This window comes from Deltaproteobacteria bacterium HGW-Deltaproteobacteria-2 (assembly GCA_002840505.1).
GTDB lineage: Bacteria > Desulfobacterota > Syntrophia > Syntrophales > Smithellaceae > Smithella.
Map to the genome: position 1 here is coordinate 115344 of PHBC01000005.1, position 57671 is coordinate 173014.

At 43.5% G+C, this 57671-nt stretch carries 52 protein-coding genes, 2 tRNA genes and 1 other RNA gene (2 of these 55 cut by a window edge); 34 read left to right on the plus strand and 21 right to left on the minus strand.

The features are described 5' to 3' along the window. Positions 1 to 459, minus strand: the beginning of a protein-coding gene (locus CVU62_11170) for a hypothetical protein (protein PKN37159.1). Its footprint begins 501 nt before the window's first position; 459 of the gene's 960 nt are visible here — the first part of the coding sequence; its start codon is at positions 457 to 459; its stop codon lies off the left edge, out of view. A gap of 283 nt (positions 460 to 742) precedes the next feature. Between CVU62_11170 and CVU62_11175 the strand changes: the two genes are divergently transcribed. From CVU62_11175 to CVU62_11185, 3 genes are all read left to right on the plus strand, one after another. Beyond that, a complete protein-coding gene (locus CVU62_11175; GenBank protein ID PKN37160.1) occupies positions 743 to 1714 on the plus strand; it encodes a glycosyltransferase in 972 nt (323 codons plus the stop codon). Between the two features lie 215 nt (positions 1715 to 1929). Continuing rightward, positions 1930 to 2562 carry a hypothetical protein gene (locus tag CVU62_11180; GenBank protein ID PKN37161.1) on the plus strand — a complete coding sequence of 211 codons (633 nt, stop codon included), beginning with the start codon at positions 1930 to 1932 and terminating at the stop codon, positions 2560 to 2562. 66 nt (positions 2563 to 2628) lie between these two features. Further along, the gene (locus CVU62_11185) at positions 2629 to 4770 is read left to right on the plus strand and encodes a CoA-binding protein (protein PKN37162.1); all 2142 of its coding nucleotides are present in this window, start codon (positions 2629 to 2631) and stop codon (positions 4768 to 4770) included. A gap of 205 nt (positions 4771 to 4975) precedes the next feature. Here the strand turns inward: CVU62_11185 and CVU62_11190 are convergent, their stop codons facing one another. Next, positions 4976 to 6145: a 30S ribosomal protein S1 gene (locus tag CVU62_11190; protein ID PKN37163.1), complete on the minus strand. Its 1170-nt coding sequence runs from the start codon at positions 6143 to 6145 to the stop codon at positions 4976 to 4978. Between the two features lie 182 nt (positions 6146 to 6327). On the opposite strand from CVU62_11190, the gene CVU62_11195 reads away from it, so the two are divergent. From CVU62_11195 to CVU62_11205, 3 genes are all read left to right on the plus strand, one after another. Continuing rightward, positions 6328 to 7662, plus strand: a complete 1335-nt coding sequence (locus tag CVU62_11195; protein ID PKN37164.1) for an aminotransferase — start codon at positions 6328 to 6330, stop codon at positions 7660 to 7662. A 103-nt stretch (positions 7663 to 7765) separates the two neighbouring features. Next, positions 7766 to 8377, plus strand: coding sequence for a class I SAM-dependent methyltransferase (locus CVU62_11200; protein PKN37165.1), 612 nt, complete (start codon positions 7766 to 7768; stop codon positions 8375 to 8377). 18 nt (positions 8378 to 8395) lie between these two features. After that, the gene (locus CVU62_11205; GenBank protein ID PKN37166.1) at positions 8396 to 9010 is read left to right on the plus strand and encodes a DUF2238 domain-containing protein; all 615 of its coding nucleotides are present in this window, start codon (positions 8396 to 8398) and stop codon (positions 9008 to 9010) included. 183 nt (positions 9011 to 9193) lie between these two features. Here CVU62_11205 and CVU62_11210 read toward each other — a convergent pair whose 3' ends face one another. From CVU62_11210 to CVU62_11220, 3 genes are all read right to left on the minus strand, one after another. Beyond that, a complete protein-coding gene (locus CVU62_11210) occupies positions 9194 to 9571 on the minus strand; it encodes an RNA-binding protein (GenBank protein PKN37167.1) in 378 nt (125 codons plus the stop codon). Between the two features lie 341 nt (positions 9572 to 9912). Continuing rightward, the gene (locus tag CVU62_11215; GenBank protein PKN37168.1) at positions 9913 to 10692 is read right to left on the minus strand and encodes an ABC transporter permease; all 780 of its coding nucleotides are present in this window, start codon (positions 10690 to 10692) and stop codon (positions 9913 to 9915) included. Then, positions 10689 to 11618 carry an ABC transporter gene (locus tag CVU62_11220; protein ID PKN37169.1) on the minus strand — a complete coding sequence of 310 codons (930 nt, stop codon included), beginning with the start codon at positions 11616 to 11618 and terminating at the stop codon, positions 10689 to 10691. The genes CVU62_11215 and CVU62_11220 overlap by 4 nt, the downstream gene beginning before the upstream one ends. A 383-nt stretch (positions 11619 to 12001) precedes the next feature. Between CVU62_11220 and CVU62_11225 the strand changes: the two genes are divergently transcribed. The 25 genes from CVU62_11225 to CVU62_11345 all read left to right on the plus strand — a co-directional run bounded on the left by CVU62_11225 (position 12002) and on the right by CVU62_11345 (position 34140). Then, the gene (locus CVU62_11225) at positions 12002 to 13165 is read left to right on the plus strand and encodes a hypothetical protein (protein PKN37170.1); all 1164 of its coding nucleotides are present in this window, start codon (positions 12002 to 12004) and stop codon (positions 13163 to 13165) included. 433 nt (positions 13166 to 13598) lie between these two features. Next, positions 13599 to 15224: an MBL fold hydrolase gene (locus CVU62_11230; protein PKN37171.1), complete on the plus strand. Its 1626-nt coding sequence runs from the start codon at positions 13599 to 13601 to the stop codon at positions 15222 to 15224. A gap of 279 nt (positions 15225 to 15503) precedes the next feature. After that, positions 15504 to 15974 (plus strand): tRNA adenosine(34) deaminase TadA, encoded by a 471-nt coding sequence (locus CVU62_11235; protein PKN37172.1) that lies wholly within the window; start codon positions 15504 to 15506, stop codon positions 15972 to 15974. Between the two features lie 9 nt (positions 15975 to 15983). Further along, positions 15984 to 16078 (plus strand) — tRNA-Ser (locus CVU62_11240). Between the two features lie 50 nt (positions 16079 to 16128). Next, a tRNA-Ser gene (locus CVU62_11245) sits at positions 16129 to 16222 on the plus strand. A gap of 154 nt (positions 16223 to 16376) precedes the next feature. Then, the gene (locus CVU62_11250) at positions 16377 to 16736 is read left to right on the plus strand and encodes a methionine sulfoxide reductase B (protein ID PKN37173.1); all 360 of its coding nucleotides are present in this window, start codon (positions 16377 to 16379) and stop codon (positions 16734 to 16736) included. Between the two features lies 1 nt (position 16737). Continuing rightward, on the plus strand, positions 16738 to 17262 hold the full coding sequence (gene msrA / locus CVU62_11255) for a peptide-methionine (S)-S-oxide reductase (GenBank protein ID PKN37174.1): 525 nt from the start codon (positions 16738 to 16740) through the stop codon (positions 17260 to 17262). 113 nt (positions 17263 to 17375) lie between these two features. Beyond that, positions 17376 to 17473: signal recognition particle sRNA small type (ffs, locus tag CVU62_11260), an RNA gene on the plus strand. Between the two features lie 126 nt (positions 17474 to 17599). Continuing rightward, positions 17600 to 19366 carry a DNA polymerase III subunit gamma/tau gene (locus CVU62_11265; protein ID PKN37175.1) on the plus strand — a complete coding sequence of 589 codons (1767 nt, stop codon included), beginning with the start codon at positions 17600 to 17602 and terminating at the stop codon, positions 19364 to 19366. Positions 19367 to 19409: 43 nt separating this feature from the next. Then, entirely contained in the window at positions 19410 to 19718 is a 309-nt protein-coding gene (locus CVU62_11270; protein ID PKN37176.1) for a YbaB/EbfC family nucleoid-associated protein, read from the plus strand. A gap of 58 nt (positions 19719 to 19776) precedes the next feature. Further along, positions 19777 to 20376 (plus strand): recombination protein RecR, encoded by a 600-nt coding sequence (locus CVU62_11275; GenBank protein ID PKN37177.1) that lies wholly within the window; start codon positions 19777 to 19779, stop codon positions 20374 to 20376. A 172-nt stretch (positions 20377 to 20548) separates the two neighbouring features. After that, positions 20549 to 20854, plus strand: a complete 306-nt coding sequence (locus CVU62_11280; protein PKN37178.1) for a hypothetical protein — start codon at positions 20549 to 20551, stop codon at positions 20852 to 20854. 720 nt (positions 20855 to 21574) lie between these two features. After that, positions 21575 to 22123: a pyruvate synthase gene (locus tag CVU62_11285; protein ID PKN37179.1), complete on the plus strand. Its 549-nt coding sequence runs from the start codon at positions 21575 to 21577 to the stop codon at positions 22121 to 22123. A 9-nt stretch (positions 22124 to 22132) separates the two neighbouring features. Beyond that, positions 22133 to 22411 (plus strand): pyruvate ferredoxin oxidoreductase, encoded by a 279-nt coding sequence (gene porD, locus CVU62_11290; protein ID PKN37180.1) that lies wholly within the window; start codon positions 22133 to 22135, stop codon positions 22409 to 22411. Between the two features lies 1 nt (position 22412). Continuing rightward, positions 22413 to 23588, plus strand: coding sequence for a pyruvate ferredoxin oxidoreductase (gene porA, locus CVU62_11295; protein ID PKN37181.1), 1176 nt, complete (start codon positions 22413 to 22415; stop codon positions 23586 to 23588). Beyond that, positions 23588 to 24541, plus strand: a complete 954-nt coding sequence (locus CVU62_11300) for a pyruvate ferredoxin oxidoreductase (GenBank protein ID PKN37182.1) — start codon at positions 23588 to 23590, stop codon at positions 24539 to 24541. The genes porA and CVU62_11300 overlap by 1 nt, the downstream gene beginning before the upstream one ends. 82 nt (positions 24542 to 24623) lie before the next feature. Further along, on the plus strand, positions 24624 to 25109 hold the full coding sequence (locus CVU62_11305; protein PKN37183.1) for an NADH-quinone oxidoreductase subunit NuoE: 486 nt from the start codon (positions 24624 to 24626) through the stop codon (positions 25107 to 25109). Then, the gene (locus CVU62_11310) at positions 25106 to 26950 is read left to right on the plus strand and encodes an NADH-quinone oxidoreductase subunit F (GenBank protein ID PKN37184.1); all 1845 of its coding nucleotides are present in this window, start codon (positions 25106 to 25108) and stop codon (positions 26948 to 26950) included. The genes CVU62_11305 and CVU62_11310 overlap by 4 nt, the downstream gene beginning before the upstream one ends. A 16-nt stretch (positions 26951 to 26966) precedes the next feature. After that, positions 26967 to 27680 (plus strand): (2Fe-2S)-binding protein, encoded by a 714-nt coding sequence (locus CVU62_11315; protein PKN37185.1) that lies wholly within the window; start codon positions 26967 to 26969, stop codon positions 27678 to 27680. A 261-nt stretch (positions 27681 to 27941) separates the two neighbouring features. After that, entirely contained in the window at positions 27942 to 28391 is a 450-nt protein-coding gene (locus CVU62_11320) for a universal stress protein (protein ID PKN37186.1), read from the plus strand. Positions 28392 to 28605: 214 nt separating this feature from the next. Continuing rightward, complete coding sequence (locus CVU62_11325) at positions 28606 to 29667, plus strand: C4-dicarboxylate ABC transporter substrate-binding protein (GenBank protein PKN37187.1); 1062 nt, start codon at positions 28606 to 28608, stop codon at positions 29665 to 29667. A gap of 193 nt (positions 29668 to 29860) precedes the next feature. After that, positions 29861 to 30961 carry a C4-dicarboxylate ABC transporter substrate-binding protein gene (locus CVU62_11330; protein ID PKN37188.1) on the plus strand — a complete coding sequence of 367 codons (1101 nt, stop codon included), beginning with the start codon at positions 29861 to 29863 and terminating at the stop codon, positions 30959 to 30961. Between the two features lie 319 nt (positions 30962 to 31280). Next, the gene (locus tag CVU62_11335) at positions 31281 to 31811 is read left to right on the plus strand and encodes a hypothetical protein (GenBank protein ID PKN37189.1); all 531 of its coding nucleotides are present in this window, start codon (positions 31281 to 31283) and stop codon (positions 31809 to 31811) included. A 73-nt stretch (positions 31812 to 31884) separates the two neighbouring features. Next, on the plus strand, positions 31885 to 33180 hold the full coding sequence (locus CVU62_11340) for a C4-dicarboxylate ABC transporter (protein ID PKN37190.1): 1296 nt from the start codon (positions 31885 to 31887) through the stop codon (positions 33178 to 33180). 36 nt (positions 33181 to 33216) lie between these two features. Next, complete coding sequence (locus CVU62_11345) at positions 33217 to 34140, plus strand: hypothetical protein (GenBank protein PKN37191.1); 924 nt, start codon at positions 33217 to 33219, stop codon at positions 34138 to 34140. A gap of 135 nt (positions 34141 to 34275) precedes the next feature. Here CVU62_11345 and CVU62_11350 read toward each other — a convergent pair whose 3' ends face one another. The 3 genes from CVU62_11350 to amrS are packed head-to-tail and all read right to left on the minus strand — an operon-like array spanning position 34276 to position 39264. Continuing rightward, positions 34276 to 36459 (minus strand): hypothetical protein, encoded by a 2184-nt coding sequence (locus CVU62_11350; protein PKN37192.1) that lies wholly within the window; start codon positions 36457 to 36459, stop codon positions 34276 to 34278. Then, entirely contained in the window at positions 36440 to 37978 is a 1539-nt protein-coding gene (locus CVU62_11355; protein PKN37193.1) for a hypothetical protein, read from the minus strand. Before CVU62_11355 ends, CVU62_11350 begins: the two co-directional genes overlap by 20 nt. Before the next feature lie 17 nt (positions 37979 to 37995). After that, entirely contained in the window at positions 37996 to 39264 is a 1269-nt protein-coding gene (amrS, locus tag CVU62_11360) for an AmmeMemoRadiSam system radical SAM enzyme (GenBank protein ID PKN37194.1), read from the minus strand. 128 nt (positions 39265 to 39392) lie between these two features. On the opposite strand from amrS, the gene CVU62_11365 reads away from it, so the two are divergent. Both CVU62_11365 and CVU62_11370 read left to right on the plus strand, forming a co-directional pair. Next, the gene (locus CVU62_11365) at positions 39393 to 41495 is read left to right on the plus strand and encodes a hypothetical protein (protein ID PKN37195.1); all 2103 of its coding nucleotides are present in this window, start codon (positions 39393 to 39395) and stop codon (positions 41493 to 41495) included. A gap of 230 nt (positions 41496 to 41725) precedes the next feature. After that, a complete protein-coding gene (locus CVU62_11370; GenBank protein ID PKN37196.1) occupies positions 41726 to 43585 on the plus strand; it encodes a GNAT family N-acetyltransferase in 1860 nt (619 codons plus the stop codon). Positions 43586 to 43600: 15 nt separating this feature from the next. On the opposite strand, the gene CVU62_11375 is transcribed toward CVU62_11370, so the two are convergent. The 7 genes from CVU62_11375 to CVU62_11405 all read right to left on the minus strand — a co-directional run bounded on the left by CVU62_11375 (position 43601) and on the right by CVU62_11405 (position 51745). Continuing rightward, positions 43601 to 44434 (minus strand): short chain dehydrogenase, encoded by an 834-nt coding sequence (locus CVU62_11375; protein PKN37197.1) that lies wholly within the window; start codon positions 44432 to 44434, stop codon positions 43601 to 43603. Positions 44435 to 44556: 122 nt separating this feature from the next. Continuing rightward, positions 44557 to 45681 carry an acyl-CoA dehydrogenase gene (locus CVU62_11380; GenBank protein PKN37198.1) on the minus strand — a complete coding sequence of 375 codons (1125 nt, stop codon included), beginning with the start codon at positions 45679 to 45681 and terminating at the stop codon, positions 44557 to 44559. Positions 45682 to 45693: 12 nt separating this feature from the next. Beyond that, positions 45694 to 47202 carry an acyl-CoA dehydrogenase gene (locus tag CVU62_11385; GenBank protein ID PKN37317.1) on the minus strand — a complete coding sequence of 503 codons (1509 nt, stop codon included), beginning with the start codon at positions 47200 to 47202 and terminating at the stop codon, positions 45694 to 45696. Between the two features lie 126 nt (positions 47203 to 47328). Continuing rightward, positions 47329 to 49053: an AMP-dependent synthetase gene (locus CVU62_11390; protein ID PKN37199.1), complete on the minus strand. Its 1725-nt coding sequence runs from the start codon at positions 49051 to 49053 to the stop codon at positions 47329 to 47331. Between the two features lie 20 nt (positions 49054 to 49073). Beyond that, positions 49074 to 49406, minus strand: coding sequence for a hypothetical protein (locus CVU62_11395; GenBank protein PKN37200.1), 333 nt, complete (start codon positions 49404 to 49406; stop codon positions 49074 to 49076). A 9-nt stretch (positions 49407 to 49415) separates the two neighbouring features. Then, positions 49416 to 50207: a nitroreductase gene (locus CVU62_11400; protein PKN37201.1), complete on the minus strand. Its 792-nt coding sequence runs from the start codon at positions 50205 to 50207 to the stop codon at positions 49416 to 49418. A 134-nt stretch (positions 50208 to 50341) separates the two neighbouring features. Further along, positions 50342 to 51745: a thiolase gene (locus CVU62_11405; protein PKN37202.1), complete on the minus strand. Its 1404-nt coding sequence runs from the start codon at positions 51743 to 51745 to the stop codon at positions 50342 to 50344. A gap of 294 nt (positions 51746 to 52039) precedes the next feature. On the opposite strand from CVU62_11405, the gene CVU62_11410 reads away from it, so the two are divergent. Next, positions 52040 to 52801, plus strand: coding sequence for a hypothetical protein (locus tag CVU62_11410; protein ID PKN37203.1), 762 nt, complete (start codon positions 52040 to 52042; stop codon positions 52799 to 52801). 42 nt (positions 52802 to 52843) lie between these two features. On the opposite strand, the gene CVU62_11415 is transcribed toward CVU62_11410, so the two are convergent. The 6 genes from CVU62_11415 to CVU62_11440 form a co-directional block, all read right to left on the minus strand. Next, the gene (locus CVU62_11415) at positions 52844 to 53494 is read right to left on the minus strand and encodes a hypothetical protein (GenBank protein ID PKN37204.1); all 651 of its coding nucleotides are present in this window, start codon (positions 53492 to 53494) and stop codon (positions 52844 to 52846) included. A 29-nt stretch (positions 53495 to 53523) separates the two neighbouring features. Continuing rightward, entirely contained in the window at positions 53524 to 54609 is a 1086-nt protein-coding gene (locus CVU62_11420; GenBank protein ID PKN37205.1) for a hypothetical protein, read from the minus strand. Positions 54610 to 54611: 2 nt separating this feature from the next. After that, positions 54612 to 55625: a hypothetical protein gene (locus tag CVU62_11425; GenBank protein PKN37206.1), complete on the minus strand. Its 1014-nt coding sequence runs from the start codon at positions 55623 to 55625 to the stop codon at positions 54612 to 54614. Then, positions 55616 to 56467, minus strand: a complete 852-nt coding sequence (locus CVU62_11430) for a nitroreductase (protein PKN37207.1) — start codon at positions 56465 to 56467, stop codon at positions 55616 to 55618. The genes CVU62_11425 and CVU62_11430 overlap by 10 nt, the downstream gene beginning before the upstream one ends. 52 nt (positions 56468 to 56519) lie before the next feature. Continuing rightward, the gene (locus CVU62_11435; GenBank protein ID PKN37208.1) at positions 56520 to 57437 is read right to left on the minus strand and encodes a hypothetical protein; all 918 of its coding nucleotides are present in this window, start codon (positions 57435 to 57437) and stop codon (positions 56520 to 56522) included. A gap of 84 nt (positions 57438 to 57521) precedes the next feature. After that, positions 57522 to 57671, minus strand: the end of a protein-coding gene (locus CVU62_11440; GenBank protein ID PKN37209.1) for a hypothetical protein. It continues 1116 nt past the right edge of the window; 150 of the gene's 1266 nt are visible here — the last part of the coding sequence; its start codon lies off the right edge, out of view — the gene reads right to left on this strand; its stop codon occupies positions 57522 to 57524.

Here is a 57671-nt window from a genome sequence, read left to right on the forward strand (position 1 = left end):
AGTGGTTATTGGGTCTTTTTTGTATGGTCTGAGATTAATTGCTCCGATTGCGTCTTGAGGATAAAAAACAGGTAAACCTTCTCTAAAACAGACCGCCCGCGCGATTATCATCTCTGCGTTTTTTTCAAACTGGATGCTTTCAAAACAAGCTTTAATAAAATCAGGGGCAAGAATATCGTCATCATCCAAAAACAATATCCAGTCGCCATTCGATTTTTCAATTCCTATATTGCGCGCATACCCCGGCCCTTTATTTGCCTGAAGACGGACAAGGTTAATCAAACCGGAGCTATTCTCGATTTTGGAAAGTTCATTTAGGTGTTCAGAGTCCGAGCCGTTATCAATTATTATAATTTCTGAAGAAGGATATGTCTGTTTCAAAACGGATTTTACGGATTGAGCAAGCAATTTCGGCCGGTTAAAGGTTGGAATAATAACGGAAACGCTATACCGTTGCATAATATATTTCCATTCAAACAGGTTCAGGATACCTTGCGGCAATATGCTCTAAAATTTTCATATGGCGACCCGTGAAGTTTTAATAATCTGATACGATATTGTTTCCGCTGAAACCGACTATAATGAATAACGCTCATTTAAGTCAATAAAATCTTGACCACACCACAGCAAAAAACAGAAACATTGAGTAGAATTGCTTCATGGTATAAAGTAAAAAAACAGATCGCTGATTTTTTGTGTATCGACTTAAATTAAGCAATAAAACCATCAGGTATGATCATCTGTGAAAGAAGTCCTGAAAATAAAATTTGCCGATTATCACGAAGGATTTAATCCTGAGAAAAATTTCTTCTGGGATCTCTTATCTGTTAAATATGATCTGCAAACTTCTGATCAACCGGAAATTCTGATTTACACGTCTTTTGGCCGATCTCATGTAAACTTTAGGTGTCTGAAAATTTACTGGACAGGCGAGAACCGCAGACCCGATTTCAAACAATGCGATTTTGCTTTTACTTTCGATGAACACAGCCAGGATGGAAAGAATTACAGGTTGCCACTCTATGTTCATTATCCGCACGCTTATGGTTTGGGTGACTTAAGTTGCATTACAAACAGGAAACTAAACGGCGCCCAGGCAAATAAAGTCCCCCTTCAGAAGACGAGGTTTTGCAACATGGTCGTCTCGAATGCGCAGCGAGACAAAAAGTGTGAGGAGTTTTTTCATAAATTATCGAAATATAAAAAGGTTGATTCAGGCGGAAGGTATCTCAATAATATCGGAGGTCCTGTGCCGAACAAACTTGATTTTATAAAAGATTACAAATTTACGATGTCTTTTGAGAATTCATCATACCCCGGATACACAACAGAGAAGATAATAGAACCCATGTTGGTGAAGAGCATACCTGTTTACTGGGGAAATCCGAACATTGCCAATGAATTCAATCCGGAGAGTTTTATAAATCTGCACGATTTTGCCACTATTGACGAAGCAATTCAGCGAATAATTGAAATCGATCAGGATGATGAGCTTTACAACCATATGATATCAGCTCCATGTTTTCATGATGATAGAGTTCCATTGTATCTAACTAATGATGCGATACTGGAGCGTTTTTCGGAAATTATCGACAAGAGAAAGAATTTTATTCCGGTAGCCCGCACATGGCGATATTATCCGCAGTACGTGATTGCGAAGTTAAAGGATGTTTGTGTGATCGTGTTAAAAAATATGAACCTCAGAATTTTATAGGTCTGATTATTTTGACTGAAAAAAGCAGAAGAACATTTTATTTATTAAGAAAACGTTTGTGTCGAAAAATAAGAAAACAAAAATTTATTCTATTATAGAATAAAGCAAGTTCGTTAAAAAACCTGTTATTGGAAATGCTTCTATAGATTTTGACAAGGAATTATCGAAGAGTCGCGGTAAATTATTTTAACAAAAATTGACTTTATAAGTAACATATGTTACATTACAAATGTAATTTGAAACATGATGGAGATTACATGCCGCCAAAAATGATTTTTAATAAATCAGATATTATTGATTCTTCCCTTGGCATTGTCAGAGAAAAGGGATTCAAACAACTGAGCGCCCGAGAAGTTGCAAGGAAATTGAGTTCATCAACGAGGCCTGTATACGAACATTTTCATTCAATGGCTGAGCTTAAAAAGTCGGTACTGCAAAAAACCGTTGATCTTCTCTATGATTATGTCACGCGACACTACACAAAAAATGCTTTCCTGAATACCGGCGTGGGATATGTTTTGTATGCAAGGGATCATAAGGAATTTTTCAAGGTCATATTTCTCGAAGATAATGATGCTAGCGTAATAATCGATGAAATGCTGAAAAAAATAGACAAAGAGATGCTAAAGGTACCTTGCCTTAAGGAGCTTTCGCATAAAGAAAGAAAGTCCCTGTTGAAAAGAAGCTGGATATATACGCACGGATTTGCTGTTATGGTTTTTTCCGGATACATAAAAAACAATCAGGATAATTATATTATCAGGATGCTGTCTGAAGGTGGTGCGATTTTTATTCAAGATGCTTTACGAAAACACAGTGAAAGTTGTGTTGCGGCTACCGGCAAATAATTTTATTGAACGGCTTATAACAAACTAAGATGCAATAGCCGACAGGACGATAAAGGAGATCTAATAATGTCTGAAAATCCACTTCATTTACTTATGAATCCGCGATCTATCGCAGTTGTAGGAGCAAACAATAGTCCATCAAAAATGGGCACGGTAATGGCGCTTAATGTTTTGAAGCAAGGCTATGAGGGGAAAATTTTTCCGGTGCATCCCAAAGAAGAAACAGTCTTAGGACTTAAAGCTTACGCCTCTGTACAGGATTTGCCCGAAATTCCTGATTTGGCAATGCTGATAGTTCCCGCAAAATCCATCATTCATGTTTTGGAGAGTTTCGGCAAAATCGGCACGAAGAGGGCAATAATTATAACTGCCGGCTTCAAGGAAACAGGTGCGACAGGACGGGAAATGGAAAAGAAAATCGGTGAAATAGCCGGGCGCTACGGGATGCGTTTTGTCGGTCCCAACTGTATGGGAGTAATCAACTCTCAAATTGCGTTAAACACAACGGTGTTGCCTATGGTCAAAGAACCTGGTTTGCTGGGTTTTGCTTCTCAAAGCGGTACTTATGTTAGTCAGGTTCTGCCGTACATGAAAAAAAGGGGATATCGCTTTAGCAAAGCTATCAGTCTGGGCAACGAAGCCAATATAAATATTGTTGATGCTCTGGAATATTTAGGAGAAGATGAACAAACTAAAGCCATCATGCTTTACATAGAAGGAATCCGCGAAGGGCAAAGATTTTTGGAAGTTGCCCGCAAGATCACACCGCATAAACCAATAGTGGCGCAATACGTAGGTGGTTCAGCCTCCGGCGCGCGCGCGATCCTCAGCCACACAGGAGCAATGACCGGTCCTGATTTCCTCTTCAGTGGTATTTTTAAACAAGCGGGCATAATTCGGGTATACTCTGTTGAAGATCTTTACTCGCATGGCTGGACGCTGGCAACACAGCCGCAGATGCGAGGCAAACGCGTCGGTGTAATAACCAACTCCGGCGGCCCTTCAACAGCCATTTCTTATACCTGCGATTCTGTCGGTCTGGAAGTTCCCCGTTTTTCAGATGGTTTGCAAAAAGAAATTAGAAAACATATTGAACCGCATGCGTCCTCCGCCAATCCCGTCGATATGACTTTCGATTTGAGTATGAAAAACCTTACGGTAACCCTGCCGGAAATTATGATAAAAAGCGGCGAAGTGGATGCTCTTGTCCTTCATGGTGTAATGATGAGCGGTTACATGCGCGAAATTTATATCCACTTTAAGGAACTGGCGGGAAATATTTCACTGGAAGAATTTTTAAAATTTGGTCAACCCATTGTACCCGGAGCATTTGAACTGCCTCATAAGTATCAAATGCCGATGCTAATATCTACTTTCTTTGATTGGGAAGATAATTATACAACAGGTTATCGTGATACAAACACGCCGATTTTTTATTGTCCGGAAAATACCGCACGGGCATTGGGGTCTCTTTATCGCTACAAAGAAATAAAAGAACGCCAACCGGTTTGTAAAATCGATCTTCCGGCGGTGCGCGGACTTGCTTGCGATTTAATTCAACAGGCACAAGCAAATGGTCAAAAAGCTCTGGATGAATATGCGGCTAAAAAATTACTTTCCTCCTATGGCGTAGCTGTGACAAAAGAAGCATTGGCCGCAACAGAGGAAGATGCTCTTGCTGCGGCAACGAAGATCGGCTACCCGGTAGCGATGAAAGCCTGCAGTTGGGAAATCATGCACAAGAGCGGTAAAGGTCTTATTGCTTTGAATGTGGAAAACGAAACCGTACTGAAAGCTGAATTTCAGAATATTCAAAAAAATGCGGGAAGAAACGTACCAGTGCTGATTCAGGAAATGCTGAAAGGTAACAGGGAATTTATGGCCGGCATGACACGTTTTGCCGGATTCGGTCCATGCGTTATTTTCGGCCTCGGCGGAGTTTTTACTGAAATCTACAAAGATACAACTCTGCGCCTGGCGCCTCTAGGCGATGCCGACACTCAGGAGATGTTCGCTGATATCCGTGCTAAGGACCTACTGGATGAGTTTAGGGGCATGCCGAAAGTCAGATTAGACAAGCTCTCTCAAATAATTCAAGCGTTGGGTAATGTTGCTTTGCTGCATCCCGAAATATCTGAAATCGATCTTAATCCGATTCTCATCAGTGGGGCCCAACCGGTTGTTGCCGATGCTTTGATTGTGCTGTAGAAAAATTACTATGAGAAAAGTTGCCCAAAAGTCATTTTCGCTTAAGCATAAATCGTTTTGGGTAAATCTAAGCCTCGCTTAAGGCGATTACAAAACTCGCCTTTGGCTCAAACAATTGTAATCCCTTCTCTTAAGCTTCGCCAAGATTTAAAGCCAAAACGCTTAAATGGCCGCTCAAATGGATTTTGGGAGAGCAACGAATGCGTTATTTCTTGCCTGATTTTTTATTAAACATATCGCCCAGGGTGCCCATGGCTTTCGGCGATTTGGCGATATAATTACGGAAGTCATCTTCATCGCCCGTAGCAGAAGTATCCTTATCGCTTCCGGCCAGATCCAATGAAATTTTTTTATTTTCCCGGTCGATCTTTTCAATCTTAACTTCTATCTCTTCACCGGCTTTCAGAACATCACCGGCATGTTTAATCTTTTTACCGCGCGCCAGCTTGGAAATGTGCAGAAGCCCTTCCACTCCGGCCTCTATCGTAATAAAAGCTCCGAAATTGGTCAGATTTGAAACCTTGCCTTTCAGCATGCTTCCTTCGGCGTACTTTCTAACAACCTCCTCCCACGGATTAGGTAAAGTTGCTTTGGCAGATAAGGTGATGCGATTACTTTCCCAGTCAAGATTAATTATAACAGCCTCAACCTTGTCGCCGGGAGAATAAAGTACTTTGGGATCTTCAACTCTGCTCCAACCCATTTCCGAAACAGGCAGCAGAGCCTGAATCCCGCCAAGATCAATAAACGCGCCGAATTTCTGCACGCTGGCGACCACGCCGCTCACGCTCATTCCCTTTTTCAGAGACTCCTTGAGCGCACCTTTTTTCTCTTGTTCTATTTTTTCGAGAAGAGGACGGCGCGACAGGATTATATTGCGTCCGTTTTCCGAATATTCGGCAACGACAAATTCAAATTTCTTGCCGACATAAGCGGCGACATCATCTATTTTTTTCGTATCCATCTGCGAGTAAGGACAAAAACCGCTGACATTCGCGTTTATTTTAACAGAGAAGCCGCCTTTAATTTCCTTCTCTACAGTTGCTTCCATGGGAATTTGAGTTTCGTAGGCTTTAAATAGGAAATCGTCTACACTTTTGCTGGTCAGCAATTTGGTGGTAAAAAGTTTTTCACCGTGACGTGAAGAAACAAAATAAGCCGTAATGGAATCTCCTTCTTTTGCGGTGAGGTTGCCCTCTTCATCCATAAGCTCTTTTTTATCAAGGTAACCTTCGCTTTTCGCTCCCAAATCAAGAAATATCCATTCGGCTGTAATTTTTACGATGGTTGTATTGATCTTTTCGCCCACTGAAAAATGCTGGGGCATAAGATTTGTTTCGTTAAGTAATTCCGAAAAGCTTTTTGTTTCTTCCATTTTATTCCTCTTATCTGTTTATGATTAAGCGTGAAAGCGCCACCTTGCATAACGCGGCCCTCCGATAACACAAAAAATATAATTTGTCTTCGGAAAATTTTCTAAATAATTAAAAAAATCTGGAAATTTAAACAAATATGTACTATGAAATAAAACTTAACATCTAAGGGGTTAAAATACTTATGCGTTTTGAAATTTCCCGCGGCGGCAGCGGGCTTACTTATGAAATCCGTAATATAGTTCTTATTGCTAATAAGCTCAAGGAATTGGGAGTTAATGTAATCTGGGAGAATATCGGCGATCCGGTACAAAAGGGAGAAAAAATTCCCGACTGGATGAAAGAAGTTCTTACTGAGATAATTAAAGATGATGCATCTTTTGCTTATTCACCAACAAAAGGCGTGGACTCCACAAGAAAATTTCTTGCCGACCGTCTCAACGGGCGTGGCAAGGTACAAATTACTCCGGAAGATATAATCTTCTTCAACGGTCTGGGAGATGCCATTGCACGCGCTTACAGTTCCATTCAGGTTGATGCCCGTATGATTATGCCGGAACCAACCTATTCTACTCATTTCATGGCGGAGGTTTTGCATGCTTCTTTTCCGCCCAATACCTACCGTTTAAATCCCTATAACGGCTGGTCTCCGGATATGCGGGAGCTGGAACAGAAAGTAAGAAGCCACAGGGCTATTGTGGGAATTCTGGTTATTAATCCCGACAATCCAACAGGATTTGTTTATCCGGAAGAAACGCTGAAGCAAGTCGTACGCATTGCAAAAGAGAACGATCTTTTCCTTGTCTTTGACGAAACCTACATTAATATTGTTTTCAACGGTAAAAAGACTGTGCCGCTTTCTGATATTGTCGGCGATGTTCCAGCAATCAGTATGAAGGGGATTTCCAAGGAACTGCCCTGGCCTGGTTCCCGCTGCGGCTGGATGGAAGTATACAACGCCGGTAAGGATCCTATTTTCGATCGTTTCATTAACACTATACTGCATCAGAAAATGTCGGAGGTTTGTTCAACAACCCTTCCGCAACTGGCGATTCCCAGAATAATGACGCATCCGAAATATCAGAATTACCTGGATGAACGTAAAAAGCACTATGAGAAACTTTCGCATATTGCTTATGACATTTTAAAAGACGTTCCCTGCCTGATGGTCAATAAAACCAACGGCGCGTTTTATATGACCATTGTTTTCAATGAATCCGGTCTTAACGGCAATCAGAGTCTTCATATTAAAAACAAGGAAATAAGGGAATTCGTGGAGAATCTGGTCAAGGACCCTATAGAACACGATAAGAGATTCGTTTATTATCTTCTGGCGGCAACCGGAATTTGCGTGGTTCCTCTGACATCTTTCTTTACTTCTTTGCTCGGGTTCCGCATGACGTTATTGGACAAAGACGAAGCGGAATTCGAATATGTGATAAAAACCATCGCCGAAAAATTTACCGAATACACTAATTCGTCCAACAAAAGCATTCAGACAGCGATAAATTTATCTTAAGGAACCTTTCCCAAATAACATTTGAAAGAATTTCCTTAAAAATATTTTGCACTGAACAAAATGACATTTTCTTATTATTTGCCGGCAGAATAAATGTAATGCCATGAATATTTCTCTGCAAAAAATCTACGATAAATTTGCCCAAACGTATGAGAAGAACCGTGGACTTTTTGACATGACGGAAGTCTTCAATTCTTTTTATGAGCGGCTGGGACCCCAAAAGGGTAACTTGCTTGATCTGGGCTGCGGCGCCGGCGAGCCGTTTCCCCGATTATTTATTGATCGCGGTTGGAAAGTTACAGGTGTAGATTTCTCCGGAAAAATGCTTGCGCTTGCCTCGAAATATGTTCCGGAGATGAAAACTATCAAAGCCGATGTGCGGGCAATTGAATTTGAGACAAATCAGTTTGACGCCATCACTGCGATTTACAGTATGTTTCATGTTCCCAGCGTTGATCATTATGCCTTGTTTGAAAAATTATATCAATGGCTTGGCCCGCAAGGGAAAGTGCTATTCACTTACGCGACAAAAGAATATACCGGTCAAATCGAATTTGACGGTTACAAGGAATTCATGGGACAAAAGCTTTATTACAGCCACAAAAATCCCGAAAAGCTTTACGCTGATCTGGAAGAAATCGGCTTTAATATAGAATCAAAAATTTACCGTGGAATCGGCGGAGAAACGTTTCTTTGGGTTACCGTGAGCAAGTAAATTAAGAAATGGTGTAGGATGTCATCGAAACAGTATCATATTCTTCTGCTAATAATAACATTGGCCTTTTGGATTTGGTCAGGAATAGAGCCGCACGATACACGTCTTACCTGGATTCTGGAAACCTTTCCGGTAATGATTGCTCTGCCTATTATGTTGCTCACCTATAAAAGATTTCCACTAACCACTATTACATATTCGATCATCGCCATCCACGCGATGATTCTGATGCTGGGCGGTCATTATTCCTACGCCAAAGTGCCGCTGGGTTTTTGGATGGAAGACTGGTTTGGTTGGACTCGCAACAATTATGATAAAATCGGACACTTCATGCAAGGTTTCGGTCCGGCCATATATACGCGTGAAATTCTTGCACGGACATCGCCGCTCAGGCGCGGCAAGTGGCTTGGGTTCATATCTATAGCCGTGCCCCTTGCTTTTTCAGCACTCTATGAAATTATTGAATGGCTGGCTTCCCTTTCCAATCCTGCGGACACGGAAGCTTTTCTGGGAACACAGGGTTATATCTGGGATACGCAAACCGATATGTTCTGGTGCCTGATAGGTTCGATTGTTGCGCTTGTCCTGCTTGCGAAGCTGCATAACAAATATCTGTCAAAAATCGGCGCGTAACGATTTTTTTAAAATCTTTTTAGACGGTTGAAATCTACATTTAAAAACACAAGAGCGGAAGGTTTTGTAAAATAACCGTCCGCTCTTTATTAAGTAATTTTATTTTTTTAGTTAATTCCCCAATACACTTCGTTATCGGGATTAATTCCACTTACGCTTCCTATAGTCAGCGAGTGTCATTAACTAGTAACGGCCACCGCCGCCGCCGCCACGGTTTCCACCGCCGCCGCCGCCTCTCGGACCTCTGTTAAATCCGCCGCCGCCGCCGCGATTACCGCCGCCTCTGGGGCCACCACCGCCGGCGCCAAAATCTTTCTTTGGCCTTGCTTCGTTAACGGTGATTGCCTTACCGTCAAGCATTCCACCATTGAATTTCTTGATGGCTTCCGCCGCGCCTTCTTCTGTTTTCATTTCGACAAAACCGAATCCTTTGGATTGCCCTGTAAACTTGTCTTTAATGATCGTTGCGGATTCAACTTCTCCTGCCTCGGAAAAGTTTGATTTAAGATCTTCGTCTGTGATTTTATAAGACAGGTTGCCGACATACAAATTTTTGTTCATTTTAATCCCCTTTCTTGTTAATTACTTCTAATTCTTTCTTTCCCCGATGGGGCCCCACAAAGCATCAAAATCACCCCCATCCGTCTCCTAGTTGAGAAGGAAGGAAAAAGTGAGGGGCTTGTATGCCTTACCTCCAGAGCTTTTTAAAAAAAGCTCTTTGCCGCTTAAAGCGAAAAACCACCATGCTCTTTGGAGCTTTGGTGGTTGTGTCTCATTTATTAAGAAAGATCTATCATTCCATAATATAAACACACTTAATTTTGCTCGTCTTTTTACTTGTTCATATTGCCGGTTATTAGTCAAGCAATATTTCCCTTTTTATTTTGCCGCGGGATCAGATATTATTTAATCAGTCTGCGGTGCATTTTGAAGATAGCAATGGGAAACATGATGAGACAGAAAACAATCAGATAGCATAAACCTATCAATGCCTCTGAATTAAACAAGCCGAAACTAAGTGCTCTGACAAGATTGACCAGATGGGTAAGCGGTAATAAAAGAGCGAAATATTGCGCCCAGAGGGGCAGGCCGGTTATCGGGAAAAATGTACCGCTGAAAAGAAACATGGGTGTAATGAATAAAAATATCGGCAGGTTAAACAGCTCTATTCTTGCTACTATGCCGGTGAATATCATGGCCACCGAACCAAAGGCAATACCGCCCAGAAATGCCGCAAACACAATTAAAAGTCCTGCCGGATAACTGACCAATCCGAAAAAACTTATTACAATCAGCATTATAACTGTTCCAATTGCCGCTTTTGTCGCTCCCCAGACTATTTCACCGGTGATGATTTCTTCGGCGTTGAGCGGAGTGGCCATCATGGCGTCAAACGTTTTCTGGTAGTACATACGCACAAAGGAACCGAAAGTATTTTCGAAAAAAGCGTTGTTCATAATATTAATCGCCACTAGCGAGGGCGCAATGAAACGCACGTAAGAAACTTCCTGAGCGGCATAACTGACAGAGTCAATCATACCGCTGAAACCGATACCGAAAGCCAGAAGATAGAAAAGCGGCTCCAGAAGCGGCGGCAGAAAGTTTACTTTCCAGCTTTCTTTGTACACTGTAAGATTGCGCTGCCATATTCGAATGAATCGGGTGGAGATATTAACGTTCATTCGCGCAACTCCCTTCCTGTTAATTTCAAAAAAACATCTTCGAGAGTTGCTGAACGCAATATACAGCTTTTATGAGCAAAGCGGCCGCAAATTTCCTGATAAAGCTCATGTCCGTTTTCAGCGTAAATAATCAGACGATGTCCCAAATCTTCCTGCCTGACTTTCTTTTCGCGGGAAAACGTGCGCAAATCATCTTCCGGTTCGGCGACTTCAATAATATTTTCTCCCGTGTATTCGCTGATCAGTGATTGAGGGGATCCCTGCGCCAAAATTTTGCCATGATCCATGATTACCAGGTTATCGCAAAGGCGCTCAGCCTCATCCATGTAGTGCGTCGTCAGTAAAATAGTCATGCCCTGCTTTTTCAGATTCTCCAACCTTTCCCAGACCTGATGGCGCGACTGCGGATCGAGTCCTGTTGTTGGTTCATCCAAAATCAAAAGATCAGGCTGATTGATCAAGGCGCGGGCAATGACCAGCCGGCGCACCATTCCTCCGGAGAGCTCCGTAGCGCGCGCCCCCCGGCGTTGTTCCAAAGCGAAAAATTTTAATAAGGAAGAGGCTCTTTCCAGCGCTGTTTTTCTATCGATGTTGAAATAACGGGCGAAAACTTCAAAATTCTGTATCACCGTCAGATCAGGATCAAGAGTATTATCCTGCTGGCAGACGCCAATACGGGCTTTGATTTTTCTGTATAGTTTTTTTATGTCCAGTCCGAAAACAAAAATATCTCCGGAAGTAAGCGGCGAAAAACCATAGATCATCCTGATGGTGGAGGTCTTGCCGGCGCCGTTAGGTCCCAGAATGCCAAAGCACATTCCTTTATCAACGGAAAAGGAAATGTCATCTACCGCGGTAAAAGCACCAAAAGATTTTTTTATATTGCAGGCGGCTATCACCGGCTGGATTTCATTAATGCTTGACATATTTTTCTCACATTTATTGATGTAAAGTTACGTTAATCACCGAAACATTGTCAACAAAAAGAAATTTTAGGCGGAAATAGCTTTACATTTTATGCATTATAATTTTTGCCGAATACATAAAAAGTTTAAGAGTAGTTCCTGCAATGGAAGCAGGGATTACAGCTCATGTGTGAAGTTTAGAAGCAATAGTTTCATTGTTGCTTTAATATGTTTAATTAATGATTGCATTATGTATTGCATTATGTATTGCATTATATGGTATATATATGATATAAGTATATTATATGTTTAGTATATATAATTACATTACACATTGCATTTATGCTTGCTTTTTTCTTTAGGGTGTGGTATAAGTCTACCATAAAAGCATTTAAGAAGAATATATGAAATTAGACTGTAACAGACTTACAAAATTTGATTTAGTTGAAGAAATAGAAAAAGAATCATCCGTGGAAACAATTAAGAAATTTTATTCAACTATCAATGAAATTGAAAAAATAGATCAGTTTATCAAAGATTTGCCATCTTTTCCCGGTTCTACAGATAAGATTATTAGGGGTGAACTTATTTCGGCTATTGGTGCAACACTCTCAATAGAAGGAACCGTCCTTGATAAAGAAGAAATTGAGGAGACTTTTAGGAAGGCTGATCTTGGTGAAGCATTAAAAAGAAACGAGCAAGAGGCTGAAAACTCAAGGAAGGTTTATTCATTTATAAAAGAATTTGTAAAAAATAATTCAACTGGATTTGAATATTCTGAATCATTAATAAAGCAACTACATAGTTATTTTACCGCTGACATGAATTATCTTTCTAATACACCCGGGCAATACAGAAGTAACTTTATTGCTACCTTTGGAGTACCAAGAAAAGAGAGTTTATGCAGAACGCAAAGCGAAATAGAAGATGCTATGAGAAATTTTATAAGCTGGCTAAATAATAAAAGTGACGGAATATTAAGCCATCATATATTTGTTAAAGCAATTATGGCTCATTACTATTTGTCGGAAATTCATCCTTTTGGAGATGGCAATGGACGAACAGCGCGAGCACTAGAAGCTCTTATCTTAAATGCGCAGGGTATTAATAATTATTGTTTTTGGTCTTTAGCTAATTTTTGGAGTTCTCACCGAGATCAATATATTACCTATCTTGATAATATTCGAGAAACATCAGAACCAACTGCTTTTATATTGTGGGGACTAGATGGCTACAAGGAAGAAATTAAAAAAATCAAAGACAAGGTTCTTACAAAAATGAAGCGATTGATGTTAAAAGATTATGTGCAATATTTATTCAGAGATAAAAAAAATAAAAGAATTATTAGTGTAATAAATATTTTAATAGGAACAGGTAAAATTCAAATAAAGAAATTTAACGACTTACCCGAAATACAAGCTCTTTACACTAAAAAGAATCCGAGTACAAAGTTTAGAGATTATAAAAAAATGATAGAAGAAGGATTAATAAATTTAGAAGAAATTGAAAATGAAACTTTTATAGAAGCAAGTTTTAAAATTTTAGATTCTATTAGTTACAATATTTAATAATATAATTTATTTCCCCTCAAACTGACCCATTACCAAATTTTACACTAATTTATGTTTGACGAAATACCTTCCTTCTATTATATTCATTTGAGACTTATATCTGAAAATAATGTTTTGCTGAATCTTAACTTATAAAATTGGAGGGACAGATTATGGGTAAATCGAAAGATGTGAAAAAAGACGCGAAGAAGAAACCGGTGAAGTCCGCGAAAGAAAAAAAAGAAGCCAAGAAATTAAAGAAAGCGGCTAAAGCAAGTCTGTAAGCGGCAGGAAAGACAAGCGGCAAGCCTGTTTTATCGGCGGTTATTTCCAAAATATTACCTTTTCCCTCCTGAATAAATAAAGGATATAGATTAGTGTTTTTAAGTTTTTTGGAAGTTTGACCGCAACGGATATTGACTAAAGCTAAATTTATTAAAAAGGATTTCTAATGAAAATTAAATTTGCCGGAGCGGCAAGAGAAGTTACCGGCTCTTGCTTTATTATCGAAACTGATAAAGCAAGATTCGCTGTTGACTGCGGTATGCATCAGGGCGGCGACGAAATGGAAAAACGTAACCGGGACATAGATGTATACGATCCAAAGCATATTGATTTTTTTCTTATCACTCATGCTCACATTGATCATTCGGGATTGCTTCCCCGCATGGTGCAAAATGGATTTCGCGGTACTGTTTACGCGACAGAGCCGACGGGAGACCTAATCAAAATACTGCTTTTGGACAGCGCCCATATTCAGGAAACTGATGCGACCTCGAAAATGAGAAGAATGCAGCGCTATGGTAAATCTGAAAAGATTACGCCGCTTTATACGACAAAAGACGCGGAAGCCGTCTGTCCGTTAATTAAAACAAAACGATACAATGAAGGTTTCACTCCCGGTAACGGAATAAAAGCCAACTTTCAGGATGCCGGCCACATATTGGGCGCGGCTATCCTGGAATTATTCATCGAAGAAAACGGGTCATCCACAAAACTGGTTTTCTCCGGCGATATCGGCCGCCGCCATCAGTTATTGATGAAAGATCCCGTTAATATCAGTGAAGCAGATTACCTTTTTATGGAATCAACTTACGGAGACCGCGATCATAAAGGCGAAGAGGACAGCTTAAATGAAATGGCCGAAGCGATTCAGTACAGTTACTCCAGAGGTGAGAAGATCATCATTCCCGCTTTCGCCGTAGAGCGAACTCAGGAAATGCTTTATTCGCTTTATCTTCTCAACCGTGACGGGAGAATGCCTAAAGATATACCTGTAATTCTAGACAGTCCCCTAGCCATAAAATCAACAGAAATATTTAGAAAATACCGCTCATATCTGGATAACGAAACACAAAGTCTTTTGAAAAACGGCGACGACCCGCTGGATCTTCCGCAACTCCAGTTTTCATCATCAACCGAACAATCCATGCAAATAAATGAGATGAAAGGTTCGGCAATTGTTATTTCAGCGAGCGGTATGGCCAACGCCGGAAGAATCAAACATCATCTGCGACATAATTTGTGGCGCTCCGGTGCGAGTATTGTTTTTGTCGGTTTTCAGGCACAGGGAACTCCAGGCCGTAAAATCGTCGAAGGTGCGAAAAAAGTCCGCATCTTCAATGAAGATATTGCCGTAAACGCCAAAATATGGACCATCGGTGGTTTTTCCGCCCACGCCGGACAAAGTCAGCTCCTGGATTGGCTGAAACATTTTCAGAACAAAAAAATGCCGGTGTTTTTGGTGCACGGTGAAACCGGCGCGCAGGATATGCTTGCTTCGTTAATCCGGCAAAAATTGGGTTTTGATGTGACAATCCCCGAATATCTGGAAGAAATCAAAATTAAAGCCGGTGCTCAACCGGAAGAATTAAAACCACCGCAGGCCGCGCCACAGCCGGTTGATCTGGCTCCATTGCTTGCTGACCTGAAAGCGAAAATTGATTACATCAACAATCAAATGGGAAAAATTCAATCTCTTCCTGAATCGCGTCAGATTGAATTTCTTGATTTGCTTAAACAGGCCAATCTTAGCATTGACGAAATAAAAATCAGAGATCTTGCAGCGCGAAAATAAGTTCAACTGCGTTGAATTTATATATCTGGATGGAAGAGAAACATTATTGTCTCTACCGCGTAAAAAATGTGCGGAGACGCCCGGTTGATCAGATTGATCTCTACGGAACAAATTTAATTATTTTTTACCGCTGCGAATTTCTTATCCTTGTCCATGGGTGCAAACAAAATTATATCCGGCATTTGCTACAAAATCAGCGTTATGATAGATGTTGAATCTAATAAATTCAGCCTCTCTTTCATTAAGAAAAATTAACAGGAATCTTTTCATCGCATAAAAATGCAGACAGATAATGATTTTATGAGAATAGCGCTGGAGGAAGCGCAAAAAGCTTATAGCTGCGGAGAAGTTCCCGTGGGGGCGGTATTGGTGCATAAAGGTAATATTTTAGCACGGGCGCATAACTCACCAATTGAGAATAAAGACCCTTCAGCGCACGCGGAGATGCTGGTGTTAAGACAGGCGGGAGAAAAAATAGGGAATTACCGGCTTGACGGTGCCGAACTTTACGTTACACTTGAGCCCTGTATAATGTGCGCGGGCGCGATTGTTCAGGCGCGTCTGACACGCGTCATTTTCGGGACGCGCGATCCGAAATGCGGTGCTGTAGTTTCATTATATAATGTGCTGAATGATGAAAGATTGAATCATCATGTGGAAATAACAGAAGGAATATTACGGGAAGAATGCGGGCAAATATTGAGTAGATTTTTTCGGGAAAAGAGGATAAAAGCCGACTCTCCCGACTGATATCGGTGCGGAGAGGTACCGAAGTGGTCGTAACGGGATCGACTCGAAATCGATTTGGGGGCCACAAAGCTCCCACGGGGGTTCGAATCCCCCTCTCTCCGCCAGAATATATTTGCTATTTTTTAATGTTCTTTGTAATTATAAGAAAATTTGTGGAGAGATGTCCGAGCGGCTGAAGGAGCACGACTGGAAATCGTGTGTATGCCCCCAAAGGTGTACCGCGGGTTCAAATCCCGCTCTCTCCGCCATTTTTTTATTTTGAGATATATTATTTCCCCAGCTGGAAATCTTCTGTAACAACTAAATGCAAAAAATTGAATCGTTTACTGTTTATTTCTTAAAAATCAATAGCATTATAAGTAAAATGTTTTGTAAAAAATAAAAACGGTATTTCCAATATTTATGCGGCAAAAAAAATTAACCCCGGAAGAAGAAGAGGTTATCGTTCGTAAAGGCACGGAAATGCCTTTTTCAGGGGAATACTGCATTATTTTTGGGCCGGGTACTTATCGTTGTAAGAGATGCGGAGCGGATTTATATCGATCAAACGACAAATTTAATTCCGGATGCGGGTGGCCGAGTTTTGATACTGAGATTCCAGGCGCTGTCTCACGTATTGCTGACGACGACGGAGAGCGCACCGCGATTCAATGTGCAAAATGCGGAGCGCATTTGGGACATGTTTTCGAAGGCGAAGGCTTTACGCCTAAGAATGTCCGGCATTGTGTTAATTCAATCTCGTTGAGCTTCAAGGCTAAATAATATGATTAAGATCATAGTTTTGGGTGGCGGCTGCTTTTGGTGCATCGAAGCTGTTTTTCAAAAAATTCAGGGTGTGCACAAAGTCGAGCCTGGCTATGCGGGCGGAAGTTTTCCCGATCCGACTTATGAACAGGTTTGTTTAGGAGAAACCGATCATGCCGAGACCGTCAGGCTGGAATACGACTCGGATAAAATAAATTTGGAAAACATTTTAGATGTGTTTTTCTCCATACATGATCCGACAACTTTAAACAGACAGGATATGGATGCAGGGACGCAATATCGCTCGATAATTCTTTGGACTGAACCGGAGCAGAAAAAAATCATCAAAAAATATCTGGATAAGATTAAAAATGATTTCAAGGATCCGATCGTCACGCAATTGAAAAAGCTGAAAAATTTTTATCCGGCTGAAACTTACCATTTTGATTATTACAACCGGAACAAAAGACAGCCGTATTGTCAGCTAGTTATTTCGCCGAAAATAGAAAAAATTGAGAAAGACTTCTCTGATTCCATAAAATAATTTCTGTAAAAACAATAACATCGCCCTCAATAACTAAGTGCGAAAAATTTGAGTTGATTCCTGTTCATTTATCTATTAAAAGTCTCAACGTATTATTTGTTATTATTAAATATGGCCGGGTCCCGCGCAACGGAGGCTTGTGAACCCCGTCAGGTCCGGAAGGAAGCAGCGGTAGCAATGTCCGCCATGTGTTGCGGTAAACCCGGTCACCAGTAATTAACCTGCCGTTTTGATTTCAAAGGATAACTAGGCGGCAAGGACGAGGCGCCGCAGGCGTATTAGTAATACGTTGAGGACGCCGAGGACGAAGCCAACAAAGTTAACCGAAGAAAGCAAAATGGCATCAGGAGTTCAGTTGGAATATCTAGTCCTAGCCCGCAAATTCCGGCCGCAAACATTTGAAGATGTTGCCGGTCAGGAGCATGTTGTCAAAACACTCCGCAACTCCATTGGCCAGGGTCGTGTGGCGCATGCCTTTTTATTCAGCGGTCCGCGCGGTGTGGGCAAAACCTCGGTTGCCAGAATTCTGGCCAAATCGCTCAATTGTGAAAAAGGACCAACGGCGACGCCCTGTAATATCTGCTCGAATTGCCGTGAAATTACTAACGGCTCTTCACTGGATGTGCGGGAAATAGACGGCGCTTCCAACCGTGGCATTGATGAAATCCGGGAGCTGCGGGAAAATGTCAAGTTTGCTCCGGTTGCCTCAAAATACAAAATTTACATTATTGATGAAGTGCATATGCTGACGCGTGAAGCATTCAATGCGCTTTTGAAAACTCTGGAAGAACCGCCGACTCACGTGATTTTCATTTTTGCTACAACCGAAAACCATAAAGTTCCGGCGACGATACTCTCTCGCTGCCAATGTTACGATTTCCGTAGAATATCTCTCAGTGAAATTGCCGCGAATCTGGGTGGGGTTGCTGCCAAAGAAGGAATTAAAATCAGTCCGAGCGCTCTTTTATGGATTGCTGAAGCGGGCGACGGTAGTATGCGCGACGCACAAAGTATTTTTGATCAGGTTATTTCCTATGCCGGAATGGATATCAAGGATGACGATGTAGAAGAGAGTTTGGGGTTGGCTGACCGAAAGTATCTTTTCCGTGTTTCCGAAGCAGTGTTGCAGCGAAATGCCGGTGCCTGCCTGATTATTATCGAAGAAGCATATCTGGCTGGTATCGATATGAAGCATTTTTATCAGATACTGTTAAAGCATTTTAGAAATCTGCTTCTGATTAAAATTGCCGCTGATGGCAGTTCTTCTTTTGATATCGCGCCGGAACAAATTGAAAAGCTAAAAAATCAGGTGCAGGCGATAGCACGCGAAACCCTACAGCGCTTTGTGGAAATTATGATCTCAGAAGAGTCAAGTTTTCTGCGCAGTCAGGAACCGCGTATGAAACTCGAAGCCATCATTGTCAAAATGGCCTATCTGGAACCGATAATCCCACTTGGTGAAATAATTTCGACAATTGAAAATATCGAACAAAGACTTAATCGGGGTTTGCCGGTGGCCGGTAAAAATAATGAGCCGCAGGTTTTTGCACATAACACTGCCAGAACAAGTAATATAGGGTTTCAACTTTCACCGGATGAGCCGGTAAAAGAAACATCAAAAGATGATATGGAAAGCGATTCTGGTGTTGATGCAAATGAAGAAAATAATTCCTCCGGTGCGAATAATTGTTCGGATGATTTAAAGCTTCTCTGCGACAATTTTAAAATATTTATCAAAAAGGAAAACCCGATTCTGGGAGCAAAAATTGATACCACTGAAATTGTAAGTTATCAGAACGATTGCCTGACGCTGGGGTTTCCGAAGAACTATATTTTTTTGGAAGAGATGAGAACAACAACGCAAAAAGAAAAACTGGAACAAATAGCCCGGGGATTTTTTCAAAAAAATGTGGCAATAAAAATTACAGCAATTGATGTGGAAAATGGTAATGCAAACGGCAATAACGGGCGTAAACAACTCAATGGTATAAACGAAATAAAACGTGAAGCGATGAATCAACCGCTTTTACAAAAAATCATGGATGAACTTTCTGACGCCAAAGTGGTGGAAATAAGAGTGCAGCCGGGAAAAGCAAATTCGTAAAAGGCAATTTCGAAAAGGTTCATCAAAATAGGAGGACAATAGAGTGCAAAATTTCAACACCATCATGAAGCAGGCAAAAAAAATGCAGGAGCGCATGGCTAACCTGCAAAAGGAATTGGAGATGAAAACCGTCGAAGCTCAGGCCGGCGGCGGTATGGTACGCGTTGTGGTTAACGGCAAGTATGAAATTGTTTCATTGAAGATCGAAAAGGAAGTGGTCAATCCCGAAGACATAGAAATGCTGCAGGATTTAATCGCTGCCGCGGTTAATGAGGGAGTGCGCAAGGCTCAGGAGATGTCTTCTTCGGAAATGGCGAAAATTACCGGAGGATTGAATATCCCCGGTCTATAAGCCGTTTTTAAATCAAAGATAGCGTTTTGATTTAGAACTGGCGTAATAAGGTACATTTATGAAAGCATATGCGCAACCGATTAAAAAACTTGTTGCCGAATTGGGTAAGTTACCCGGTATTGGCGAAAAAACGGCCGCGAGGTTGGCCAATTATATTTTGCGGTCTACGGAAGATGATGTAAAAAAATTGGCGGAAAGCATTGTTGAGGTAAAAAGAAAAATCAAGCTTTGCAGGATTTGCTTGAATCTGACGGAAGACGATACCTGTTATATCTGCCGCGACACGGCGAGGGACAAAGAAGTAATTTGTGTTGTGGAAGACCCGGATGCTCTGGCGGCGATTGAAGAATGTGGAGGATATCATGGCACTTATCATGTGCTGCACGGAGTTCTGGCGCCTCTGGATGGAATCGGGCCGGATAATCTGCGGTTAGGTGAACTTATCCAACGGATTAATGAAGGCAGCGTCAAGGAAATAATTCTAGCTACAAATACCAATGTTCAAGGCGAGTCCACGGCGTTGTTGCTTACCCGGATGTTCAAAGAAAAAAATATCAAGTTGACGCGTATTGCCACTGGTGTGCCGATGGGCGGAGACTTGAAATATATAGATAAGATGTCGATTTCGAAGTCCTTGGAATTTCGTCGCGGCATGTAGGATGGCGCTTTAAAACAGCCATATGCAGCGTTGCGCTTCATCTTTCGTCACTGCGGCCTACGCAAAAGTAGGCCTCATTCCTCAATATTCGCGCGCCTTGCCTCTGTGAGCGGGAATCCAGAACGTAAAACGTAACATAGATTTTCATCTTAACTAGAAGGGTAGTTTTTTCATGCAAGGTAATTTATTTAAAAATATTACAGTCGTATTAGTATGTTTAACATTATTGCTAATATTTGTATTCATTACTGAAAAATTTGGACAACAGTTTTTGTTACAATACACTTTTAGGTTAATTTTAGTAGTTTATTTTATAACTTCTTTGTATCTGAACAAGAACATGTTTATAAATGTTAAGAATATTTACGTTAGATATTTATTAATATTAGTTTTGTGTGCTTTATTAACTGTTGTCTTTGGAATTTTTGCGCTAATTATCGGTGTAAATTTTAATTTAGCTATCGGTGGTAAAATATAACATTATAGTAACTAAAAACGACAACAATTAACTTTATGGAAACACGAAAAATTAAAATACCTCTAACGTAAGAAGTCATCAAGTCGCTGCATGCGGGCGATATGGTTTTGTTCGGTTGTGAATTTTAGATCGTTTACGACGTCGCCCAAACCGGTTCCTCCAAAAATAATCGGTTCCATCACTCTCATCTCATCACAAGTTACCGGATGGATTTTTTCAGTCCGAAATTAATCAAAAACGGATTTCAGACAATGATTCGCAAAGTCAATTGTTGTCTGAAGTTATTGAAGCCAAAAAAACAGGGCGATTTATTGTGAAACTCCAATTCCAAAAGCATAGCGCAATGGAATTGGTAAGTTGAACAATCCCGCATAGCGGAGGGTATAATACCCCGCAACTTGCTGAGAGATTCATACCCGTGATTATAGAACCATTGGCGGCATCGCGCCGTTGATGTCCAAATATGTCCCATAATTGGAAATAATTGACCATGAAGATTTTAGAAAAGAAGCGACAAAAAAACTGACGGTCAAAGATTTCACTTGTGGTAATCAATGATTTTCAAGGCAATTATTATTTTTATCTTTCTCCACAGCCTAAGTGGCTTATTTCTTGAATGTAACAATCGACCGGATAATAGACAAAAAGGTATTGACTGAAGTTTTTTTCTATATTATGAATCACAGTCATTTTTTCCAAAAAATAAGGAGATTAAAGTAAATGATAGAAGTTAGATGGCATGGACGCGGCGGTCAAGGAGCGGTTACGTCGGTAGAATTGCTGGCTGTGGCGGCAATCGCCGCCGGAAAATTCGCTCAGGGCTTTCCCAGCTTCGGTCCGGAAAGAAGAGGAGCGCCTGTTACCGCTTTTACCCGCATTAACGATAAAAAAATCAATGTTCGTTCGGGCATATATGAGCCCGATGTGGTGCTGGTTCTGGATGCCAGTCTGATCGGTCTGGTCAATGTTCTCGACGGTTTGAAACCGGGCGGCAAATTGATTGTCAACACGGCCAAATCGCCGGATGAAATCCGCAAGGATTTGAATTTCAGCGGTACGGTGGCTACCGTGGACGGTACAGGTATCGCACGCAAGGAAATGGGCGTGCCCATTGCCAACACCACCATGATCGGCGCATTGTTGAAAGTAACCGGAGTCATGGATCTCGACGCCATGAAAGAATCGGTGGAGCACCGGTTCGGCAGAATCGCCCAGAAGAATCTCAACGCGATGAAACGGTCTTACGACGAAATTAAAATAAGTAATTAAGGGGTATTTATGGCATTGAAAACATGGAGAGAGCTTCCCATTGGATGTGTTGTTTCCGAGCCGGGTAGCGCCAGTGAATATCATACGGGCAGTTGGCGGTCGCAACGCCCGATCTGGGACAATAAAAAGTGTATCAAATGCGGTATTTGTTATGTTTTCTGTCCTGAAGGATGTGTGCAGCAGACCGAGGATGGTTTTTTCGTGGCAAACATGGATTATTGCAAGGGCTGCGGCATTTGCGCGCATGAATGCTGGCCCCGCGCGATAGCAATGATAGAGGAGGGATAACATGGGCAAACGCATAGGAATGGAAGTGGCAGTTGCCGTAGCGGAAGCCGTAGGTCTTTGCAATATAGACATGGCGGCCGTTTATCCCATTACACCTCAGTCGCATATCGCGGAACATCTTTCCGATCTGGTCGCCGATGGTGAGGTTGACGCAGAATTCGTGACCGTCGAATCCGAACACTCGGCAATGAGCGCGGTTATCGGCGCGTCCGGCACCGGCGCCCGTTCTTACACCGCAACCAGTTCTCAGGGATTGATGTATATGCATGAATTACTGCCGATCGCTTCGGCGATGCGACTGCCGATCACCATGGCCATCGCCAACCGGGCGGTTTCCGGCCCTCTGAATATTTTAAATGATCATTCCGATATTATGCCTCAGCGCGATTCCGGCTGGATTTCTATTTTTGTGGAAAACGGACAGGAATCTATCGATATGTCGATCATTGCTTTTAAAATTGCCGAGCATAAAGATGTCATGTTGCCGGTAAATATTAATATTGACGGATTTCAATTGACACACATGGTGGAACCTTTTGAAATGCCGACACAGGAAGAAGTGAACAAATTCCTGCCGCCTTTTGTTCCGCACGCGACATTGCATCCCGCGAAACCTGTCACCATGGGCGCTTTTGCCATGTCCGATTACTTCGCGGAAATTATGAAAGCCAAAGATGAAGCTCTGAAAAATTCCAAAAAAGTCATTCTGGAAGTCTGGGATGAATGGGCAAAATTGTTCGGTCGCTCCTACAAACCGGTAGAAACTTACAAAGCTGATGATGCGGAAGTTCTGATGCTGACTATGGGCTCGATGGGTGAAACCGCGCAAATGGCGATTGACGAACTTCGCGCCAAAGGAATTAAAGCCGGCCTGATAAAATTAAGATTGTGGCGTCCTTTCCCGTTTGCGGAAATTAAAGCCGCGGTTAAAAACGCGAAGAAGCTGATTGTAACTGACCGTGCCTGTTCATTTGGCGGTCCCGGCGGCCCGGTTTTTTCAGAAATAAAGTCCGCTCTTTATGCCGAAGCCAAGCGCCCCTTTATTTACAATTATATTTACGGATTGGGCGGACGTGACGTTCCCGTCAACGATTTTACCGGCATGTTTGAGAAAGTTCTGGCTGATACATCGAACAAACAAGCAGACACCTACGAATTTTGGGGAGTGAGAGAATAATGAGTATCGTAGAAAATTTTGATTTATTTGCTCCGCGGCTGATTAATAAAAAAGAATTGTTATCTCCCGGCCACCGCGCCTGCTCCGGTTGCGCCGAGGTGCTGGCCGTGCGGCTCATGGCAAAGGCTCTGGGTGATAATACCGTAATCGCCTCCGCGACCGGCTGTATGGAAATTGTATCCAGCATGTTTCCGACCACAGCGTGGAATGTGCCCTGGATTCACGTTGCCTTTGAGAACGCAGCGTCAGTCGCTTCCGGCATTGAAGCGGGCCTCAAAGCACTGCGCAAGAAGGGCAAAATTGACGACCGCTATGTAAAGGTCGTCGGCATGGGTGGTGATGGTGCCACCATGGACATCGGGTTTCAGGCTCTTTCCGGCGCGATGGAGCGCGGCCATGATATGATTTACGTCTGCTTCGACAACGAAGCCTACATGAACACGGGTATTCAGCGTTCCAGCGGCACGCCAATGGGTGCTTCCACTACCACCGCTCCGGCAGGCAAAGTTAGTTCCGGCCAAAAGACATGGAAAAAGAATCTGCCGGAAATCATGGTTGCCCATGCTATACCCTATGTCGCCACCGCTTGCCCCAGTTATCCGTTGGATTTTATTCGCAAGATGGAAAAAGCTAAAAGCATCAAAGGACCTTCTTACATACATTGTTTTTCCGTGTGTCCAACCGGATGGCGTTGTCCTTCGCAAATGGCGATATCCATGGGACGTCTGGCCATAGAGACGGGAGTGTTCCCTCTGTATGAAGTCGAAAACGGACATTATCGTCTTTCACCGGATATGCCGAAAAAACTAAGACCAATTAAAGATTACTTCAAGGGACAGGGACGTTTCCGCCACCTGAGTGCCGAAGAAATTGACAAGATTCAGGAGAAAGTGACCACTGAATTTAATAAGCTGAAGGAAAAAGAGAAATTTCTCAAGATAGGCAATGATTAAACTCCGTTAAAAATTTCTTAAGAAGCATTATTTCTAACGGTGTAAAAAGAGAGATTTGAAAGAATACCGAGGTGAAAAAAGAATGACGAAAGCCATTAGTGTTGCAGCGAAAACAAGACAAATAGTGAAAAAGCACGGAGGCGATAAAAGCGCAATGATTGCCGTGTTGCAGGATATTCAGGAAGCTTTCAACTACCTGCCGAAGGAAGCGTTAAAGACAGCGTCCAAAGCGATGAAAGTTCCTTTCAGCCGTGTGTATGAAGCAGCTACTTTTTACACTGCCTTTAGTTTGACGCCGCGCGGTAAAAATATAGTCAAGATCTGTGTGGGGACGGCCTGCCATGTCCGTGGCGCTGCCGCCCTTCAGGACAAGTTCGAACGCACGTTGGGCATCAAACCGGGAGAGACTACCAAGGATAAGAAATTTTCGCTGGAAACGGTCAACTGCGTGGGAGCCTGCGCTCTGGGACCGGTTGTGGTTATTAATACCGATTATCACGGTCAGGTAACAATGAAAAAAATAGATAAAATCATCGATAAAATCAATGAAGGGGGGGCGCAGCAATGAAAGAAAATTCTGATGTTCAAGCCCACCAGGTTATGGAAGAATTAAGATTAAATTACGGCCCTAATAAAAAGTTTGTTACTGTTTGCGCCGGCACCGGCTGTCGCGCTAACGGCAGTCTCAAGGTCAAAGAAGCACTGGAGGCCGAAATAAAAAAACAAAAAATGAATGTGGATGTCCTTGCCACGGGATGCCTGGGTTTTTGTGAAAAAGGGCCCATGCTGATCATCCATCCCGATAAATATTTTTATCAGTCAGTAAAAGAGGAAGATGTGCCGGAAATCGTTTCCAAAACCGTTGGCAAAGGAGAAGTTATCAGCAGGCTGCTTTACCGTCATCCGGAAACGAAAAAAACTCTGTTCAGGGAAGAGGACCTACCCTTTTACAAAAAACAACTGCGAGTGGTGTTCGGCTCCAATGGCATGCTTGATCCGACGCGACTTGACGATTATCTGGCCATCGACGGTTACCAGGCGCTGGCCAAAGTTCTTTCTGAAATGACACCGGAAGGCGTAATCAACGAAGTGAAAAAAGCCGGATTGCGTGGTCGTGGCGGCGGCGGGTTTCATGCTGCCGTCAAGTGGGAAGGAGTGCGCAAGGCACACGGCGAACCCAAGTATGTCATCGCCAATGGCGATGAGGGCGATCCCGGCGCCTATATGGACAGAAGCCTCATGGAAGGCAATCCCCACAGTATCATTGAAGGAATGATTATCGGCGCTTACGCAGCAGGTGCCAGCGAAGGTTATATCTATGTGAGAAACGAATATCCGCTGGCAGTAACGCATTTGACGATTGCGATTGCGGCGGCCAGAGAAGCCGGCCTTTTAGGCAAAAACATTTTAGGAACGAAATTTTCGTTTGACATTAAGATTAATAAAGGGGCCGGAGCATTCGTCTGCGGTGAATCATCCGCTTTATTTGCGTCGATTGAAGGCCGTGCCGGTGAACCGCGTGCCAAATATGTTCACGCTGTGGAAAAAGGCTTGTATGACAAACCCACAGTCCTCAACAACGTGGAGACATGGGCCAACGTGCCATTGATTATCAATAAAGGTGCTGACTGGTATGCTTCCATCGGGACCGAAGGATCCAAAGGAACAAAAATATTTTCGCTGGTCGGCAAGATTAACAACACGGGCCTTGTTGAAGTTCCGATGGGAACAACTTTGTACGAAATCATTTATGATATGGGCGGCGGTATTCCCAAAGGACGCAAATTCAAAGCAGTACAAACCGGTGGTCCTTCCGGAGGCTGTATTCCGGAGAGCCTGCTGGACATACAGGTGGATTTCGACAAACTTTATGAAGTCGGCTCGATGATGGGTTCCGGCGGTATGATTGTCATGGACGACACTTCCTGCATGGTGGATGTTGCCAAATACTTTACCGCCTTTTTGCAGGAGGAATCCTGCGGCAAATGCGTGCCCTGCCGTGAAGGTGTTCGCCGTATGAGAGAAATTCTTGATGATATCTCTTCAGGTAAAGGACGGGAAGGCGATGTAGAACTTCTGGAAAAAATAGCTACAGGCGTAGCGGACGGTTCTCTTTGCGCGCTGGGTGGCAGCGCTCCCAATCCGGTACTCAGCACCATCAAGTATTTCCGTGAAGAGTATGACGCGCACATCAAAGAACACCGCTGTCCGGCTGGTGTCTGCAAGGCACTCATCACCTACAGCATTGACAAAGAAAAATGCACCGGCTGTGGCGTTTGTCTTAAAGCGTGTCCCACTCAGGCAATCAGCGGCGAGAAGAAAAAAGCTCATATTATTGATAATAACAAGTGTACCCGTTGCGGCGCGTGTATTGAAAGCTGCAAATTTGAAGCAATTCTTGTGAAATAAAAAGGTAGGATAAGCCATGGTAAATTTGACTGTTGACGGAAAAAATATATCGGCGCCGAAGGGGACTATGCTTCTGGAAGCAATTCGTGGTGCGGGAATTTCTATTCCCACTCTCTGCGCACATGAGGCGGTAAGCCGTTCCGGAGCTTGCAGACTTTGCGTCGTTGAAATTAAAAAAGGCAATCGAACAAGAATCGTCACTTCCTGTCTCTACGGCGCGGAAGAAGGGCTTATCGTTAATACAAAAAGTGACCGCGTTCTTAATGTGCGGCGTCTGGTAATGGAGCTGCTTTTAGCGCGCTGTCCCGAATCTGAAGTTCTACAGAAACTGGCGAAAGAACTTTGCGTGGAATCGCAGGCAAGGTTTGCCGTCGATACGGATAAAGGCAAATGTATTTTATGCCGTTCCTGCGTACGCGTGTGCGAAGAAGTTGTCGGCGTGAGTGCCATAGGTCTTTTCGCCCGTGGTTCCCAAAAAACTGTCGGCACTCCTTACAATGAAAAATCGGACGTCTGCATCGGCTGCGGAGCTTGTGTTTATGTTTGTCCCACCGGCCATATTGAAATGACTTCAACCGGCGACAAACGCAAAATCTGGGGGCGCACTTTCAAGATGCAGACCTGTGCGAAATGCGGCAAGTTTTTCGCTCCCGTGGATCAATTAAAATTCATCAGCAAGAAAACCGGTGTTCCCTTAAACGAACTGACTGTTTGTACCGAATGCCGGTAGAATTTGTTTTCTAAAAAAATAATCGGTTAAGTATGACTACAGCGGAATTAGTTGTTGCTGCGAGTGCATTGCTGCCGGCGTTTTTTTAATCTTAATTACTCTGTTTTCAAAAAAATATAGTTTTGGAGAAGCAAAAAAATCTAGATCCTTTATTAATAAAAATTAATTTTATGATCTTGACTTTTAGAAATATAATTACTAGAAGAATAATGTTGAAAAATATTTCACATTATAATAATAAAATATAGGAGGGGAAAGATTATGTTTGCACCAAAGAATATTCTTGTTCCGACAGATTTTTCGAAATATGCAGATGCGGCATTAAAGATTGCTGTTGATATGGCAGTTACATATGATGCCAATATCTATCTCTTACATGCTGTTGATAATACAATCTCGCGAAAGTCACTTGATTACGGTATTCGTTATGAAGAGATCAAACAAATTGAAGAAAACAGTATCAGCTCGTCCGCAGAAAGATTGAAAAAACAAGCCGCTGCTATTATCAAGAGCGATAAGGTAAAAGTTGTTTTTGATACAAAGCTTGGTGATCCCTCTGAAATAATATTGAAAGAGCAGAAAGCGAAGAAAGTTGATTTAATCGTTATTGCCTCTCATGGAAAATCAGGGATTGTCAGGTATCTTATGGGAAGCGTTGCGACTAAAGTAGCAAAAAGTGCAAAGTGCCCTGTAATGGTGGTTAAGATTTAATATGAAATTAATTGTGTAGGTACGATTTAAAAAGTGTCAGCAGCAATTTATTTCATGTTGGTAGGTGATGGGTGTCGCAATTTAATATATCTTTGGTGCTTTTATTGGTGCTGAAATCCTCGTTTTGCGGCTTAAAACAACTTGACGTGAATATCTTTAAGTATCAAGAGTAAAAAAAGAGGTGCTTCATTAGTATTTCGGGAAGGAGAGTGTTATGAAACGCAGGATGGTAGGGCTTCTGTGCGTGGGGCTCGTTGTGTTTTATATGGGAGCCTTGTCTCAAGTAGCATGGGGAGCCGATAACGTTAAGCAAATTAGAAATGGTAAAACAGTATATGTTTGTAAGATGGGTACTCTGGCTCCGGAAGGGGTTGGCTGGGCTGCTCTAATCAAAACAATGATTACTCCCGGAATATTAAAAGCGACGAATAGCCAGGTGGTTTTAGATTGGTATTGGGGCGGTACGATGGGAGATGATCAGGACATATTAGCCAAGATGCGCAATATGCAGTTGCAGGGCGGTGCATTTTCCGGACAGGGACTGGTGATGGCTTGTCCGGAGATAGCCTTGATGGAACTCCCGTTCTTGTTTGAGAATTATGACGAAGTGGAATACGTTTATTCCAAGCTAAGACCTCGCATTAGTCAGTGGTTTGAGAAGAGAGGATATCATCTTATCGTGTTGGCAGAACAGGATTTTGACCAAATCTATTCCACGAAAATCCCCATCAAGACGCCTGATGATTTCAGAAACAGCCGTGTCTTAACCTGGTACGGTCCGCTGGAAGAGAGAACTTTGAAGGCGCTGGGAGCGAGCCCTTTACCTATTCGCGTGCCTGAAGTAGCCGCTTCTATACGCACAGGAGTATGCGATGCCTTCATCAGTCCGGGTATATGGGCGGTCGGCACTCAGATGTATACGGTTATGAAATACATTAATCCTATGCACATACGGTATTCACCGGCCGGCGGCGTTATCATGTTATCGACATGGAATATTCTGCCTAAAGACTTGCAAGTTGCCATTGATAATTACGCGATAACCGTTGAGAAAGAGTTCAGGCAGAAAGTCCGCGAAAGCAACGAAAAATGCCTGAAAGCCATGTATAAGTATGGTATGAAAGAAGTCAAAATGACACCGGCGGAAATTGATGTTTTAAAAAAGAAACTTGCGCCGGTTTGGGATGAATTTGCCGCAAAGGGATACTATTCGAAGGCTGAGCTGGCAGAGGTTAAGGGTCTTTTAGCGGAGTTTCGAGCCAAGAAAAGAAAATAATTAATTTGTTTAATTTATTAGCCCTGCGGTTTCTGCCACAGGGCTAATTAGCATAACGTTTTTGAGAAAAATCGTTACTGCGGTTCCTTACAGTATCGAAGTCAAAAAGGAAGAGGTAATAACCTGTAATCAACTGAATTTGTTTGGTTAAAATTGGCACATTGAAGATGTCAAAAATCAAACAAAGTTAGAAATGGTTAATTATTATTTCGGAAAGGAGATTTCTATGAGATGTAAGGTTGTATTGCTTCTGTGCATGGGGTTTGTCTTGTTTTTTATGGGTTCAGCTTCTTTGTGTCAAGTAGCATCGGCGGCAGATAGTATTAAACAAGTTAAAGATGGAAAAGCGTTGTATCTTTGTAAGATGGGTACATTGGCTCCCGAAGGGGTAGGCTGGGCCGCTTTAATCAAATCGATTATTAATCCAGGGGTATTCAAGGTTACTAATGGTCAGGTTAAATTGGATTGGTATTACGGCGGTACGATGGGCGATGACCAGGATATATTAGCCAAGATGCGCAATGGTCAATTACAGGGAGGAGGATTTACCGGACAGGGACTGGTGATGGCTTGTCCGGAAATGGCCTTGATGGAACTCCCGTTCATGTTTGAAAATTATGATGAAGTGGAATATATTTACTCTAAGTTTAGACCACGCATTAGTCAGTGGTTTGAAAAGAGAGGATACCACATTGTTGTGTTGGCGGAACAGGATTTTGATCAACTATACTCCACAAAAATTCCAATAAAAACTCCTGAAGATTTCAAGAAAAGCCGTATTTTAACATGGTATGGACCGCTGGAAGAGAGGACTTTAAAGGCTCTGGGGGCGAGTCCTTTGCCGATTCGCGTGCCAGAAGTAGCTGCTTCTATTCGTACAGGTGTTTGCGATGCTTTTGTCAGCCCGGCTCTGTGGGCTGTTGGCACCCAGATGTATACGGTTATGAAATACCTTAATCCTCTTCGCATCCGATATTCGCCGGCGGCTGGCGTTATATCTTTATCGGCATGGAACCAAATACCTAAGGAAATGCAAACTGATATTGATAATTTTGCAATGTCAGTGGAGAAGGATTTCAGGCGGCAAGTCCGCGCAAGCAATGAAAAATCTCTTAAAGCCATGTATAAATATGGCATGAAAGAAGTTACAATGACGTCGGCTGAAATTGATGTTTTTAAAAAGAGACTCCTGCCGGTTTGGGATGAATTTGCCGCAAAGGGAAACTATTCTAAGACCGAGTTAGCGGAGGTTAAAGGGCTGTTAGCGGAATTTCGAAGCAAAAATAAAAAGTAAGTGGTTTGTGTAAATTTATTGCCCTGCAGAATGAACTGCAGGGCGAAGCTATTATATATTATTTTAATATTTTTTAATTTGTATTAGGATAAATCTTTGAATAAGATATTTTTACGGTAACCCTCTTTGCCGTAGAAAAGGTGAAAAGGGCTTATTCGGTTTCGCGGCGAGCTTATCTTACGGAACAGGCTGTGAAGTTTATTGCAAGCTTTCTGTAAAATACGGATATTTTGTGTAATTATTCTAAAAGGTTACTTACAATTGGGTTGGCTGCACTTCCCTGATTGTAAAGGTAAATACATGAAAAAAAGGAGAAGCGATGTCTAGTTTATTTAACTTTTTAGAGCAGATCGATGGATTCCTTGTGCGCATAGAAAAAGGGCTGATCATTCTTGTACTTTTTCTGTTGATTGTACTTTCTTTCGGTCAGGTGGTCGCAAGGAATGTTTTTAAAGTAGGTTACATGTGGATAGATGAGTTAACGCGCGTTATAGTGTTGTGGATGGCTTTTATAGGGGGATCGTTATGTTCAGAGTATGCCAGACACATGCGAATTGATATAATTCTTCACTTAATGAAAGGAAAGAAGAAGCGTGCCGTGGAGATTATCGGTAATGTCTTTATTATAGTGATTTGTGCGTTTCTTTTTTGGGCGTCAATTAACCACATCAAATATCAAATGGAGTCTTCCGTGCAGTTGATGTTGCAGGGAGTTCCGGATTGGATAATTAGTGTAATAATTCCTTATTTCTTTATGGTGACGATGCTGAGGGCGTTATTGCGCATAAAGAAAGATATCTTAGGTGAAGAGCAGATAAAACTTCCGGTTATGGGGTCGGTTGATCTTTAGTGAAAGCTGATATATGCGTTGCAAACTAAGAAAATGCAAATGCAAAAATTACTAAAAGGGAAGGTATAAAAAAATGGCTATCATTTTCGCGATCGTTATAATATTTGGAGCTATATGCGGAGCGCCGCTTTTTGCCATTGTCGGCGGTGCGTCCATGTTCATATTTAATTTTGTTTCTCATGTTGATATATCATCGAGCATAATAGAAATGTGCCGATTGGCGAATGCGCCAGGAATCATGGCCATTCCTTTGTTTGTATTGGCCGGTTATATACTGGTTGACAGCAAGGCATCTACCCGATTGGTTAATTTATCCAACGCCTTTATAGGATGGTTGCCGGGTGGTGCTGTTATAATAACGGTTATAGCGTGTTCCTTTTTTACGGCTATGACGGGAGCAAGCGGGATAACTATTATTGCCATTGCTGCTCTGATGCTGCCGTTTCTCCTTAAGGAAGGGTACTCCGAAAGCTTTTCTATGGGGCTGGTAAGTACTACCGGAAGTATCGGACTTTTATTTGTACCCAGTTTGCCCATCATTCTCTATGGAATGTGTTGTCAGGTTGATATCACGCAACTGTTTATTGCCGGAGCCGTTCCGGGAATTTTCTTATGCGTAATAGTATCGGTCTATGGCGGGATTTATGCTGTGATGAATAAAATTCCGACGATTCCTTTTTCTTTCAAAAAACTTAAAAAAGCCCTTTGGGAGACTAAATGGGAGATACCTCTTCCCTTCGTAATCGTTGGAGGGATTTATGGAGGTCTTATTACAGTCGGCGAGGCAGCAACTTTAACTGCAGTATATGTAATTATTACTGAATGCTTAATATACCGTGAAATTAAATTTGTTCGACTAATGTCAATATTTTGGGAAAGCACGATTATGACCGGAGCAATATTGTGCGTTCTTGCCGCTGCTATGGGGCTTACCAATGCCTTCGTTGATTTGCATGCTGCTGAAAATATTATGAAACTTCTTCAATCTACATTTCATGAGAAATGGACATTCCTCCTTGCTTTAAACGCATTTCTCTTAGTTGTCGGGTGTTTTCTGGAAATCTTCTCCGCAATTATCGTGATTGCTCCGCTAATAATACCCGCGGCTTTATCTTACGGGATAGATCCGGTTCACCTGGGAATTATTTTCCTCACAAATATGGAGGTTTCCTATATGTGTCCGCCTGTGGGTTTGAATCTGCTTCTCAGCAGTTTGCGTTTTAGAGTACCGATCATGAAGCTATATTTATTTGTTATTCCTTTTTTGATTATTATGATCGTTGCTTTACTGATTATTACTTATTATCCACAGATGTCGATGTGGTTAATAGATGCTCTGGGACAGCGCAAGGAAATAATAATGATGTAGTTTGTTTTAACAACAATTAATTTTAAGGAGGGTATAATGATAACAAAAAAAATTGGACTGCTTTTAAAGAGTATTTTACTCCTCTGTTTAATTGCTTCGCTGTTCCTGGGTGTATCCGGATGTACGGCAACAAGGCATACGTTACAGAAAGCAGCTATTCCCATGATTGATACGTCGGTGGATGATCTTGTGGATAATCTGCTGAGGACGAAAAACGGCGCTTTTGTCAAAGATGGCCTCCCCGGAGCTCTGCTGGTAGTTACCGGTTTGACCGAACTGGCGCCGACAAATTACAGACTGCTGGCAACGACATCCTTCCTGTATGCGGCTTTAGGCCTGTTTGTAGAGGACGAAAATAAAGATTATGCCATATCCCTGTACAAGGTCGGAACAGAATATGGTATGCGGGCCATGAAGGTCAATAATTCCAAATTTCGTAAAGCCTTGGAAGAGGGGGTTCTTGTGCCTGATGCGGCCAAATACCTGACGAAGGATGATTTGAAGGCTCTGACCTGGTACGGGATCAACCTTGCCAAGCGTGTGACGCTGCAGTTGGATACCCCGGAAGAAATTACGGATATTCAAGACGCCGTTGCCACGGCAAAGCGCTCTGCCGAGCTTGATCCAAAGTATGCCTGGGGTGCCAACTGGGCCCTTCTTGGTATATTTTATGCTGTTGTGCCGGCATTCGGTGGCATGGGCACTGGGCCGGAGGCTTCAAAAGAAGCATTTGCTAACGGTAACAGAGCAGAACAGGGTGAATTTGGATTGATGGATGTAATGGTGGCGAGGTATTTGTGCCCCCTCCTCAAGGATCGGGACTGGTATGACCAACTGAATAACCGGGTGCTGGAAATGGATCCCTGCAAACTGGGCGGCGGCCTATGCGTCATCAACGAGCTGGCCAAACAGAAGGCGAGGTCCAATGTAGAAAATAAAATCAAATGGATGGGTTATTAAGAGCGGTTTGTTTTTAAACATGCAGGTTGTTCAGGCTCTTTCGCTTGAACAACCTGTTTTATTTAAATCCTCTCAAAAAAGTTTATAGTGCCTTTTCAGATTTATTAGAACTCATTTCCAACGATTGCCATCCATTCACACCAAAATAAAAGAAAATACGGAGATCAGGAGCATTCCCCATGCAGTTGCATTCATGCCCATTAAGGGGATTAAAATTAAACTGCCTAAAAGTGAGCCAATACATCCGCCGATGAGATCAGCCGAATATAACGGTGAAATTATTTTTTTTTGATCTGCAACTTCATAAAGGCTGGTATAGGCAAAAATGCCGGCTACTAAAAAACCCGTTATTGTCAGAAGGCATGCAATGATGACCAAGCCGGTAGAAATATTTTCTGTTATTTGCATTTCCGTGAATACGCACAAAATACAGAATCCAATCAGCAGAGCGATGCCATACCATTGTAAAATTATTTTATTGTTTGTCTGACGCAGCATCGCTTTGTTAATTATAAATGCGCCCAAAGTCAAACCCGCCATGAAACTCATCAGGAGCAGTCCTATGTCCTGATAGAGCACCCCGTGTTTAACCTGATAATAAAGGATGAGAATTGTTTCCATAACCATTCCCATAAATCCTGCTGCGGAAACCAGTAGTGCACGGCGGAGCGCAAGGCGGGAACGACTTAAAAGAAAAATGACAGGCAGAATGATGCCCAGTAGCAATAAAGATGGTTTAAAAAATCTTTTATCCATAATTGAAGACAGATCAAGAAGAGCGAGGCGTGGGAAAAATTTCGACAACCAGATTATGAAGGCGTATTGATAGCAAACCGGCCTACTGTCAGTATTGGGCAAGACTTTTTCTCTCGTGAGCAAATTTCTTATTTTGAAAAACCTGTCATTTGTAAAAAGGTAATTGATATAATTTGGTGAAATTAATCTTGTTGTTATTTTCATATCCAGTAACCGGCGGGACATGATCTCCGGTGAGTGAGGCAGTGTTGCGTGCGAGGCAGTCACAACATTGATTGTCCCCGGAAGAAAAAGTACTTCTGAAAAAACGGACTGCAGAGCGTTGTAGATACTGGCGTTGCGGCTGATGAGCGGCCTTGTCCACAAGTTTTCAGCGGTGCGGAGTCTTAATCCCAGAATTCCGCCCGTATTTAATTTTGCGGAGCATTGTTCAAAAAAATCCCGCGTATAAAAACGGTTTGCCTGTCCCGATGTTGGTTCCGGCATACCAACCAGAATAAGATCGTACGAGTCGCTTTTTTTAAGATACTGCCGTGGATCGGCAAATATAATATGTATGTTTGGCTCTTTAAGCGATTTTCGGATTTCATCAGGAAGATATGGTGTTGCCATATTTAACATGACAGGATTAAGTTCTACATAATCAATCCGCCTTGGTTTGTACTTTGCTATTTCACTGACAATTCCTTCGATTCCGCCACCCAAAATCAACACATCCTGCGGGTCGTGATGCTGAAGCGCTGTTAAATGGCAAAAGTATTCTGCATCTGTTCCTTCAGTTTCAAAGGCCAGAGCGTCATTTTCAAAAACAGACATCTGATTATAAAGTTTGGTTACGGTAATTCTGCCATATGGAGAATCATTGCTTTCCAGTAGATTCGGGTGATTCCATGTAGTCATCCGGCGATCCAGAAAAGATACATTCCCAAGCAGCGACAGAAAAATGCAAACCAGTACAATCGATGTCCAGCGTAGAAGCGATTTGTTTAATCCTTTTAAAATTATTATAGAAATTATGACTGAAATAAGAGCACAAAAGAGTGCAATAGAACAATTACGTAGTCCCCACATGATAAAAAGTGTGGAAAATAATCCGCCGATTAATCCGCCCGCACTTTCAATAGCATAAGCAACAGCCAGTGTCCTGCCTGTTGTAACGTAGATCTTTGCTGTCCACTGGAATAGAAGACCGGACAATAAACCCGCGGGGAGAACGGAAATAACGGCAACGGTTAGTTGCTGAAAAAAGGTCAGATAAGCTCCGGGTACACCGCCCAAAAGAAGACGGCTGTAACGGATGAACGCGATATCCAGTGGTATGGCGATTCCCAAAAAGATAAAAAGTATTGCAATGTGATTAAGCGATGGAGAATGAATCCGGCGTCCGATAACTGCGCCTACCGCAGTCCAGAATAGCCAGATTCCCAAAGCCAACAGGTAAATCAGTTCGACTCCGTAGAAGGAAACGTTCAGTTCCCGAAGCAGGACAACCTGTCCCAGAATGGAAACCAATCCGATGGCGACAAGAGAAATGTTCATGAGATTATCTAATTTCAGATTCACTAAATACTATAGCTTGAAAAGTTGATAATTGGGCATCCTTCTTCCAGCATCCCTTTTCCAGCCCGGATTTCCGGCAAAGATTGTCCAGCAATTCTTCGCGATTCCATTTTTGTTCCGTTGCCACTTGAGGAAGGAAAACGGCCTGATGACCTTGTTTATTGAGTAACACACCATCCTGACCGACAACGACATCGGTGGCTACTACTATTGGTTTAATTGGTGTCAGTACAGATATTTCTATTTCGATATCGCTTAGTTCATCTGCGGTTAACGGATTAAAACGAGCATCATTAAAAGCCGCCTGAATTGCCATAGTGCCGACAATTTTGCCCAGAGGCTCATCTCCGATGATGCGACCGATACAGCCGCGAAGGTCTCCTCTTTTCTTGAGCGTCACAAAAGCGCCACGCGGCTGCTGCAAAGCCGCGCTGAAATTTCTTGCCAGAGGAACTGTGTCAGTCGAAAACAGTCTTGATATGGTTTCTCTGGCAAATGAAAGTAGCATCTTTTTATCGGATGGCGTGAGCGACGTGGATGCATCGGTTTGTGCTGCTTGAGTGAACACGTTGGTATCCTTTCCTTCTTCATCTGCAGTTAATACAATAGCGCCATAGCCCACGACACGTGAGCGTTCGCCGACAGAAGTATCTCCTGAATTGGCATAACTGATAATTGAGCCGCGAGTGGCGCTCAGAGATTTTGCTGCTGCCATTGCCACTATGATGGGAGCTTCTCCGCAGGCGCTGGTATACAGGTTAGGAATATTTCTATTCCTGTGAGACTGCAAAGTATTTTGAAAAACTACTGGATCAAGTCCAGCGATAGCTGAAAGAGTTTCTCTGTCCACGATGTTTGCGTCCTGGGCAGACGGATAATGCGAAAGGTCTGAACTCGCGATAATCAATGCGTTCTTGTTTTTTAAAATCTTTGCCAGAGCCTGGCCGAAACGAATACATGTTTGAATGTCCTGTGAACCGATAACAACGGGGACAATCTTTGCTTTAGGAAAGACAACCTGAATAAAAGGCACCATGACTTCGACGGAATGCTCAGATTCATGGAGTGTTTTATCCAGCATGCAATCGGCCGGATCCGCCTTCTTCAACAAATGGATAATATTCTTTTCTATCTGTGCCGTGCCCAGAGGAGTGCGAAAACCATTCCCAGGGTAAAGCGATATTTTCTCCATATCTGAGCTCGTATGCTTTGTTCCCAGGATGACGATAAAATCGTATTTCTGATTGGCCGCTTGCTTGAACCCGTCGGCGCAAATCTGACCGGAGTATATGTATCCGGCATGGGGAACAATTATGGCAACAGGTTTTTTGATTTTGACAGGCAGAGCATCCTGAAGAAATTTTTCGACAGCAAGTTTCAGTTTGGCCGCTGATTCAGGATAGAACTTTCCTGCGACAGCCGGTTCGCGAACATCTGAGTCCGAAACTTTATTCGCCTGGCAGGCCACGGCAAAACAAAAAATGATGACCAGCAGCACAAGGCTTAGTCGTAATATTTTCATTTTTTTATAACCTCTTTTTATGTCCACACACCGGCAATCTTTCGTTTGCAGAATTTGCAACAACCGTCCTTTATGTTCATTTCTGTAACAAAAAATCCATGTCGCTTTACTACAGCCTTTTTACAGTTCGGGCAGTAAGTGTGATTTCCCGGATGATCCGGCACATTGCCCACATACGGATAATGCATCCCTTTGCTCACGGCCATGTTATAGGCGCGCTCCAGTGTGGTAACAGGTGTGGGAGGGAGATTAAGCAACTGGTAATCGGGATGAAAGCGAGAGAAGTGAACGGGCACATCGGGGCCGACTTCTCCCAGTATCCAGTCGATAAGTCCCTGTAGCATTTTGTCGGAATCATTCAATGTGGGGACAACCAGATTGACAATTTCCAGATGAACACGACTTTTTGCTATCTGTTTGATGCTTCTGAGCACTGGTCGCAATTCCGCCCTGCATACAGTGCGATAGAAATCCTCGCTGTAGCCTTTCAGATCAATCTTAATAGCATCCAGTGTTTTGCACATTTCCGCAAGAGGTGCCTCGTTCATGAATCCGCAACTTATCATTACACAACGAAGGCCCTGCTTTTTCGCGTCACGCGCAATGTCGGTGAGATATTCCGTAAAAACAGTTGGTTCATTATAAGTAAAAGCAATGACGGGCGACTTGTTGGCACGTGCGGCATCGATTATCCTGACAGGCGGCGTAAAAGAAACCTGATGATCTTCGGGTGATGATTGAGAGATTTCCCAGTTTTGACAGAATTTGCAGCTAAGCGGACATCCGGCGGTGGCCAGAGAAAATGCTGCAACTCCCGGCAGGTAATTATAAAAAGGTTTTTTCTCTATCGGATCGATGTGAATAGATACGGGACGGCCATAGACAAGGCTCTTCAACTCTCCATTGACGTTCATGCGGGTCCGGCAACGTCCGCGTTGACCGTTAACAATAGCACAGCCATTGGCGCAAAGAAGACATCTGACAATGGTTTCTTCTTTCGGGCCGCCTTTAAATGTGAGCGGCTTCCAGTAACGGGCCCGGGGAGCTGATCGAATAAGGTCCTCTGAATAAGTGTCTGCGAAAGCGATGCCTGAATCGTTGCCCAACAAATATTTCTGCCACGAGGGATCGCACAGAATCATTCCCGTGCCACCAACGGTTGTGGCAAGTCTGGTAAGTGTTACTAAAAAATCACGTCTTGAAAGCATGGCGTCCTTAAGAAATTTATCCAGGTAGATGATTGTTACACAATATTTGTATAATGGAATTATAGGAGAAATAAGCATGCCAAGTCAATGGGCAATAGGTGTGGCTGGTTTTAATTGACATACAATCGTTGTTTTCTTATACTCTTTAATAAAAGCAAATTATTATCGATTAAAGAATATTTAACCGGTTTATTCTGGAGGATATAATGGAAAAGCTATTTTACCCGGATTCTATTGCCATCATCGGCTTGTCGTCAAAGCCCAACAATATTCCACGCCTGGTTCTGGAAAACCTCATCCGCTGGGGGTATAAGGGGCGCATCTTCGGTGTAAACCCGCGCTCCAACGATATCCATGTAGACGGTATCAAGATGTACAAAGAAGTCAGTGAATTACCGATTGTTCCGGATCTCGTTTACGTTTTAATTCCCGCGAGTTTCGTGCCTGGTGCCATCGAATCATGCGGCAAAGCCGGCGTAAAACGGATGGCTATTCCCTCCGGCGGATTCAATGAAATGGGAGGAGAAGGAAAGAAGCTCTCTGACCTGGCTTTGCAGAAAGCCAGACAATATGGCATTCGGTTTGTGGGACCTAATGGGGTTACTGTTGCCAATACAGCCAACGGTTTATGTCTTCCCTTCGTGCCCTCATTTAGCCCGCCCAAAGGGGGGCTTTCCATTATTTCCCAGAGCGGTGGGGTGGGTCTTATGCTCTGGAATCTAATGACCGACGAAAACGTCGGCATGGCCAAATTCGCCAGCATAGGAAACAAACTGGATTTGGATGAGGTAGATTTTCTGGAATATTTTGGACGTGATCCGGAGACCAAGGTCATCGGGATGTATCTGGAGAGCATCCCCAGGGGAGAGCGCTTTGTCGAGATTGCCTCCCGTATCAACAAGCCTGTGATCGTACTGAAATCCAACACGACCAATGCAGGTAAAAAGGCAGCCATGAGCCATACTGCGGCTCTTTCCAACAACGAAGCGATTATTGACGCGGCTTTCAAACGGGCGGGCATCATTCGTATTTATCATTTTAATGATTTTATCTCCGTGGCCAAGGCTTTTGACCTGCCCCCAATGCGTGGGAAACGAATCATGGTCATGTCTCCTGCAGGTGGATTTACCGTTATGATGGCGGACCTCTGTGAAGAATCAGGCTTTGAATTTGCCGATCCAGGCGCCGCTTTTTACGACGAGCTCAAAAATTCGTCCAATGCCGGAGTCATCAATTTTTCCAATCCTCTCGATATGGGTGACATCTATGACGCCATGGCTTATCCCCACATTTTCTTTTCCCTGATGCACAATGACAATGTTGACGGTGCTGTTTTTGTTACTCAATGGCCGGAAATGCCGCGTGGCGAGGACATTTTTTATAAAATGTTTCACACGGACCTTTCCAAAGAGGTGACCGGAACGATTCTATCATCGGGAAAACCTATAGGGGCCTGCCTTTTCGGTCTCTCTTCGACCATTTCCCGCATCAAACAAAATCTTGATGTTCCTATCTTCAACAATGCAATCGAAATGATCCATGCCTTTGAAAAACAGCGCGACTATTACGCTAAAAAAGCGGAGGGTTTACCGATCTATACTTTGCCCGATGGTATTGAAATGGGGGCTGCCAATAACTGGATTAAAGGCAACGCAGGTGTAAGGGGAGAGGAGGCCCTGGAACTGCTGAGTCACTTTGGCCTTGCCGTTGCCGAATCCGCTGTGGCCAAAGATGATAAAGAAGCCATTCATGTGGCCGAACGAATCGGTTATCCCGTGGTAATGAAAATCGTTTCGCCCGACGCCATACATAAATCCGAAGCCGGTGGTGTCATAACGGGAATTCAGAATGCGGAAGATGTTCGAAGCTCTTTCGGACGCATTCGGGAAAACCTTTACCGCTATAAGAAAGATGCCGATTTTCAAGGTGTGCGAATCATGAAACAGGCCGGTGAAGGCTACGATATGTTCATCGGCGGGCAATTTGATCCCTCATTCGGTCCTATTGTTTCTTTTGGTTATGGTGGAATCTACATCGAGGTTTTCCAGGACATCGCCAACATCCTTTGTCCCGCCAATAGGCAGGAGATTGATGACAAAGTTCGAAAACTGAAATCCTGTAAAATTCTGCAAGGGACCAGAGGGAAAGGTGCGGGCGATATTGCCGGCTATGTGGCCATGATCGAGAGAGTGACCCATCTTCTCCATCAGTTCCCTTCTATCAGAGAACTGGATATTAATCCTGTTCGGGTTCTTGCCGATGGGTCCGGTGTAGTCGCTCTGGATGCGAGGATAAGAATCGAAGCCTGAATTTCTGGAATAGATCAATATAGAAGTCATTAGATGCTTTCGACAAACAATTTTCTAAAAAAGTTAATTGATGAATTCTGAAAATTTCTAAAACAAAGAAGCCAGCAAGCTATATTTTTTTAAAGTAAAATGGTATAATTTGCCTCAATGAAAGTTATTATCCCTTTAATGCAGTGGCGTATTATATATGGTGTAATATTTTAACCTACAGATTGAAAAGGTAAAAATTTATGTGGAAATATAAAGTAGTTCCTCCGGCGGAAGTCCTTTCTAAAATCGAACCGGGCATGGTTATTTTCCTCGGTACGGGCATGGCGGAACCGCGAATGCTGGTTAAACATCTTATGGCGTCGCACGAACCTAATCTGCAGGATTTAGAATTAATTCAATTGGTGAGTCTCGGAGATGCAATACCCATTGATGAAAGGTATTCGCGTAAATTCCGGTTGAAGACATTTTTTTCCGGCTGGATTGCTTCCGAGGCTATCAGCGCGGGTAGAGTGGATCTTATACCAAGCAGATTTTCACGAATACCCGGACTATTAAAATCGGGAGCCATCCCCATCGACGCGGCCTTCTTTCAGATTTCACCACCGGATGAAAACGGATACGCTTGTTTGCTGGGAGTGGACGTAGAAAGGCAGGCCATGGAATCTGCTCATCTTGTTGTCGGTGAAGTAAATGCTCGCGCTCCCCGCATTATGGGAGATACCCTGGTTCATATGGATGAATTCGATTATTTTATCGAATCAACAGAGTATCCCATTTACATTCCCCGCTGGCCCGTGGCGGATATTTTTCTGAAAATAGCCGCGAATATAGCGACAATAGTTGAAGATGGAAGTTGTATAGCTCTCGGCATCGGGCCGCTCTATGAAGCCCTGGCCGTTCAATTGGCTACAAAAAAAAATCTGGGGATTCACTCTCCTTTTTTCACTGATGCCTTGATGGATCTCGTAAAGAGCGGCGCTGTGACTAATCGCTATAAAGGCATTTTCCGCGGTAAAAGCTCCGCGTCTTATTTAATGGGTAGCGAAGAATTAATGAAGTGGCTGGATAGAAACCCACTTGTCGAATTTCAGCCCGAAGATGTTATTATGGATCCGAAAGTGATCGGAACTAATGACAAGATGATAGCTATTCTTCCAGCAAGAAAGATTGATCTGACGGGAAATGTCGCTTTGCATACCGGTAAGGGAAATATGAATGCCGGGCCGGGGAATGTACAGGAACTGTTGATGGGAGCTGGACTGTCGAAAAAAGGCCGGACAATATTTGGCCTTCCCAGCCGTAACCTTAAAGGCATGCCCAATATTGTCCTGTCTGTTGATAATATGCCTTTTCAGTTTACCAATCGAGAATCCATGGATATGGTCGTGACAGAATATGGAGTGGCTTCTCTCATGGGCAAAACGATGCGGGAACGTGCGCTGGAATTAATTGACATTGCACATCCCGATGATCGGGCTGAACTCGTCAGACAGGCTAAAGAGGCAAAATTGATTTATGCCGACCAGATTTATATTGAAGAATCAGGGTCACTGTATCCCGCTAAATTATGCACTTTCCATGAATTTAAAGGTGGCCTGAAGGTTTGCTTCCGGCCAATCAAACCTTCTGATGAAGATAAAATGCGTCTTTTGTTCTATCGATTCTCAGATCAGTCAGTCTATTACCGGTACTTCACTTCCGTAAAGACAATGCCCCATAAAAAGATGCAGGAATATGTTAGTGTGAATTACCGCTTGAGCATGTCTATTGTAGGCACTATCGAGGTGGCCGGTACCGAAAAAATAATTGCCGAAGCGCGCTACGTTCGCACGAAACCGGATGCCTTTGCCGACACGGCATTTATTGTTGACGAAGAGTATCAAGGCAAGGGCATTGCTTCTTATCTTTTTGAATTATTGATTCGTGTGGCTCGCGAGGAGGGTATCCGGGGATTTACTGCCGATGTTCTGGCTTCCAATAAAGCGATGTTGAAGGTGTATGAAAAATCGCCATTTCCTGTCCAGACCGTCTTGACAACTGGAATCTATGAATTAACCATACCTTTTACTTCTTCGTCGGAATTGAAGGAAAAGAATTAAACAAAATCCTTTCATCTACATCATGCCTATGCGTGTCAAAAATAGGGCTAGTTTCTCACCGTAACCTTTTTTCACGGCGTAGGAAATGACGCCATAGAAAAAACTGGGCGACAGGCGCTTTAATATCCAGTAGTATTTCCCGGTGAATTGAGGAATCACATAAAGTTTGTTTTTTTCAAACGCCCTGATTGTTCTTTCCGCTACTTCTTCGGCGGTCAAACGTCCATGCTGAAAGGCCGAGTGTGCGAATTCATTCTGGAACTGGTCCTGATAACGCATATTGTCTAATAGATGGGTGTTAAAAAACATGGGACAGGCTACGGTCACGCCGATTTTATGTGCGGCCAGTTCTTGACGTAATGTTTCCGAAAGAGAAATGACAGCGGCTTTTGAGACATTATAAGGACCCATCTCCATCAAAGAAAATAAGCCGGCACTGGATGCAACATTAATAATGTGCCCTCCACCCTGAGCTTTCATGTGTGGAATAAAGCTATGGCATCCATAAAGCATGCCCCAGAAATTTATATTCACGCACCAGTGCCAATTCTCCAGAGGGATATCATCTACAAATCCACAGGATACCACGCCGGCATTATTGATAAGTAAGTCTATTTTCTTCCATTTAGAAAAAGAATAATCCGCCATGGCTCTGACATTTTCCGGTTTGGATACATCGCATTCAAAAACTTCGCCGTCTCCACCGGCCTGACGTACCATAGCCAAAGTTTCTTCCATGCTTTTGTGGTTGATATCCGCAATGAGAATCTTCCATCCTTTCCTGGCCAGGACCATTGCCATGGCTCTTCCGAATCCTGATCCTGCTCCGGTTATCACTGCATTACTCATAATAGTTACCCCTTAAATTTTTTCAGACCAATTCTTCTAAGAAGAAATGCGGGTTCTAAGCAATTACCAAAGAATGATTTCTTAATTATTTTGTAAGGCAGTCTATTAGTGCAAAAACTCTTCTATTTTTTGACTAATGAACTGATCAGTCCCAGTTTACGCATTGGCGCCAAACCCAACAGTGCCTGTACCTGTTTGGCATCGCGGAAACGTTTTTCCTGACCGTAATCTTTCATGTAACCGTAACCGCCCAGAATCTGAATTCCATCAGTGGTCAACTTACAGGCCTGTTCGGACAAGTGCAGTGCCGCTGCCCGGGTACATATATTCCATTCTGAGTCTTGCTGTTCCACGGCCAGTGCCGCCTCGGATACCACCATTTCAGCAATTTTTACCTGCATGACCATTTGAGCCAGCAACATGCGCAAACCCGACCAGTTGATAATTTCCCATCCACCTTGCTGGCGTTCCTGACTGTAAGCCAGAGCTTCCTGAAATGATCCCTTCATGATGCCGCACTGGATAGCGGCGACTGCGGCATGCATACGGTCAGAGGCTTGATCAAAATATTTTGATCCTTCTTGTTCAGCACCAATAAGAGTGCCACTGACTCCTGTCAACGTTAGGTCTACAGCCGGACAGGCATGTAATCCCAAACTGAATATCGGTGCACTTTTGGTTATCCCTTTGTCTGTAAGATTGATAAGGAAAAAAGCAAAACCTTTCTGTTCCTTGATTCGTGCCGGTACCAGAGCATGTCCGGCCAATCCGCCTAAAACGACATATTCGACAGAACCATTGAGAGTATAAGATTCTTTGTTTTTAACTGCTGTCAGCTGCGTCTGAGTTTCGGTAGGATTACAAAAAGCCGGGCAGGCGATTAGAGCCGATTTGGCATCAGTTGCCTGTCCCGTAATTCCGGTCAGAAGATCCTTGCCTCCGGCCGAAAGCATAATTTCATGGGATAGAGCATTAGTAAAGATAATACCACCAAGACTGGCATCCGCTGCGCTGATATTGTCCAGAATGATGCACAAGGCATTCATGCCCTGGCCGATACCTCCACATTCTTCCGGCAGGATGGCACCAAGGAGTCCTACCTCATAGGCTTTGGCTACTACGGAATCAAAGAATGGTCCAAAGGGGTAACGGTCGTTTACCTCCCGATTGGCGGTCAGCTCTTTGGCGGCAAAACTATGCGCCAGATCTTCGAATGATTTGAGTTCGCATTTTATCGTCGCTAACATATTTATGTCCTCCTATTCTTCAAATGCCCGGGCCTGCGGTATGGAACGGCCGATCAGGTTGGCGAACAGATTAATACGGTTTAATTGATTGGTACCCTCATAGATCTGCAGCAATTTGGAATCCCGCAAAATTTTCTCTGCCCCGCACTCATGTCTGAGACCGGCCTGACCCATTAATTCCAGAGCCATTTGACTGTTCTCCATGCCCATATCTGTTCCCACGACCTTGGTTAAAGAAGCCCATCCGGAACAGCGTCTTTGTTGTTCCATAGATTGGCCGTCTACGAAAAGCTTGAAAAAAATCCGGCTCATGACTTTCAATTTTAAGAACGGACTCACGAAGAGATCCAGGAAAACCTTTGGTACATATTTTAAATAGTAATAGATAGGTTTTATCTGGAGGATGTTGTAGATTCCTCCGGGCAGTCCGTTGGAATAATTGGCCTCGACGTAACTGAGCCGACCGATGACGACATTCTTATACATATCAGCCAGCATAATCTGCGCCCATTCGTGGTTGATGAGCAGTTTGCCATCAACCTCGGTCTCGCTGGCAAACTTGAGAGCTGTTTCGTAAGCACCTCTGGCCACACCGGTTCCAAAAGCTCCCACGGCTGGTCTGGTTACCTCTACCACATACTGGATGTATTGTTCTACAATCTCTCTTGGCTCTCGTGTTTTTGATGTCGGCATTTCATTGGAATTGGTCAATACGTTTTCATCCGGAATAAAACAATCCTCAAATATCAATTCGCTGGCAGGACAGGATCTTTGACCCATTTTGTGTTCATGTTTACCGAATGAAAATCCTTTGGTGCCGGTTTTGACCGCGAAAACGATTGTGTTTTCCGAAGGTTTTTTCGCATCTGTGTAGGCAACAAGACAACACCATATTGAGAGATGTCCCATGGAGATGAAGACCTTGCTGCCGTTGATTATATATCCTCCTTTGACCTTTTGAGCAATACAACTCACGCGGCCGCGATCGACCAATTCAACTTCCTCAACATCCGTGCCGGCTCCCGGTTCGGTTATGGCCAGAGAAATCAGGCAGGGCTTGCCGGTGCGCTGTCCTTCAGCCACATCCCGGAATATTTTATTAGTCAATGCAGTATTCCATGATGCCATAACGGAAGTTACACCCAGATAATGGACACCAACCACATTAGCAATACTTACGCAGGCTGAAGCAAGTTCTTCAACCACATAAGAACACGCCGGCATGTTAATCCCTTGACCACCAAAAAGTTTGGGGATGAACATTGTATATAAGCCCCATTCATTAGCCTTTTCCACCAAATCCCAAGGCATATATTCCGGGTCGGCATACGTTTTACGATCCACCTCCAATGCCATAGGCCTGATTACTTCATTGCAGAACTGTCTGGCATAAGCAATGGCACCCTTCGTTTCTTTTAGCATGCCCTTGGGCAATCGCGGTATAGCCTGCAGACTACAAAAACTGTCCGCAAAACATGGTTCGCGATCTAATAAAGATTTAGTTTCCTTTGGTGAAATCATAACCCCTCCCTTCGGAATTGAATATTGACTCAACTCAATCATCAATAATACTCCTGCCGTTTACGGCAGGAGCACTGTACTATAAAACAGCTCCGGCTAATGGAAAGTCATTCGCTTATGTTTTGCTTATCCCTTGTTCTTTTGGGCGTCATAAGTGTCCTTGGTAACGCCGATCTTCTCAAGTTCTTTTTTGATAATGCGATGAGTATTGGTCATGGGAAATTCATTTACAAAGCGGATGTAACGTGGAACGGCGAATCGTTCGAGCTTGTCATGCATGAAGGCGACCAGCTCCTGCGGTTTCACCGACTGGCCCTGCACCAATTTGATGGAGGCCATAATTTCATCTTCAGCCAGTTCCGAAGGTACAGCATATACAGCTACTTCTTCCACGGCCGGATGTTCCATAATGGTATGTTCGACCTCATAAGCGCTCACATTTTCACCGCCGCGGCGCATGGATTCCGTATTACGGCCCACGAAATAAAGATACCCCTCTTCGTCCATACGCACCAGATCACCGGTGTAGAGGAAACCGTCATGTACCTTCTCGTTGGAGGCCTCTTCATTTTTATAGTATTCCACACGACCCTTGGAACCGCTGACTTTGAAGATAAGTTCGCCGGGCGTACCCGTCGGCACATCTTTCCCCTGCGGATCGACGAGGCGCATCTCGCCTGGTTTGGCTGGTGGAATCGGCTTTCCCAACGAACCTGCCGGTGCGGTAGCGAAATTCATGATAGCCTTGCCGCCACCATCCACAGCGCCATAGCCTTCATAAATCTTTACCCCGAAACGTTTTTCAAATGGTCCCCACATTTCAGCAGGACAGGCTGCGGAAAGCACGAAGCGCACCTTGTTGTCGGCATCGTTGGGTTGTGGCGGCTGTTTCATCAGAATGGGGATCATGGAACCCAGTGTGTTGAAGGTTGTGGCATTGTAAGAACGCACTTCTTCCCAGAACTTGCTGGCCGAAAATTTGCGCGAAAGCGCTACAGTAGCCTTAGCGCCCATAGCCACACTTACGGTTAGGAATAAAGCATTACCGTGAATAAGAGCAAGCGGTGTATAGCAGACATCGTTAGCATTAAGGATGATATTGCTCATAATACAAAGCTTTTTTACCGTCGTATTGTAGTAGCGGTATACGACACCCTTGCGACGCCCGGAAGTGCCTGAGGTATACAGGATAAGACACATGTCCTGCTTGTTGTAGCCCGTTTTTGGTTTGACTGTAGATGCCCGTGGAGCATAGGCTTCCGAAAGCCGGATGGCATTAGAAGGTACGGAAAACCCGCGATTTTCTTCCTCGATATCATTGACGATAACACCTTTGAGTTTTACGGATGAGGCAATAGGCGTAAATCCATCCAGCAGTTCAGCGTCTAGGGCGAGAATACTTACATCGCTATGCTCAATAACATATTTGAGATTGTCCCCTTTGAGCTCCGGATTAAGTGGCACAAGATACATTCCTATTTTCTGAGCGCCGAATAAAATATCCAAAAAACGCGGAGAGTTCTTCATGAAAATCGCCAGCCCCAAGCCCTTGCCGCCACCTTTGCTCAGAAGAAAATTGGCCATGCGGTTGGCGTTGGCATCCATCTGGGCATAGGTAAATCGTTCGTTCTTGTACATCAGGAAGATTTTGTTCGGCACCATACAGGCGCGCTCTTCCAGAAGATCGGACCAGGACATATCTTCTACAATATCTTTTGCGGAGAAACCTTTTAAATTTGTCATTAAGGTGCCCCGTCGCGACTCTTCTTTTAGAAAAATGGCTATTGAACGCACAGTTCTTAAGAGAAGCCTGGCTGTTTGTATTCTTGTTGTCAAACTGCTATTACTCATGCATTTGCTCCTTAGTTCTTCTACTTGAATTTGCGCGGCAGCTTCATTACAGTGCGATCAATTATCTTAAAGTGATAACCGAAATCATAAGGTACGCTGACTGTAATCGCTCCTCGTTCACAAATGGCCGCGCAGGCGTTGCACGACATGCACTGCGGAAAGTCCGTTTCCATTCTGGCTTTTTTGTCTTTGCCCTCGCCTTCGATATACAGAGCGTGACCGGGACAAATAGTTATACACAGACCGCATCCGTTGCACTTGGCCAGGTCAACTTTCACCTGACCTGGATGAGCGTACTTTTCATTATCATAGGTAGGTATTCTTAATCTTTCGATGAGGCTGATTTTGGTCATGGCTTCCTCCTAATATGTAATCGTGCGCTGGCCGTTTTCATACCAGGCGATTTCATGCAGTTCGCGCTCAACCATCTTGTTGGGATTTCCTCTGGCATAGCCTATGGTAATACCTTCCACCAGTTCATACGGATAAGAAATATTAAAACGCTTCAGCCATTTGAATCGATAATGAGATTTCATAAGGGCGGTAACAAAGCCCACCCAGCAGGTGGATAAACCCAGAGAGTGGGCTGCAAGCACCATATTCTGACCGCAGATACCGCAATCAAGATTAGGATTACTGACTCCCCGTTTGTCTTTCAAAATCATGATGACAGTAGGGGCACCATGGAATAACTTTAAATGACCATCGGCAATAGCAAACATTGCTCCAAAAGGTATGGGGTGTAGTTCGTGGGGTAGTACGCGGATCATAAATTGACTGTTGAGCCAGATGATTTTACTCATGAAGCCTCTTCCTCGCCAGTCCAGAAAAAAACGGAAAAGTTTACAGGTCTGTCGGACATCGTGTTCCATTTCTTCCAGAATGGCTTTATCTCTGATAACGATAAATTTCCAAGGCTGAGAATTTCCTGCCGAAGGGGCGTAGCGACCGGCTTCCAGAATCCTGCGAACCAAATTTTCGGGCACCTGATTTTGTTTGTACCAGCGCACGCTGCGACGCTCAAAGATAACTTTCTCTGTCTCAGTCCACTCTTCCGTTGTCGGCATAGCTGCTGTTGTTTTCTTTTCCGCTTCCAATTCCGCTTGTGTAGTCATGGTGTTCGGAGATAAATCATTTGCCGTTTTGTTATCCATACTACCTCCTTCACAACAATTTTCTTTATGGGATAATAACCTCAAGCTACGGACTATTCCATAATCAGAGGTAATTTACCGCAAATCAAAAGGTATTACAAAAACAAAGTTAATCTATGCTTTTGCTTTATAGTCTAACGTGACGGTGCTTCCAGGATATGAATGCACATAGCAGCCTCTTCCTGTCCCAGCGCTCCACCACCGTTTTCGGCCATGCCGATTTTCGCTCCATTGACCTGGCGCTTGCCGGCTTTGCCGCGGAGTTGTGTAACCAGTTCGTGGATCTGTGCGAGACCGGACGCACCGATAGGATGACCGCGCGATTCCAGCCCGCCGCTTACATTAATTGGAATTTTACCGCCGATTTTAGTTGCGCCGCTTTCGGCAAAGATGCCGCCTTCACCTTCTTTGCAAAAACCCAACGCCTCTGCCTGGTGTAGTTCACCATAGGCGCTCGCATCATGAACCTCTGCGAAATGAACATCCTGGGGACCAAGTCCCGACTTTGCATAGGCTATCTTACTCAAACGTTCGCCGATATCAATATCATCAAAAGCGCGTTCGCGTCCCGATCCGAGAATCGACGCCCGCACCTTCACTGCCTGCGACGTGAGGCCGAGTTTTTTCACCGTCTCTCCATCGCAAAGTATTGCCGATGCGGCTCCATCTCCGATAGGTGCGCACATCGCCCGGGTCAGCGGCCAGGTGACGATGCGGTCTGCCAGCACCTTTTCGGGTGTTACAGTAAAATTATACTGAGCATTGGGGTTCAATGAGGAATGAAAATGATTCTTGGATGCGATAATGGCAAGTTGTTCAATAGTGCTCCCGTACTTTTTCATGTGCTGGCGTGCGGCGAATCCGTAGACGTCCATGAAGGGCGAATGATCACCTGAAAACAATTTTCTCATTTCCTTTACAGTGTCCGAACCGACAGCATCGCTAAGGCGCAGGAATACTTTGAACATGTCCCAGTATTCATTGAATCTATCTTTGAGGGTTGTTTGCTTCTTTTTTTTACTTTTATCTTTTGGGGCCAGAGCTGCGTATTTTGCCACATGGGCTTGCATATCCTTTTTATCCTGATCAGTCATGCCATAGACGGAGATATTGGCAATTATTTCTGCGATATTTTCAATATCCAGTCCCCCGAGAAATCCGGCAAAAACTTTCATTTTGTTGGAGTCATAAAGTTTTTCAGCCCCCACGGCCATGGTTATATCGTACAGGCCACTGGTAACGCCGAGCCAGGCGTGGTGAAAGGCGGTGGAACCACCGGCGCAGGCGTTTTCCACGTTAGTCATGGGAATGGATTCTATTCCGATAGGTCTTAATGCTACCTGTGCCCTGATACAATCCTGTCCTTTACTATATCCCCAACCGGAATTAGAAAACCAGAGGGCTTGGATGTCTTTTTTATCAAGGCAGGCTTCTGTCAGGCAGGGATTTACAGTGCTTGCGGCGAGGTCTTTAATGCTTTTATCAATATATTTCCCGAATTTAATAGTATGTGCGCCAATAACATATACATCTCTCATAGCTTGCGACCTCAAAATATTTTATTGGTTTTATCTATTTATTACATTGGTTTAACCAATACATACAATTAATACTTGCTTTTGTCAAGAAAAAATACATAATATACGCATCCGGTTAAATCACGGGTATGAACTCTAAAAGCAATCTTTGCGAAAAATTCCGTAGCAAGCTGCGGTGTATCATACCCTCCGCTATGCGGGATAATTCGACTTACGCTTCAAACTTCATCCCGACAAGTCGGGATTAGTTTTCAGCAAGTCTCATTACAAGTTATTTGGAGGTTACAAAGGTTAATGGCCAATAAACAAGCTCATCAAAAGGTTGCGACTGCTCTCATGCGCGATATTTTTTTCCATAAAATAAAACCTGGCGAAAAACTGCCGCCGGAACGCGAATTATCCAGTTCCATGAATGTGGACAGGACTTCTCTGCGTGTGGCGCTCAAACAACTGGAATCTATGGAATTACTGGACATTCGTCCGGGAGACGGTATTTATGTTAAGGATTTTTTAGAAAATGCCGGTATTGATTTTTTGCGAACGCTTTTTTCGCAAAGTGACGTTCCCCAAAACGAGATGGCAGTTGACGCTTTTATGATTGATGAGGTTTGGGAATGGTGGATTATCCTGTTTCCTGAAATGATCAGACTTGCCGGACAGAGAGGCTCCTCCCGCGATTTTAAGAAATTATCCGATTCAATGGATTTAGAAATTAAATACAAAGACAAAAAAGACAAACTAATTGAAATTTGGATGGACCAGCAGGATATTGTTGCCGCAACAGTAAACAATATGGTTATATTACTTCTTTTCAATTCATCACGCCCTCTGCGCAGAAACATGCTCCGAATATTTATGGACTCCGTAAATCAAACCGATCTGGAGAAATTTATTACATCCAAGAAATCACTTTTAATGAAATTTCTCATGAGCTCGGGCAAAGATATGGACAATTACGTGGAACAATATCGCTCGATGCTTTTATTGCAGCGCCAAATCACCCGCAGCAAGCGGATTCAGGAAACGGGTTCATCCGATACAACGCGATTGCAGTGATAATCTCCTCTTCTGAAACAATAACAGCATTGCCCGTATCGGTTATTGGCGAATCTTTAGATAGTAAATCAGCGCAGTGAAAGATTTATCCGGTATAGAATATTTATACGCTCTTTGAACGAAACTTTTTTCCAATTCAAAACTATAAGCTTCATAGAAACGGTAGGATAGCGCAGTATCGGTGGCTACGGACGTCCCTTCATAGCCGCGAGCGCGAACAGTATCTACAAATTGATCCATAAGTGCTCTGCCCACCCCACGGCTTCGATATTTTTTTATTGAGGTGAATAGCGCTATTTCGCACATGGGCCAACGGTTGGGATGAAGAAAGAAATAGGGCAGATATCCGTAGATCAACTGAAAAAAATGTCTATAGGCCAGCCAATTCATTCCATAGACATTAATAAGTCCTTTGGGGATCACATATAACAAATAAAACAGAAGGGCGTTGAGAATATCTTTTATCTTAAAAGGCGCCGCGCCAAAGATAATGCCGCAAATTTCCCCGTCCACTTCCGCGACATAACAGTCCGTCGACATTTTATAGAAAAATTTTATAAAGTCCTCGTGCAAGCTTGGCTTTGCATGCTTGATTGATGGCCATAAAATGTGGTCAAAACCTTCATTAAAACACAGGACAGCGCTTTCCAGGTCCTTTTCTTTATCAAACGCTCGGATTTTTGTTTTTATCATCTCGCTGTCCTCTTTTATTGTTTGTTAACTCATTTCTTTGAATTGAGAAAATTCATTTCAACAAGGAAATTATACCAGGCGCGCCCTCGTTCACTCCGGTTGAAAATAAGCCAATGTCCGCCTGTCAGGAATCGCCTGTTTTTGATGCCCCATTGCTCACATAATAATCGGGCATGTTCGAAGGGACACAGCAGGTCACCGCGCGAAGCAACGACCAGCATTTTTTCCGGCGGCAATTTGGGGTTAAAGTGGAAAGGAGAGTGAAGTTCCCATACACGCCACATTTTTTCCCGCAACCGGCCATCGACGGGAAATGGAAGCCGCGCGTGATCAGGATCCATGGGATTGGTAAAAAGGATTGCCGGCACCATCATGGCCGCAAATGATGTGATTGTTGTCAGGCTCGTAAGCAGAGCTGCGCTGTGTCCGCCCAGGCTCGCGCCGATCAATCCAATCTCCGGCGCACCCAGCTCGGAAAGAATCAGAAATGAGCCGTAGAGATCATATAGCGTTTGTCCCACTGCCTCGCAGGTCATCACCACATCGTCGGGTTGCATGTACATTCCCCTTTGCCTGAAAGAACCGGCCTGACGCTTCCAATGGAAGGGTGCTATAAAAAGAACAACGTCGAGTCCCTTATCGTAAAGATTCTTAATCCGGAACATTTTTTTCGCTTGTCGTGGTTCTCCCAGCATATATCCATGATGACAAAGAACTGTCTTGCGATGGTTGTCTGAGTGAGTCCACCTGACGAGGTATCCGGTTCTATTGGCAGAATATGAATTGTAGTGCTCTCGTATTAAAGGATTCTTTGTCGTATACCCGCTCTGATAACTGATGAGTTGATACTCGCCGTCATGGTAGGGTTTTCTTTCAATTATGGAATAAACGGGAGCTTTAGCCGGGAAAGTAAAAAAAGATTCCGGGTTGTCTAGGTATCCATTGTCAATATAGTAATCAATCTGTTGCTCATAAGTTTCACGGCTGATATTCCGTTTCGGTTTAAGCGGCTCGAGAATCCTGGCTGCCGCCAGAAATAAAAAATCTACGCAACTGCCGAGTAAGTCCAGTAAACGTTCTCCAGTTTTGAGTTTCAAGTCTGGTCCGTTATTCATTATCACATGACTTCTTTCAGCCAGGCCGCTATTGGCGGCACAACCTCATCGACATTATTGGTCATAACCAGGTGTTCCGTATTTTTAAAGAACAGATATTTCTTTTTGCACGTCAGTCTGTTGAAAATATTGTCAACATACTTTTGTGGAAATATTGTATCGTTTTCTGCATGAATAAGCATAATTGGCACCGTAATTTGCTCGACCGGTTTAGCAAGATCCGTGTGCATGAGTGATCCCAGCGCCCTGATGGTGATCCATTTAACCGCAACAGAATTATCTTTGAGAAGCGTCGCGGCATCCGTACCACTTTTAGATTTTTCCTTGGAAAGATCAAGATATAATGAGATGGGGATGGCATAACCCTTATATAAGTTGGCCAAAAACTCGGCAAAGGGAATAATAAACAGAGGCGGCCTGAATTGAGACAGTACCAGATTCTCTTTCCCGTTGAGGTCGGCAAGGTTATGGCACACAGCTGCCGCGATCGAATTATCGCGCGCCGCCGCGTAAAAAGCGACTATGCCGCCTTGACTACTGCCGGCAATAGCGACTTTACCGCCGAAACGTTCCCGCGCGTATTTCACGACGGCTAGCGTGTCATCAACGATTTCATTAATAGTATAGTCTCCGCGTGGTCCGCTGCTCAGGCCATGGCCGCGCGGATCAAATCCGACCACATTAAATCCCTGTTTATAGATTTTATACATAACTTCAATGTAAAATTTGGCGTAAACTGAAGTGCCGGGAATAAATACCACTGTCGGCATGTTTTTGCCGGCAGAAAACACATCAAGGTGAAGTTTGAAACCGTTGGCATCAAGATAATCTTCGGCGAGAGCGCTGCGATCAATGCTGATTTTCTCACCTTTCAGAAAATCATTAAATGATTGCTGTGCTGTAGCTTCATCCGGAATCTTTGTATTTATGTGCATCCTGCTGATCGCGTACCAGGATAGATGAAAAGCCACAACAATCAAAACTGCGATTAAAAGAATTTTTTTCTTCATAGCCATTGTACCTCCGGTTTTTTTCTTGATACTGTGTTTGTATATTTATATGCGGGATATCCCATTACCATGCTCGCGTAAATTCGTCTACCCTTTGGAACCTTAAGCTTTTTCCGCAAATTGCCACTATACCGCAGGTACATAGTCAAAAGACCTGTCAAACAAGTTCCCAAACCAAGAGCATGCGCATAATTGATTATTGTTGTCGTGGCAATGTTGCAGTTATCAGACGCGAACCGGGCTCTTTTCGGTCCGTGAATCAAGATCAGTGCCGGGGCGTTGTGCAGAATGAAATCCCTGCCGGTTTCAGCATTTTGCTTTTGGGCATAATCCATTACTCTCAAATACCTATTGTTGGTCAAACCGGCAAGACTTACTATCAACCTGCCGATTCCTTTCTTGGTCTTATTGAATAAGCGGCTCGTAAATCCAAAGATAGTATTTGCTGTTTCTTCTATCAGATGTTTGTCGGTAATGACGATATAGCCGACATTCTGGTCATTGCTTGCCGTGGGAGCGTATCGGGCCAGATCGAGTACCTGCTCAATGATGTCGCGCGGCACCGGCGCGTCTTTGAATTGTCTGATGCTCCTTCTGCTGCTGATTATATCGCGGTATACATCCGGCTGTAGATTCTTTCTATTCACCCCGATGATTTGTTCCATTTTGAGACTGTCATGGCGTATGGCGCCACACGGGCATACGGCAACGCAATGACTGCATCGGTTGCATAGCTCAACATCCACAGGCTGTGATTTGCCGTCAACGATCCGCCACACACCCGCGACGCAGTCACGGACACAGAGCATGCATTGATTGCATTTGTCCTCTATTTTTTCAATTCGCATAAATTTCCTTTTTGTAATCCCTCTAACTTTTATTGATTCCTCTCAAGTTCCCCTAGTAAAAAATTGCCCGTGATTTAAATTCTTCCAAATTGTTCAGAGTATATTCACAGTCTTGTTTCCTTTGTTCAATTTGGGATTGCCTGGCGATTATTTCTTCGGGACGGCGTTGTTTGCCGGCAAAATTCTCATTCCAATCTTTGATCAATTCACTGGCATGAAGGCATACCTCATTTGCTTTTTTCCGGAGGGAATCAAATCTTTTAATCTCACCCGGAGTATCAAATTCAATGCCCTTGAAATAGGCGGAAGAGTTTGCCATTCCCGGCTTGATGACGGTGCCCGCTGTTGTTTCGATGGCGACTTTTTCTGCCGGGCTAAGTTTGGCGACCACCCAGGCGTGATTGCTTTCTCGTGCCAGCTGCCGGTAGTTCCATGTGGTGACGTTTTCCTTGATGTTTCCACCCATAATCTTCGCTTCAATGCCGTTAGTTCTCAATTGGTTCCAAACGTCGATGGCCATATCCAGGCAAACGAAGTCACCCTCTAAAGTATAGGTGTGCGTTTTGTGAAACCCGGCAGCAATTCGTTCTATAATCTGCATTTTGTCCGAAGTTTGTGTTGCCGGTGGGGCGGTTTCGGGAGCAGAGGTTACGGGGGTGGGGAGTGATTGGGCAGGAGGTGGACCGGGACTTGGTGGTATTATCACTGGAGCCATTTTATTTGCTACAGGTGATTCCTTGTTGACTGGTTTTAAGAAATATATCATAGAAAGAGCAGCGGCAATTACCAGAAAAATGACGGCAGGTACAATGTATTTATTGATAGATATGGGAGTGCTCTTTTGAGGATCGGCCGAAGGGTCCGGGATTTTTCCCCCGCACACCGGGCATTTGAAATTGCCTTTCTTCAGCGTATACGCAATATCCTCAGAATTGAATTCGACATTACAATGTGGACACTCGATATGCATGCCATTTCCCTTGTTTCTGCAGCGACTTTTTTCTATCCGAATTTCTGTTGACTGAACAATAATAAAAATATTACGCCCTCTTTATCACAGCCACGCTTTTTGCAAAATATTTTTATTATCAATCAAAAGACGCATATAATCCAATTCCAAGGATATCATTTCCATATCTTTACGGCGCAGCCATTCGGAAAGCCAGGCAAAACGAAGCGCGACAATAAATTCCAACAAATACAG

Bases quoted from the DNA above. Each gene is read 5' to 3' on its own strand.
- CVU62_11180 (PKN37161.1), top strand. From the start codon at position 1,930: ATGTTACATTACAAATGTAATTTGAAACATGATGGAGATTACATGCCG.
- CVU62_11185 (PKN37162.1), top strand. From the start codon at position 2,629: ATGTCTGAAAATCCACTTCATTTACTTATGAATCCGCGATCTATCGCA.
- CVU62_11190 (PKN37163.1), bottom strand. From the start codon at position 6,145: ATGGAAGAAACAAAAAGCTTTTCGGAATTACTTAACGAAACAAATCTT.
- CVU62_11195 (PKN37164.1), top strand. From the start codon at position 6,328: ATGCGTTTTGAAATTTCCCGCGGCGGCAGCGGGCTTACTTATGAAATC.
- CVU62_11200 (PKN37165.1), top strand. From the start codon at position 7,766: ATGAATATTTCTCTGCAAAAAATCTACGATAAATTTGCCCAAACGTAT.
- CVU62_11205 (PKN37166.1), top strand. From the start codon at position 8,396: ATGTCATCGAAACAGTATCATATTCTTCTGCTAATAATAACATTGGCC.
- CVU62_11210 (PKN37167.1), bottom strand. From the start codon at position 9,571: ATGAACAAAAATTTGTATGTCGGCAACCTGTCTTATAAAATCACAGAC.
- CVU62_11215 (PKN37168.1), bottom strand. From the start codon at position 10,692: ATGAACGTTAATATCTCCACCCGATTCATTCGAATATGGCAGCGCAAT.
- CVU62_11220 (PKN37169.1), bottom strand. From the start codon at position 11,618: ATGTCAAGCATTAATGAAATCCAGCCGGTGATAGCCGCCTGCAATATA.
- CVU62_11225 (PKN37170.1), top strand. From the start codon at position 12,002: ATGAAATTAGACTGTAACAGACTTACAAAATTTGATTTAGTTGAAGAA.
- CVU62_11230 (PKN37171.1), top strand. From the start codon at position 13,599: ATGAAAATTAAATTTGCCGGAGCGGCAAGAGAAGTTACCGGCTCTTGC.
- CVU62_11235 (PKN37172.1), top strand. From the start codon at position 15,504: ATGCAGACAGATAATGATTTTATGAGAATAGCGCTGGAGGAAGCGCAA.
- CVU62_11250 (PKN37173.1), top strand. From the start codon at position 16,377: ATGCGGCAAAAAAAATTAACCCCGGAAGAAGAAGAGGTTATCGTTCGT.
- msrA (PKN37174.1), top strand. From the start codon at position 16,738: ATGATTAAGATCATAGTTTTGGGTGGCGGCTGCTTTTGGTGCATCGAA.
- CVU62_11265 (PKN37175.1), top strand. From the start codon at position 17,600: ATGGCATCAGGAGTTCAGTTGGAATATCTAGTCCTAGCCCGCAAATTC.
- CVU62_11275 (PKN37177.1), top strand. From the start codon at position 19,777: ATGAAAGCATATGCGCAACCGATTAAAAAACTTGTTGCCGAATTGGGT.
- CVU62_11280 (PKN37178.1), top strand. From the start codon at position 20,549: ATGCAAGGTAATTTATTTAAAAATATTACAGTCGTATTAGTATGTTTA.
- CVU62_11285 (PKN37179.1), top strand. From the start codon at position 21,575: ATGATAGAAGTTAGATGGCATGGACGCGGCGGTCAAGGAGCGGTTACG.
- porD (PKN37180.1), top strand. From the start codon at position 22,133: ATGGCATTGAAAACATGGAGAGAGCTTCCCATTGGATGTGTTGTTTCC.
- porA (PKN37181.1), top strand. From the start codon at position 22,413: ATGGGCAAACGCATAGGAATGGAAGTGGCAGTTGCCGTAGCGGAAGCC.
- CVU62_11300 (PKN37182.1), top strand. From the start codon at position 23,588: ATGAGTATCGTAGAAAATTTTGATTTATTTGCTCCGCGGCTGATTAAT.
- CVU62_11305 (PKN37183.1), top strand. From the start codon at position 24,624: ATGACGAAAGCCATTAGTGTTGCAGCGAAAACAAGACAAATAGTGAAA.
- CVU62_11310 (PKN37184.1), top strand. From the start codon at position 25,106: ATGAAAGAAAATTCTGATGTTCAAGCCCACCAGGTTATGGAAGAATTA.
- CVU62_11315 (PKN37185.1), top strand. From the start codon at position 26,967: ATGGTAAATTTGACTGTTGACGGAAAAAATATATCGGCGCCGAAGGGG.
- CVU62_11320 (PKN37186.1), top strand. From the start codon at position 27,942: ATGTTTGCACCAAAGAATATTCTTGTTCCGACAGATTTTTCGAAATAT.
- CVU62_11325 (PKN37187.1), top strand. From the start codon at position 28,606: ATGAAACGCAGGATGGTAGGGCTTCTGTGCGTGGGGCTCGTTGTGTTT.
- CVU62_11330 (PKN37188.1), top strand. From the start codon at position 29,861: ATGGTTAATTATTATTTCGGAAAGGAGATTTCTATGAGATGTAAGGTT.
- CVU62_11335 (PKN37189.1), top strand. From the start codon at position 31,281: ATGTCTAGTTTATTTAACTTTTTAGAGCAGATCGATGGATTCCTTGTG.
- CVU62_11340 (PKN37190.1), top strand. From the start codon at position 31,885: ATGGCTATCATTTTCGCGATCGTTATAATATTTGGAGCTATATGCGGA.
- CVU62_11345 (PKN37191.1), top strand. From the start codon at position 33,217: ATGATAACAAAAAAAATTGGACTGCTTTTAAAGAGTATTTTACTCCTC.
- CVU62_11355 (PKN37193.1), bottom strand. From the start codon at position 37,978: ATGAAAATATTACGACTAAGCCTTGTGCTGCTGGTCATCATTTTTTGT.
- amrS (PKN37194.1), bottom strand. From the start codon at position 39,264: ATGCTTATTTCTCCTATAATTCCATTATACAAATATTGTGTAACAATC.
- CVU62_11365 (PKN37195.1), top strand. From the start codon at position 39,393: ATGGAAAAGCTATTTTACCCGGATTCTATTGCCATCATCGGCTTGTCG.
- CVU62_11370 (PKN37196.1), top strand. From the start codon at position 41,726: ATGTGGAAATATAAAGTAGTTCCTCCGGCGGAAGTCCTTTCTAAAATC.
- CVU62_11375 (PKN37197.1), bottom strand. From the start codon at position 44,434: ATGAGTAATGCAGTGATAACCGGAGCAGGATCAGGATTCGGAAGAGCC.
- CVU62_11380 (PKN37198.1), bottom strand. From the start codon at position 45,681: ATGTTAGCGACGATAAAATGCGAACTCAAATCATTCGAAGATCTGGCG.
- CVU62_11385 (PKN37317.1), bottom strand. From the start codon at position 47,202: ATGATTTCACCAAAGGAAACTAAATCTTTATTAGATCGCGAACCATGT.
- CVU62_11390 (PKN37199.1), bottom strand. From the start codon at position 49,053: ATGAGTAATAGCAGTTTGACAACAAGAATACAAACAGCCAGGCTTCTC.
- CVU62_11395 (PKN37200.1), bottom strand. From the start codon at position 49,406: ATGACCAAAATCAGCCTCATCGAAAGATTAAGAATACCTACCTATGAT.
- CVU62_11400 (PKN37201.1), bottom strand. From the start codon at position 50,207: ATGGATAACAAAACGGCAAATGATTTATCTCCGAACACCATGACTACA.
- CVU62_11405 (PKN37202.1), bottom strand. From the start codon at position 51,745: ATGAGAGATGTATATGTTATTGGCGCACATACTATTAAATTCGGGAAA.
- CVU62_11410 (PKN37203.1), top strand. From the start codon at position 52,040: ATGGCCAATAAACAAGCTCATCAAAAGGTTGCGACTGCTCTCATGCGC.
- CVU62_11415 (PKN37204.1), bottom strand. From the start codon at position 53,494: ATGATAAAAACAAAAATCCGAGCGTTTGATAAAGAAAAGGACCTGGAA.
- CVU62_11420 (PKN37205.1), bottom strand. From the start codon at position 54,609: ATGAATAACGGACCAGACTTGAAACTCAAAACTGGAGAACGTTTACTG.
- CVU62_11425 (PKN37206.1), bottom strand. From the start codon at position 55,625: ATGGCTATGAAGAAAAAAATTCTTTTAATCGCAGTTTTGATTGTTGTG.
- CVU62_11430 (PKN37207.1), bottom strand. From the start codon at position 56,467: ATGCGAATTGAAAAAATAGAGGACAAATGCAATCAATGCATGCTCTGT.
- CVU62_11435 (PKN37208.1), bottom strand. From the start codon at position 57,437: ATGCATATCGAGTGTCCACATTGTAATGTCGAATTCAATTCTGAGGAT.